General features: G+C 68.0%; 63 protein-coding genes (1 of these 63 running past the window's edge). 53 read left to right on the top strand and 10 right to left on the bottom strand.

The genetic code is table 11. The features are described 5' to 3' along the window. Positions 1-31 precede the first annotated feature (31 nt). The gene (locus LMI96_RS08005; RefSeq protein ID WP_228361087.1) at positions 32-655 is read left to right on the top strand and encodes a 2-phosphosulfolactate phosphatase; all 624 of its coding nucleotides are present in this window, start codon (positions 32-34) and stop codon (positions 653-655) included. 102 nt (positions 656-757) lie between these two features. On the opposite strand, the gene LMI96_RS08000 is transcribed toward LMI96_RS08005, so the two are convergent. From LMI96_RS08000 to LMI96_RS07990, 3 genes are all read right to left on the bottom strand, one after another. Beyond that, positions 758-1,246 (bottom strand): SprT-like domain-containing protein, encoded by a 489-nt coding sequence (locus LMI96_RS08000; RefSeq protein ID WP_223722419.1) that lies wholly within the window; start codon positions 1,244-1,246, stop codon positions 758-760. 29 nt (positions 1,247-1,275) lie between these two features. Then, positions 1,276-1,803: a hypothetical protein gene (locus LMI96_RS07995; protein ID WP_228361086.1), complete on the bottom strand. Its 528-nt coding sequence runs from the start codon at positions 1,801-1,803 to the stop codon at positions 1,276-1,278. Positions 1,804-1,997: 194 nt separating this feature from the next. Beyond that, the gene (locus tag LMI96_RS07990; protein WP_228361085.1) at positions 1,998-2,864 is read right to left on the bottom strand and encodes a spermidine synthase; all 867 of its coding nucleotides are present in this window, start codon (positions 2,862-2,864) and stop codon (positions 1,998-2,000) included. Between the two features lie 278 nt (positions 2,865-3,142). Here LMI96_RS07990 and rpoB point away from each other — a divergent pair, with 278 nt between their 5' ends. From rpoB to LMI96_RS07975, 3 genes are all read left to right on the top strand, one after another. Next, positions 3,143-6,646: a DNA-directed RNA polymerase subunit beta gene (gene rpoB, locus LMI96_RS07985; RefSeq protein WP_223722422.1), complete on the top strand. Its 3,504-nt coding sequence runs from the start codon at positions 3,143-3,145 to the stop codon at positions 6,644-6,646. A gap of 40 nt (positions 6,647-6,686) precedes the next feature. Continuing rightward, positions 6,687-10,562 (top strand): DNA-directed RNA polymerase subunit beta', encoded by a 3,876-nt coding sequence (gene rpoC, locus LMI96_RS07980; protein WP_223722423.1) that lies wholly within the window; start codon positions 6,687-6,689, stop codon positions 10,560-10,562. A gap of 160 nt (positions 10,563-10,722) precedes the next feature. Beyond that, entirely contained in the window at positions 10,723-11,334 is a 612-nt protein-coding gene (locus LMI96_RS07975; RefSeq protein ID WP_228361084.1) for a hypothetical protein, read from the top strand. A gap of 965 nt (positions 11,335-12,299) precedes the next feature. Here the strand turns inward: LMI96_RS07975 and LMI96_RS07970 are convergent. After that, entirely contained in the window at positions 12,300-12,887 is a 588-nt protein-coding gene (locus LMI96_RS07970) for a hypothetical protein (RefSeq protein WP_228361083.1), read from the bottom strand. A 116-nt stretch (positions 12,888-13,003) separates the two neighbouring features. Here LMI96_RS07970 and LMI96_RS07965 point away from each other — a divergent pair, with 116 nt between their 5' ends. From LMI96_RS07965 to rplQ, 39 genes are all read left to right on the top strand, one after another. Next, positions 13,004-14,029: an ABC transporter gene (locus tag LMI96_RS07965; RefSeq protein ID WP_228361082.1), complete on the top strand. Its 1,026-nt coding sequence runs from the start codon at positions 13,004-13,006 to the stop codon at positions 14,027-14,029. 3 nt (positions 14,030-14,032) lie between these two features. Next, complete coding sequence (locus LMI96_RS07960) at positions 14,033-14,515, top strand: hypothetical protein (protein ID WP_228361081.1); 483 nt, start codon at positions 14,033-14,035, stop codon at positions 14,513-14,515. Between the two features lie 70 nt (positions 14,516-14,585). Next, complete coding sequence (locus LMI96_RS07955) at positions 14,586-15,248, top strand: spermidine/putrescine ABC transporter substrate-binding protein (protein WP_228361080.1); 663 nt, start codon at positions 14,586-14,588, stop codon at positions 15,246-15,248. 8 nt (positions 15,249-15,256) lie between these two features. After that, positions 15,257-16,855 carry a DUF5684 domain-containing protein gene (locus tag LMI96_RS07950; RefSeq protein WP_228361079.1) on the top strand — a complete coding sequence of 533 codons (1,599 nt, stop codon included), beginning with the start codon at positions 15,257-15,259 and terminating at the stop codon, positions 16,853-16,855. A gap of 290 nt (positions 16,856-17,145) precedes the next feature. Then, complete coding sequence (gene rpsL, locus LMI96_RS07945; RefSeq protein WP_017201609.1) at positions 17,146-17,514, top strand: 30S ribosomal protein S12; 369 nt, start codon at positions 17,146-17,148, stop codon at positions 17,512-17,514. A 5-nt stretch (positions 17,515-17,519) separates the two neighbouring features. Continuing rightward, the gene (gene rpsG / locus LMI96_RS07940; protein ID WP_047544478.1) at positions 17,520-17,990 is read left to right on the top strand and encodes a 30S ribosomal protein S7; all 471 of its coding nucleotides are present in this window, start codon (positions 17,520-17,522) and stop codon (positions 17,988-17,990) included. Between the two features lie 77 nt (positions 17,991-18,067). After that, positions 18,068-20,182 carry an elongation factor G gene (gene fusA, locus LMI96_RS07935; protein ID WP_269216562.1) on the top strand — a complete coding sequence of 705 codons (2,115 nt, stop codon included), beginning with the start codon at positions 18,068-18,070 and terminating at the stop codon, positions 20,180-20,182. Between the two features lie 189 nt (positions 20,183-20,371). Continuing rightward, positions 20,372-21,565 (top strand): elongation factor Tu, encoded by a 1,194-nt coding sequence (gene tuf / locus LMI96_RS07930; RefSeq protein WP_223722430.1) that lies wholly within the window; start codon positions 20,372-20,374, stop codon positions 21,563-21,565. Positions 21,566-21,847: 282 nt separating this feature from the next. Next, complete coding sequence (locus LMI96_RS07925; protein ID WP_223722431.1) at positions 21,848-22,366, top strand: LPXTG cell wall anchor domain-containing protein; 519 nt, start codon at positions 21,848-21,850, stop codon at positions 22,364-22,366. A gap of 427 nt (positions 22,367-22,793) precedes the next feature. After that, complete coding sequence (gene rpsJ, locus LMI96_RS07920; RefSeq protein ID WP_045246810.1) at positions 22,794-23,102, top strand: 30S ribosomal protein S10; 309 nt, start codon at positions 22,794-22,796, stop codon at positions 23,100-23,102. A gap of 8 nt (positions 23,103-23,110) precedes the next feature. Continuing rightward, positions 23,111-23,770, top strand: coding sequence for a 50S ribosomal protein L3 (gene rplC / locus LMI96_RS07915; protein ID WP_223722432.1), 660 nt, complete (start codon positions 23,111-23,113; stop codon positions 23,768-23,770). A gap of 4 nt (positions 23,771-23,774) precedes the next feature. Continuing rightward, on the top strand, positions 23,775-24,434 hold the full coding sequence (gene rplD / locus LMI96_RS07910) for a 50S ribosomal protein L4 (protein ID WP_223722433.1): 660 nt from the start codon (positions 23,775-23,777) through the stop codon (positions 24,432-24,434). Continuing rightward, positions 24,431-24,730, top strand: a complete 300-nt coding sequence (rplW, locus tag LMI96_RS07905) for a 50S ribosomal protein L23 (protein WP_223722434.1) — start codon at positions 24,431-24,433, stop codon at positions 24,728-24,730. The genes rplD and rplW overlap by 4 nt, the downstream gene beginning before the upstream one ends. Positions 24,731-24,754: 24 nt before the next feature. Then, on the top strand, positions 24,755-25,594 hold the full coding sequence (gene rplB / locus LMI96_RS07900; protein ID WP_223722435.1) for a 50S ribosomal protein L2: 840 nt from the start codon (positions 24,755-24,757) through the stop codon (positions 25,592-25,594). Between the two features lie 13 nt (positions 25,595-25,607). Further along, complete coding sequence (gene rpsS, locus LMI96_RS07895; protein ID WP_223722436.1) at positions 25,608-25,889, top strand: 30S ribosomal protein S19; 282 nt, start codon at positions 25,608-25,610, stop codon at positions 25,887-25,889. A 22-nt stretch (positions 25,890-25,911) separates the two neighbouring features. Beyond that, complete coding sequence (gene rplV / locus LMI96_RS07890) at positions 25,912-26,307, top strand: 50S ribosomal protein L22 (protein WP_223722437.1); 396 nt, start codon at positions 25,912-25,914, stop codon at positions 26,305-26,307. Next, positions 26,307-27,068 carry a 30S ribosomal protein S3 gene (gene rpsC / locus LMI96_RS07885; RefSeq protein WP_223722438.1) on the top strand — a complete coding sequence of 254 codons (762 nt, stop codon included), beginning with the start codon at positions 26,307-26,309 and terminating at the stop codon, positions 27,066-27,068. The genes rplV and rpsC overlap by 1 nt, the downstream gene beginning before the upstream one ends. Beyond that, on the top strand, positions 27,068-27,487 hold the full coding sequence (rplP, locus tag LMI96_RS07880; RefSeq protein ID WP_223722439.1) for a 50S ribosomal protein L16: 420 nt from the start codon (positions 27,068-27,070) through the stop codon (positions 27,485-27,487). Before rpsC ends, rplP begins: the two co-directional genes overlap by 1 nt. Next, the gene (rpmC, locus tag LMI96_RS07875) at positions 27,487-27,801 is read left to right on the top strand and encodes a 50S ribosomal protein L29 (RefSeq protein WP_269216563.1); all 315 of its coding nucleotides are present in this window, start codon (positions 27,487-27,489) and stop codon (positions 27,799-27,801) included. The genes rplP and rpmC overlap by 1 nt, the downstream gene beginning before the upstream one ends. Beyond that, a complete protein-coding gene (rpsQ, locus tag LMI96_RS07870) occupies positions 27,801-28,133 on the top strand; it encodes a 30S ribosomal protein S17 (protein WP_223722440.1) in 333 nt (110 codons plus the stop codon). The genes rpmC and rpsQ overlap by 1 nt, the downstream gene beginning before the upstream one ends. Before the next feature lie 34 nt (positions 28,134-28,167). Then, positions 28,168-28,536 (top strand): 50S ribosomal protein L14, encoded by a 369-nt coding sequence (gene rplN / locus LMI96_RS07865; protein ID WP_047544493.1) that lies wholly within the window; start codon positions 28,168-28,170, stop codon positions 28,534-28,536. Between the two features lie 2 nt (positions 28,537-28,538). After that, the gene (rplX, locus tag LMI96_RS07860) at positions 28,539-28,898 is read left to right on the top strand and encodes a 50S ribosomal protein L24 (RefSeq protein WP_150893229.1); all 360 of its coding nucleotides are present in this window, start codon (positions 28,539-28,541) and stop codon (positions 28,896-28,898) included. Then, complete coding sequence (gene rplE, locus LMI96_RS07855; RefSeq protein WP_223722441.1) at positions 28,898-29,485, top strand: 50S ribosomal protein L5; 588 nt, start codon at positions 28,898-28,900, stop codon at positions 29,483-29,485. The genes rplX and rplE overlap by 1 nt, the downstream gene beginning before the upstream one ends. 89 nt (positions 29,486-29,574) lie before the next feature. Then, positions 29,575-29,973 carry a 30S ribosomal protein S8 gene (gene rpsH, locus LMI96_RS07850; RefSeq protein ID WP_223722442.1) on the top strand — a complete coding sequence of 133 codons (399 nt, stop codon included), beginning with the start codon at positions 29,575-29,577 and terminating at the stop codon, positions 29,971-29,973. A gap of 6 nt (positions 29,974-29,979) precedes the next feature. Beyond that, entirely contained in the window at positions 29,980-30,516 is a 537-nt protein-coding gene (rplF, locus tag LMI96_RS07845; RefSeq protein WP_223722443.1) for a 50S ribosomal protein L6, read from the top strand. Between the two features lie 2 nt (positions 30,517-30,518). Further along, entirely contained in the window at positions 30,519-30,878 is a 360-nt protein-coding gene (gene rplR / locus LMI96_RS07840) for a 50S ribosomal protein L18 (protein ID WP_223722444.1), read from the top strand. Further along, positions 30,875-31,579 (top strand): 30S ribosomal protein S5, encoded by a 705-nt coding sequence (gene rpsE, locus LMI96_RS07835; protein WP_374197917.1) that lies wholly within the window; start codon positions 30,875-30,877, stop codon positions 31,577-31,579. The genes rplR and rpsE overlap by 4 nt, the downstream gene beginning before the upstream one ends. Then, positions 31,579-31,764: a 50S ribosomal protein L30 gene (gene rpmD / locus LMI96_RS07830; protein ID WP_013583998.1), complete on the top strand. Its 186-nt coding sequence runs from the start codon at positions 31,579-31,581 to the stop codon at positions 31,762-31,764. The genes rpsE and rpmD overlap by 1 nt, the downstream gene beginning before the upstream one ends. Then, a complete protein-coding gene (gene rplO / locus LMI96_RS07825) occupies positions 31,764-32,330 on the top strand; it encodes a 50S ribosomal protein L15 (RefSeq protein ID WP_223722446.1) in 567 nt (188 codons plus the stop codon). Before rpmD ends, rplO begins: the two co-directional genes overlap by 1 nt. A gap of 142 nt (positions 32,331-32,472) precedes the next feature. Then, positions 32,473-33,798 (top strand): preprotein translocase subunit SecY, encoded by a 1,326-nt coding sequence (gene secY / locus LMI96_RS07820; RefSeq protein WP_223722447.1) that lies wholly within the window; start codon positions 32,473-32,475, stop codon positions 33,796-33,798. Beyond that, positions 33,795-34,391 carry an adenylate kinase gene (locus LMI96_RS07815; RefSeq protein ID WP_223722448.1) on the top strand — a complete coding sequence of 199 codons (597 nt, stop codon included), beginning with the start codon at positions 33,795-33,797 and terminating at the stop codon, positions 34,389-34,391. The genes secY and LMI96_RS07815 overlap by 4 nt, the downstream gene beginning before the upstream one ends. A 48-nt stretch (positions 34,392-34,439) precedes the next feature. After that, positions 34,440-35,225, top strand: a complete 786-nt coding sequence (gene map / locus LMI96_RS07810) for a type I methionyl aminopeptidase (RefSeq protein WP_374197916.1) — start codon at positions 34,440-34,442, stop codon at positions 35,223-35,225. Positions 35,226-35,236: 11 nt separating this feature from the next. Then, entirely contained in the window at positions 35,237-35,908 is a 672-nt protein-coding gene (locus tag LMI96_RS07805; RefSeq protein ID WP_228361076.1) for a thioredoxin domain-containing protein, read from the top strand. Between the two features lie 191 nt (positions 35,909-36,099). Next, complete coding sequence (gene infA, locus LMI96_RS07800) at positions 36,100-36,321, top strand: translation initiation factor IF-1 (RefSeq protein WP_047544504.1); 222 nt, start codon at positions 36,100-36,102, stop codon at positions 36,319-36,321. Positions 36,322-36,378: 57 nt separating this feature from the next. Beyond that, entirely contained in the window at positions 36,379-36,495 is a 117-nt protein-coding gene (rpmJ, locus tag LMI96_RS07795; RefSeq protein ID WP_005050492.1) for a 50S ribosomal protein L36, read from the top strand. Between the two features lie 151 nt (positions 36,496-36,646). Next, positions 36,647-37,021: a 30S ribosomal protein S13 gene (gene rpsM / locus LMI96_RS07790; protein WP_223722451.1), complete on the top strand. Its 375-nt coding sequence runs from the start codon at positions 36,647-36,649 to the stop codon at positions 37,019-37,021. Positions 37,022-37,055: 34 nt separating this feature from the next. Continuing rightward, a complete protein-coding gene (gene rpsK / locus LMI96_RS07785; protein ID WP_223722452.1) occupies positions 37,056-37,454 on the top strand; it encodes a 30S ribosomal protein S11 in 399 nt (132 codons plus the stop codon). Positions 37,455-37,594: 140 nt separating this feature from the next. Next, on the top strand, positions 37,595-38,584 hold the full coding sequence (locus LMI96_RS07780; protein WP_223722453.1) for a DNA-directed RNA polymerase subunit alpha: 990 nt from the start codon (positions 37,595-37,597) through the stop codon (positions 38,582-38,584). 35 nt (positions 38,585-38,619) lie between these two features. Next, the gene (rplQ, locus tag LMI96_RS07775; RefSeq protein WP_228361075.1) at positions 38,620-39,195 is read left to right on the top strand and encodes a 50S ribosomal protein L17; all 576 of its coding nucleotides are present in this window, start codon (positions 38,620-38,622) and stop codon (positions 39,193-39,195) included. A 211-nt stretch (positions 39,196-39,406) separates the two neighbouring features. Here the strand turns inward: rplQ and LMI96_RS07770 are convergent, their stop codons facing one another. Continuing rightward, a complete protein-coding gene (locus LMI96_RS07770) occupies positions 39,407-41,329 on the bottom strand; it encodes an acyltransferase family protein (protein WP_228361074.1) in 1,923 nt (640 codons plus the stop codon). An 80-nt stretch (positions 41,330-41,409) separates the two neighbouring features. Here LMI96_RS07770 and truA point away from each other — a divergent pair, with 80 nt between their 5' ends. Together truA and LMI96_RS07760 are read left to right on the top strand one after the other, a co-directional pair. After that, positions 41,410-42,249: a tRNA pseudouridine(38-40) synthase TruA gene (gene truA / locus LMI96_RS07765; protein WP_228361073.1), complete on the top strand. Its 840-nt coding sequence runs from the start codon at positions 41,410-41,412 to the stop codon at positions 42,247-42,249. A 67-nt stretch (positions 42,250-42,316) separates the two neighbouring features. Next, positions 42,317-43,012 carry an endonuclease/exonuclease/phosphatase family protein gene (locus LMI96_RS07760; protein ID WP_223722457.1) on the top strand — a complete coding sequence of 232 codons (696 nt, stop codon included), beginning with the start codon at positions 42,317-42,319 and terminating at the stop codon, positions 43,010-43,012. 7 nt (positions 43,013-43,019) lie between these two features. Here LMI96_RS07760 and LMI96_RS07755 read toward each other — a convergent pair whose 3' ends face one another. Together LMI96_RS07755 and LMI96_RS16325 are read right to left on the bottom strand one after the other, a co-directional pair. Next, positions 43,020-43,553 carry a hypothetical protein gene (locus tag LMI96_RS07755; protein WP_228361072.1) on the bottom strand — a complete coding sequence of 178 codons (534 nt, stop codon included), beginning with the start codon at positions 43,551-43,553 and terminating at the stop codon, positions 43,020-43,022. A gap of 55 nt (positions 43,554-43,608) precedes the next feature. Beyond that, a complete protein-coding gene (locus LMI96_RS16325; RefSeq protein WP_228361071.1) occupies positions 43,609-45,390 on the bottom strand; it encodes a DUF4012 domain-containing protein in 1,782 nt (593 codons plus the stop codon). An 82-nt stretch (positions 45,391-45,472) separates the two neighbouring features. On the opposite strand from LMI96_RS16325, the gene LMI96_RS07745 reads away from it, so the two are divergent. From LMI96_RS07745 to LMI96_RS07735, 3 genes are all read left to right on the top strand, one after another. Next, positions 45,473-46,084 carry a hypothetical protein gene (locus tag LMI96_RS07745; protein ID WP_228361070.1) on the top strand — a complete coding sequence of 204 codons (612 nt, stop codon included), beginning with the start codon at positions 45,473-45,475 and terminating at the stop codon, positions 46,082-46,084. A 158-nt stretch (positions 46,085-46,242) separates the two neighbouring features. Then, positions 46,243-46,965 carry a fructose 1,6-bisphosphatase gene (locus tag LMI96_RS07740; protein WP_228361069.1) on the top strand — a complete coding sequence of 241 codons (723 nt, stop codon included), beginning with the start codon at positions 46,243-46,245 and terminating at the stop codon, positions 46,963-46,965. Between the two features lie 154 nt (positions 46,966-47,119). Continuing rightward, complete coding sequence (locus LMI96_RS07735; RefSeq protein WP_223722462.1) at positions 47,120-48,610, top strand: glycosyltransferase family 2 protein; 1,491 nt, start codon at positions 47,120-47,122, stop codon at positions 48,608-48,610. 22 nt (positions 48,611-48,632) lie between these two features. On the opposite strand, the gene LMI96_RS07730 is transcribed toward LMI96_RS07735, so the two are convergent. Then, a complete protein-coding gene (locus tag LMI96_RS07730) occupies positions 48,633-49,634 on the bottom strand; it encodes a response regulator transcription factor (RefSeq protein ID WP_228361068.1) in 1,002 nt (333 codons plus the stop codon). A gap of 132 nt (positions 49,635-49,766) precedes the next feature. Further along, entirely contained in the window at positions 49,767-50,798 is a 1,032-nt protein-coding gene (locus LMI96_RS07725) for a glycoside hydrolase family 6 protein (protein ID WP_228361067.1), read from the bottom strand. A 57-nt stretch (positions 50,799-50,855) separates the two neighbouring features. On the opposite strand from LMI96_RS07725, the gene LMI96_RS07720 reads away from it, so the two are divergent. Both LMI96_RS07720 and LMI96_RS07715 read left to right on the top strand, forming a co-directional pair. Next, positions 50,856-51,692: a universal stress protein gene (locus tag LMI96_RS07720; protein ID WP_228361066.1), complete on the top strand. Its 837-nt coding sequence runs from the start codon at positions 50,856-50,858 to the stop codon at positions 51,690-51,692. A 409-nt stretch (positions 51,693-52,101) separates the two neighbouring features. Beyond that, positions 52,102-52,239 (top strand): hypothetical protein, encoded by a 138-nt coding sequence (locus tag LMI96_RS07715; protein ID WP_223722466.1) that lies wholly within the window; start codon positions 52,102-52,104, stop codon positions 52,237-52,239. Positions 52,240-52,255: 16 nt separating this feature from the next. Here the strand turns inward: LMI96_RS07715 and LMI96_RS07710 are convergent, their stop codons facing one another. Further along, positions 52,256-52,912, bottom strand: a complete 657-nt coding sequence (locus LMI96_RS07710) for a DUF1992 domain-containing protein (RefSeq protein ID WP_228361065.1) — start codon at positions 52,910-52,912, stop codon at positions 52,256-52,258. 51 nt (positions 52,913-52,963) lie between these two features. Here LMI96_RS07710 and LMI96_RS07705 point away from each other — a divergent pair, with 51 nt between their 5' ends. The 3 genes from LMI96_RS07705 to LMI96_RS07695 all read left to right on the top strand — a co-directional run. After that, positions 52,964-54,007, top strand: a complete 1,044-nt coding sequence (locus tag LMI96_RS07705) for a LacI family DNA-binding transcriptional regulator (RefSeq protein WP_228361064.1) — start codon at positions 52,964-52,966, stop codon at positions 54,005-54,007. A 179-nt stretch (positions 54,008-54,186) separates the two neighbouring features. Beyond that, a complete protein-coding gene (locus LMI96_RS07700; RefSeq protein ID WP_223722469.1) occupies positions 54,187-54,891 on the top strand; it encodes an L-ribulose-5-phosphate 4-epimerase in 705 nt (234 codons plus the stop codon). After that, on the top strand, positions 54,888-55,082 hold the start of the coding sequence (locus tag LMI96_RS07695; RefSeq protein ID WP_228361063.1) for a xylulokinase. 1,419 nt of this gene lie beyond the right edge of the window; the window shows 195 of its 1,614 coding nt (coding positions 1-195); the start codon lies at positions 54,888-54,890; its stop codon lies off the right edge, out of view. The genes LMI96_RS07700 and LMI96_RS07695 overlap by 4 nt, the downstream gene beginning before the upstream one ends.

Here is a 55,082-nt window from a genome sequence, read left to right as displayed (position 1 = left end):
GCACCCGGATCGTCCGTTCTACGCTGGTCCGATGCCCACCGCGTTCGACCAGTCCCGCTATCAGATCCGCGTCGAATGGGGCGTCGACGGCCTCGCCCGGCTCGCCCCGTCGGACGTCGTGGTGGTCGTGGATGTGCTGACCTTCTCCTCGCAGGTGACGGATGCGGTCGCCGCCGGCGACGGCATCCTCCTGGCCACCGGTCTCGCCGCGGGGGAGGAAGCGGCATCCGTCGTCACCGCCGCGGCCGCATCCGGTGCGCACGTGCTCCTCGGCTCGCTCCGCAACGCGGCCGCGGTCGCGAAGGAGGCGCTCGCCGAACAGCAGCGGCGCGGCGCGCGTACCTCGATCGCGGTGATCGCCGTGGGCGAGCGCGCCGGCGCGGCGACTCGGTTCGCCGTCGAAGATCAGCTGGGCGCCGGCGCCATCATCGACGCGCTCGGTGCGCTGGGCATCGACCACACGTCTCCCGAGGCGGCGGCCGCGTGCGAGGCGTTCCGTGGTCTGCGCGCCGCCGTGAGGCACCTGCTCACGGCCAGCGGATCCGGTCAGGTGCTGATCGAAGCCGGGCGTCGCGACGACGCGCTCGCGGCGGCCCAGGTCGACGCGACGCACGTGGTGCCCGTCCTCCGCGACGGGGTCTTCGTCTCGGTCTGAGGCTGCGCGCCGGTCGCTGCGCTTCGGGCGCTGGGCTGCATCCAGGGCGTCCCCTGCGCGTCAGTCGCTGCGCGTCAGCCGCTCCGTGCCGATCGCTGCGCATCAGCGCGGAGTGAGTGCGGCGACGCGCTCCGCGCGGGTGATCTCGCGCCGGGTCCACGTGAACGCGTGGCGCGGGTCGAACCGCGGGGCGCAGATCGCGCAGGACGTCTCCCGTGTCGCGCGCCGGTGTCGGTACGCGACATGACCGGCCGGGCACACCCCCACCCACGGGGCCAGTTCCACCGCCGTCTCGCCGGCGTGCGTCGTGCCGCCGATGTAGCCGAGCTCTTTCGCGACCCGCTTCCACCGCGGACCGTGCCCGGCCTCGGCGCCCGCGACCGCGTGCGCGACCTCGTGCAGCAGGGTCTGATGGTTCGTGTCGTCGTCGTAGCGTGCGGAGAGATACCGCGAGACGCTGATGCGCTTCCGACTGAAATCGCACAGCCCGGCACGGCGCTTCGCGTTGTCGAAACCGAAGCTCCACGAATCGTCGAGGTGGAGGGCGATCAGGGCATCAGCCCAGACGCGGATGCGCTGCAGATCCGACATGATCCGAAACTAGATCCGGGGTCCGACACTCAACTCGCGACGGATGCCGCCACCCGGCGTCGGTCGACGGCGTCGATCGCGAGCAGGGTCGATTCGAGCTGATCCTCGGGCGCGCCGGCCTGCTGGCGGAAGAACAGCTCGCGCTTGAAGTCGGCGCGCGCGCCGTCCAGGTCGTCGTCGTCCAGGCGCACCATGCCGCGGTGATGGCTGGCGAACGCGGCGATACCGGCCCAGCCGTGCCCCTCGGCCTCTGCGGCGCAGGCCGTCAGCTCCTGCTCGGCCGCGGCGAGCTGGCCGCGTTCCTGCTGGATCGTGGCGTGCAGGATGCGGGCGCGCAGCAGGTCCTTGCGGGTGCCCGCCATCCGCGCCGTCCGTACGGACTGGTCGGAGATCTGCAGAGCCTCGTCGAAGTCGCCGGTCACCTTGAGCAGCCACACGCGCTCGAGGAGCGCCGGAAGACTGCGCTGCGGGCCGATCTCGGCCAGCCGCTCCCGGCATTCGCGCTCGTCGACGATCTCGCGCAACGTGTCCGGGTGGTAACCCCTGATGTAGCTCACGACTCTCCCTCCGCGATCGGTTCTTCCAGTGTGCGGGATGCCCCGCGCCCTCCCCGCCTCCCACGCCGACGACCCCTCCGCCGACCCACCCCCTTGTCTTCGACCCACCCCCTTTTACCCCGCTCGCTGAGGGGTGGCTCGGCGACAGAGGGGTGGGTCGGCGACGTCAGGAGTGGGACGTCAGGGGGGCGACGTCAGCGCTCGAAGACCGAGGAGGCGGGCATCGGCGACGGGGTGGCATCGGCATCCGTCGCGGGACTCGCGCCGCGGGCGAAGTCCTCGAGCTCCTCGCCGTGCGCGACCTTCGCCGGATGGGGGCCGGCGGCCATCAGTCGCGGCAGCCACTCGGTGGGGAGCGGAGCGGCGGATGCGGCGATCACGAGGTTGCCGAAGCGGCGGCCCTTCAGCGTCTGCACCTCGGCGAGCAGCGCGATCTCCGGCAGCACGGCGCGCACGGTCGCGACCTGCCGGCGCGCGAACGCAAGGCCCGAACCGTCGGCGACGTTCACCAGCAGCACGCCGTCGGGGGCGAGGAGGGCGGCCGCGGCGCGGTAGAACTCGACGGTCGTCAGGTGCGCCGGGGTCTGCGCGCCGGCGAACACGTCCGCCACCAGCAGGTCCACGTTGCCGACGAGCGCCGCGGGAAGACGGCCGAGACCCTCGCGGGCGTCACCGATCCGGATACGGATGGCCGCGCCGCGGGGGAGCGGTAGCTCGGCGCGCACCAGCTCGACCAGTGTGGGCTCGAGCTCGATCACCTGTTGGCGGGACCCCGGGCGAGTGTGCTCGATGTAGCGGGGGATCGTCAGGGCGCCACCGCCGAGGTGGACGGCGGTCAGGGGTTGGCGCGGCATCCGGAGCTGGTCGATCACCGCGCCCATCCGCCCGACGTATTCGAAGTGCAGGTGGGTGGGGTCGTCGAGATCGACGTGCGACTGCGGGGTGCCGGCGACCTCGAGCTCGTACCCGCTCGTGAACCCCGAGGGGACGATGCGGGCGATCGTGCCGTCCGAGAGGCGCGCCTCGGGACGAGGGACATCTTCGCGTCGGGCCCGGGCCATGGCTTCACCGTAACCCCCGCCGAACCGCACCGCTCACACCCCCGCGGCGCGCGTATACCGCAGGTCGCGAAACTCGTCAAGAATCCGACTGGACATCGTGACATCCCCGACCTATAGTTGGTAGTTGCGCTCCGATTCCCCCTGTCTTCATATGGTGGTCGGCTGTGCGTACGTGCCCCCGCAGATTGCGGCGTGAGGTGCGAACGCGTGGGGATCGATTCGAGCACTCCATCTGACACGAGGATCACAGGCCCTATACGGGCCATGGAGGTTATCCCTTGGCTGCCGCGCCCCACGCAAGCACCCCCACCACCAAGACCCCCAAGAACGGACGCGGAGCATCCCGCCTCTCGTTCGCCAAGATCTCCGACACGCTCGAGGTCCCCGACCTTCTCGCGCTGCAGACCGAGTCATTCGACTGGCTCGTCGGCAATGACGCCTGGAAGCAGCGCGTCGCGGAGGCCGAGGCCGTGGGCCGGACCGACGTGCCCGGCACGAGCGGTCTGGAGGAGATCTTCGAGGAGATCTCCCCCATCGAAGATCTCAGCGAGACGATGCAGCTGAGCTTCACGAACCCGTATCTCGAGCCCGAGAAGTACTCCATCGAGGAGTGCAAGGAGCGCGGCAAGACGTACGCCGCCCCGCTCTACGTCGAGGCCGAGTTCATGAACCACCAGACCGGTGAGATCAAGACGCAGACGGTCTTCATGGGCGACTTCCCGCTCCAGACCGGCAAGGGCACGTTCATCATCAACGGCACCGAGCGTGTCGTCGTGTCGCAGCTCGTGCGTTCGCCCGGCGTGTACTTCGACCGCGTCGCCGACAAGACGAGCGACAAGGACATCGTGTCCGCCCGCGTCATCCCTAGCCGTGGTGCATGGCTCGAGTTCGAGATCGACAAGCGCGATCAGGTCGGCGTCCGCATCGACCGCAAGCGCAAGCAGTCGGTCACCGTCTTCCTGAAGGCCCTCGGCCTCACCAGCGAAGACATCACGACCGAGTTCGCCGGCTTCGCCTCGATCGAGGAGACGCTGGAGAAGGACACGATCCTCACCAAGGAAGACGCCCTCCGCGACATCTACCGCAAGCTCCGTCCGGGCGAGCAGGTCGCTGCCGAGGCCGCCCGCGCGCTGCTCGACAACTTCTACTTCTCGTCCAAGCGTTACGACCTCGCGAAGGTCGGTCGCTACAAGATCAACCAGAAGCTCGGTCTCGACAAGCCGCTGTCCGACTCGGTGCTCACCGTCGAAGACATCGTCGCGACGATCAAGTACCTGGTTCGCCTCCACCGCGGCGACGCCACGTTCGAGGGCATCCGCGGCGGCAAGCAGGCCGAGATCCGCATCGACATCGACGACATCGACAACTTCGGCAACCGCCGCATCCGCGCCGTCGGCGAGCTCATCCAGAACCAGGTCCGCACGGGTCTGTCCCGGATGGAGCGCGTCGTTCGCGAGCGCATGACCACGCAGGACATCGAAGCGATCACCCCGCAGACCCTGATCAACGTGCGCCCCGTCGTCGCCGCGATCAAGGAGTTCTTCGGAACCTCGCAGCTCTCGCAGTTCATGGACCAGAACAACCCGCTCGCGGGTCTGACCCACAAGCGCCGCCTGTCGGCGCTCGGACCGGGTGGTCTGTCGCGTGAGCGCGCCGGTGTCGAGGTGCGCGACGTGCACCCCTCGCACTACGGCCGCATGTGCCCGATCGAGACCCCGGAAGGCCCGAACATCGGCCTGATCGGTTCGCTCGCCTCGTTCGCGCGGATCAACTCGTTCGGTTTCATCGAGACCCCGTACCGCCGCGTCGTCGACGGTCAGGTCACGGTCGACATCGACTACCTCACCGCCAGCGAAGAGAACGACTACATCGTCGCTCAGGCCGGTGCCGCGCTCGACGCCGAGGGTCACTTCACGCAGGACCGCGTGCTGGCCCGTCGCGGTCAGGGTGGAGAGGTCGACCTGTTCCCGGTCGATGAGATCGGCTACATGGACGTCTCCCCGCGCCAGATGGTGTCGGTGGCGACCTCGCTCATTCCGTTCCTCGAGCACGACGATGCGAACCGCGCCCTCATGGGTGCGAACATGCAGCGTCAGGCTGTGCCGCTCGTGCGCAGCGAGTCGCCCGTGGTCGGTACCGGTATGGAGGGCTACGCCGCGATCGACGCCGGCGACGTCGTCACCGCGCAGAAGCCCGGTGTCGTCGCCGAGGTGTCGGCCGATGTCGTCACCATCCAGCTCGACGAGGGCGGCACGCAGGACTACTTCCTGCGCAAGTTCGACCGCTCGAACCAGGGCACGTCGTACAACCAGCGCGTGGTCGTTTCCGCGGGTGAGCGCATCGAGGCCGGCGAGATCATCGCCGACGGCCCCGCGACGGAGAACGGCGAGCTCGCGCTCGGCAAGAACCTCCTCGTGGCGTTCATGACCTGGGAGGGTCACAACTTCGAGGACGCGATCATCCTGAGCCAGGAGCTCGTGAAGGACGACACTCTCTCCTCGATTCACATCGAGGAGTACGAGGTCGACTCTCGCGACACCAAGCTCGGCAAGGAAGAGATCACTCGCGACCTGCCGAACGTGAGCCCGGACCTGCTGAAGGACCTCGACGAGCGCGGCATCATCCGCATCGGTGCCGAGGTTCGCCCCGGCGACATCCTGGTCGGCAAGGTCACGCCCAAGGGTGAGACCGAGCTCTCCGCCGAGGAGCGCCTGCTCCGCGCGATCTTCAACGAGAAGAGCCGCGAGGTACGCGACACGTCCCTGAAGGTGCCTCACGGCGAGCAGGGCACGATCATCGCGGTCAAGGAGTTCAACGCCGAAGACGGCGACGACGAGCTCGGCTCGGGCGTCAACCGTCGGGTCGTCGTCTACATCGCCCAGAAGCGCAAGATCACCGAGGGTGACAAGCTCGCCGGTCGTCACGGCAACAAGGGCGTCATCGCGAAGATCCTGCCGGTCGAGGACATGCCGTTCCTCGCCGACGGCACGCCGGTCGATGTCATCCTGAACCCGCTCGGTATCCCCGGTCGAATGAACTTCGGTCAGGTGCTGGAACTCCACCTCGGTTGGATCGCTCAGCAGGGCTGGAAGGTCGAGGGCACCCCCGAGTGGGCCGCCAGCCTCCCGAAGGCCGCGTGGGAAGCCCCCGCCGGCACCAAGGTCGCCACCCCGGTGTTCGACGGTGCGTTCGAGGACGAGATCGCGGGTCTGCTCGACTCGACGCTCCCGACCCGCGACGGTGACCGACTCATCGACCGCACGGGTAAGACCAAGCTGTTCGACGGCCGCTCGGGCGAGCCCTTCCCGGCGCCCATCTCGGTCGGCTACATGTACATCCTGAAGCTGCACCACCTCGTGGACGACAAGATCCACGCGCGTTCCACCGGCCCCTACTCCATGATCACGCAGCAGCCGCTGGGTGGTAAGGCGCAGTTCGGCGGACAGCGATTCGGTGAGATGGAGGTGTGGGCGCTCGAGGCATACGGTGCCGCGTACGCCCTCCAGGAGCTCCTCACGATCAAGTCCGACGACATCCTCGGCCGCGTCAAGGTGTACGAGGCGATCGTCAAGGGCGAGAACATCCAGGAGCCCGGCATCCCAGAGTCCTTCAAGGTGCTCATGAAGGAGATGCAGTCGCTCTGCCTGAACGTCGAGGTCCTCTCGGCCGACGGCACGCCGGTCAACCTCCGCGACACCGATGACGACGCCTTCCGTGCAGCGGAAGAGCTGGGCATCAACATTTCGAGCCGCTTCGAGTCCTCGTCGATCGACGAGATCTGATCCGGCCAGGCGACGAACAGAATCCGACACAGGAGAACTAGTGCTCGAATCAACCACTTTCGATCAGCTTCGCATCGGCCTGGCGACAGCCGACGACATCCGTCGTTGGTCATTCGGTGAGGTCAAGAAGCCCGAAACAATCAACTACCGCACGCTGAAGCCGGAGAAGGACGGTCTCTTCGGAGAGCAGATCTTCGGACCCAGCCGTGACTGGGAGTGCGCCTGCGGAAAGTACAAGCGGGTCCGCTTCAAGGGCATCGTCTGCGAGCGCTGCGGCGTGGAGGTCACCAAGTCCTCCGTCCGTCGCGAGCGCATGGGCCACATCGAGCTCGCCGCGCCCGTCACGCACATCTGGTACTTCAAGGGCGTGCCCTCGCGTCTCGGCTACCTCCTGGACATGGCACCGAAGGACCTCGAGAAGGTCATCTACTTCGCCGCCTACATGGTGATCTCCGTGGATGAGGAGGCGCGTCACCGCGACCTCCCCACGCACGAGAACAACCTGCGTCTGGAGCTCAAGAACCTCGGCGACCGCCGCGACGCCCGTGTGGCTGCGCGCATGGCCAAGCTGGAGGAGGAGCTCGCTGCCCTCGAGGCAGAAGGCGCCAAGGCCGACCAGAAGAAGAAGGTCAAGGACGCCGCCGATAAGGACATGGCCGGCATCCGCAAGAACGCCGACGAGCAGATCGGCAAGCTGGAGCGCGTCTGGGAGGACTTCCGTTCTCTCGAGGTCGGCGCCCTCAAGCCCGAGGACGACGTCTTCAACGAGCTCGTCGACCGCTTCGGTCAGTACTTCGAGGCCCACATGGGTGCGGAGTCGATCAAGCGTCGCCTCGAGGCGTTCGACCTGGCCGCCGAGTCCGAGAGCCTGCACCTGCAGATCTCGGAGGGCAAGGGCCAGCGCAAGATCCGCGCGATCAAGCGTCTCAAGGTCGTCAACTCCTTCCTGACCACGGGCATGAGCCCGGCCTCGATGGTGCTCGACGTCGTTCCGGTGATCCCGCCGGAGCTGCGCCCGATGGTGCAGCTGGACGGTGGCCGCTTCGCGACCTCCGACCTGAACGACCTCTACCGTCGCGTGATCAACCGCAACAACCGCCTCCGTCGCCTGATCGACCTCGGTGCCCCCGAGATCATCGTCAACAACGAGAAGCGGATGCTGCAGGAGGCCGTCGACGCACTGTTCGACAACGGCCGCCGCGGTCGTCCGGTCACGGGCACGGGTAACCGCGCGCTGAAGTCCCTGAGCGACATGCTGAAGGGTAAGCAGGGCCGGTTCCGTCAGAACCTGCTCGGCAAGCGCGTGGACTACTCGGGCCGTTCGGTGATCATCGTCGGACCCCAGCTGAAGCTGCACCAGTGCGGTCTGCCCAAGCAGATGGCCCTCGAGCTCTTCAAGCCGTTCGTGATCAAGCGTCTGATCGATCTCGGTCACTCGCAGAACATCAAGGCCGCCAAGCGCGCCGTGGAGCGCACCCGGCCCGAGGTCTGGGACGTGCTCGAGGAGATCATCCGCGAGCGTCCGGTGCTCCTCAACCGTGCGCCCACGCTGCACCGTCTCGGCATCCAGGCCTTCGAGCCTCAGCTCGTCGAGGGCAAGGCGATCCAGCTGCACCCGCTCGTCTGCGCCGCGTTCAACGCGGACTTCGACGGTGACCAGATGGCCGTCCACCTGCCGCTGTCGGTCGAGGCCCAGGCCGAGGCACGCATCCTGATGCTCGCCTCGAACAACATCCTGAAGCCGTCCGACGGACGCCCGGTCACCCTGCCCTCGCAGGACATGATCATCGGCCTCCACCACCTGACCACGGTCAAGGTGGGCGCCGCAGGCGAGGGTCGCGTTTTCGGTTCGGTCGGCGAGGCCATCCTGGCGAAGGACGAGGGCACCCTCGACCTGCAGGCCAAGGTCCGCATCCGCGTTCCCGGTCTGACGTTCCTCGAGGGCGAAGCGCCCGAGGGCTACGAGCGTCACGGTCTGGTCGACGCATCGCTCGGTCAGGCGATCTTCAACGACACCCTCCCGAAGGGCTACCCGTTCGTTCGCGAGCAGGCAGACAAGGGCAAGCTGTCGCAGATCGTCAACAAGCTCGCCGAGGAGTACCCGAAGGTCGAGGTCGCTGCATCGCTCGACCGGATCAAGGACGCCGGCTTCCACTGGGCCACCCGTTCGGGTGTCACCGTGGCGCTGAGCGACGTGCTCACCCCGCCGAACAAGGCGCAGATCATCGCGGGCTACGAGAAGCAGGCCGCGAAGGTCCAGTCCCAGTACGAGAAGGGCCTCACGACCGACGCCGAGCGTCGCCAGGAGCTCATCAAGATCTGGACGGCGGCGACCGACGAGGTTCAGGTCGCGATGCGTGCGAACTTCCCGGAAGACAACACGATCAACCGCATGGTGTCCTCGGGCGCCCGTGGTAACTGGCTGCAGATCCGGAACATCGCCGGTATGCGAGGCCTCGTGAACAACCCGAAGGGTGAGATCATCGCCCGCCCGATCATCTCCTCGTACCGCGAGGGTCTGTCGGTGGCGGAGTACTTCATCGCGACGCACGGTGCCCGTAAGGGTCTGGCCGACACGGCCCTCCGTACGGCTGACTCGGGTTACCTCACGCGTCGACTCGTCGACGTCTCGCAGGATGTCATCATCCGCGAAGAGGACTGCGCGACCTCGAAGGGTCTCGAGCTCCCGATCGCTGCGGCCGGCGCCGACGGCGTTCTCGTCAAGGACGCGAACGTCGAGAACTCGGTGTTCGCCCGCACGCTGTCTTCGGATGTCGTGGACGAGTCCGGCACGGTTCTCGCCCAGTCCGGCGACGACGTGGGTGACGTGCTCATCAACAAGCTCGTCGAGGCCGGTGTCACCTCCATCAAGGTGCGCTCGGTCCTCACCTGCGACTCAGCTGTCGGTGTGTGCGCGAAGTGCTACGGCCGTTCGCTCGCAACCGGCAAGGTCGTCGACATCGGCGAGGCCGTCGGCATCATCGCGGCCCAGTCGATCGGTGAGCCCGGAACCCAGCTGACGATGCGTACCTTCCACACCGGTGGATCCGCGTCGGCCGAGGACATCACGCAGGGTCTGCCGCGTGTCCAGGAGCTGTTTGAGGCGCGTACCCCGAAGGGTGCGTCCCCGATCGCCGAGGCCGACGGTCGCATCACGATCGAGGAGACCGACAAGCAGAAGAAGGTCATCCTCACGCCCGACAACGGTGACGAGCCGCATGTCTACCCGGTCCTCAAGCGCGCCACCCTCCTCGTCGAGGACGGCCAGCGCGTCGAGGTCGGTCAGGCCCTCCAGGTCGGCACGCTCGACCCGAAGGAGATCATGCGCGTCATGGGCGCCCGCGAGGTGCAGAAGTACCTCGTCGGCGGTGTGCAGGGCGTGTACCGGTCGCAGGGTGTGCCGATCCACGACAAGCACATCGAGGTCATCGTGCGTCAGATGCTGCGGAAGGTCACCGTGGTCGACCACGGCGACACGAAGCTGCTGCCCGGTGAGATGGTCGACTCGCGTCGCTTCATCGACATCAACCGCCAGACGGTCGGCGAGGGCAACCGCCCCGCATCCGGCCGCCCGGAGCTGATGGGTATCACCAAGGCGTCGCTCGCGACCGAGTCGTGGCTGTCGGCCGCGTCGTTCCAGGAGACCACCCGCGTCCTGACGCAGGCGGCCATGGAGGGCAAGAGCGACCCGCTGGTGGGCCTCAAGGAGAACGTCATCATCGGAAAGCTGATCCCGGCCGGAACCGGACTTGCGAAGTACCGCAACGTCACGGTCGAGGCGACGGAGGAAGCCAAGAGCGAGCGGTACCCCAACCGCATCTTCGCGTCCGACGGTGCGTACAGCGATTCCGACCTGAGCTACGTCGACTTCGACAGCTTCTCGACGGACGACTTCACGCCCGGTACCTACAACTAAGCGAGGCGAAAGCCGCACGAGTTCGCTCGTGCGGCTGAAGCCTTCCCGCAGGGGCCTCGAGCATCACGCTCGGGGCCCCTGCGGCGTTGCGCGCGAGTCCCCGCGCGCCGCTGCGGGGTCGCCCGCCCGCTCGCCCTTACCGTTGTCCGGGGAGGGGAAAATGGCACGCATCGGCGGACGCAACAGCGCCTTGGCCTGGTTCGTCGGTCTCGTGTGCGCGGGCGTCGTCGTCACGCTCGTGGTGTTGGCGGAACCGGCGATCCCGATGGCTACGCAGCTCGTGGGCGACACGCTCCGGGGTTCTGCCCCCAAGCCCGCGCCGACCCCGACCCGCACACCCGACGCGGTGACCACGTCGACCCCCGAGTGCCACGCGCTCTACAGCGAGGCGCTCTGGTCGGAGCTCACTCAGCGCGCCGGCGGAGACCCGGTGCAGGACGCGTCGCCGCCCGCAGCATCGATCGCGTCGCTCACGACCGCGCTCGCGCCGCAGGTGCGCGTGTCCTGCACGTTCACCGGCACCAACACGGGCCGCATCGCGACGACGGTGTCGGACGTCGCGCCGGGCGCCGCCGACATCGCGCGTGCCACGCTCGAGGCCGGCGGGTTCGCCTGCGCCGCCTTCGGCGACGGGGTGCGCTGCGAGCACGACGCGGCGGACGGCGTGGAGGAGCAGACCATCCGCGACGGCGTCTGGATCGCATCGACCTTCTCGGGCTGGCATCCCTCGCGCTACACCGACCGGATGGTGCGCCAGGTCTGGCCCGACTGACCCCCCCCGGTCTTCTGCCGCAGCGCCCGGTGCTGGTGGGAGGTGCGTGTTCGTGTGGTCACGCTGCGTGGTGAGCACGCGGTGTCTGCTCGCGCTGCGCGATGCACACGCGGCGGTGTCTGGTCGCGCTGCGCGATGCACACGCGGCGGTGTCTGCTCGCGCTACGTGGTGAGCACGCGGCGGTGTGTGGTCGCGCTGAGCGATGCACGCGGCGGTGTGTGGTCGCGCTGAGCGATGCACACGGACGCGGGCGCATGCCCCGGCGGCCCTTGCCCGCCTCCCGCCAGTCCCGATGCCAGTACCCGCATCCGCGTGCACCGCTTCGTTCGCGCGTGCAGGCGCCGAGTCTCTCGGAGCTCGTTCCGTCCGCTCACGTGTCGCAATCGGTCGGCCGCGCATGCACATTGCGCCACGTGAGCGCGGGTGTGAGGTGCTCACGTGTCGCAATCGACCGCGTCACGCGACGGGTTGCGCCACTTGAGCACGCATGTGGGCGTCAGCGTTCGCGCAGCCGCGCCCGCGTCCGTCCCTGTGAGCGTGGGCATCCGTCCCCGTGCCCGCGCGCCTGAGGCGCTCACGTGTCGCGATCTGCCGGCTGTGGATGCGGATTGCGCCACCTGAGCTGGAGTGTGAGGTGCTCAAGTGTCGCAATCGACCGCGTCTCGCGACGGATTGCGCCACGTGAGCGAGCCTGTGGGCGTCAGCACTCGCGCAGCCGCGTGAGTGCCCGTGCCCGAGCCCGTGCCCGAGCCCGAGCCCGTGCCCGTGCCTGCGCGCGCTGTGACGCTCACGTGTCGCGATCTGCCGGCTGTGGATGCGGATTGCGACACGTGAGGTCGAGCGGGAGGCGCTCAGGTGGCGGAATCGGCTGGGTCGCGCGGCGGATTGCGTCACGTGAGCGTGCGTGAGTGCGAGCGGAGGAGCGAGCGGGAGCGAGCGTGAGTGAGCGGGCACCCGCGGCGGGTCAGCCGAAGACGGCGGCGATGACGGAGTCGGTGTACCCGCTGGGGGCGAGGTTGCGGTAGCTCGTGTCGATCAGGATGTCGTCACGCCAGAAGAGGGTGCGACCGTCGGTGACGGGGTACTCCTCGTCGATCCAGGTCTTCTCGCAGCGGATGCCGCCGTCCGGGGTGTAGCAGGTGTACCCCTCGCTGTCGGCGAGGCCGTTCAGCAGATCGAGGGCTGGGCCCCGCGCCATCCGCGAGATCGTGGTCGACAGCCGCCCGGTGTCGGTGTCGGGGCGACCCCAGAGGCAGACGAGCGAGCCGTCGGCCTGCGTGCCGACGTCCGACCCGTACGCGGGGTCGTTCAGGGGCAGATCACCGAATTGGGCGAGCACGGGCTCCGACACGAGCGCACGGCAGTCGGTCGGGACGGCGACCGGCGTGGCGGTGGGTGTCGGCGTCGCCGCGGGAGTGGCGGATGCGGTCGCACTCGGCGGAGGAGTGCGCGGAGAAGTCGGGCTCGGGCTCGGATCGGGCGCGCACGCGGTGAGGAGGATCATCGCGAGCACGGCGACGGAGCCTGCGACGGCGGTGCGGATGCGGACCATGCCCACACGGTAGCGCGTGCGATGCGTGGCGCGCCTGCGCGCCTCCGCGGCGTCGGCGGATCGGCGAGTTAACCTCTCGAAAGCGGGCGTGTGCCCCGCGTGAGGAGCGGAGAGCGATGAGTGACCAGAAGACGCCGTCGGCAGGAGAACCCGTCGACGAGCCCGGCTCGGTCGACGATGTCGTGGGCCGCGCCAACGAAGGACTCGCCGAGGCGGAAGCCGCGAAGCGAGATGCCGCCGAGCGCGAAGCCCTGGCTCGTGAAGACCTCGCCCGTGAGGACGAGGTGATCGCCGCTCGCGAGACGGTCGTCACCGAGCGCACCGGCGACGGAACGCCCGTGACCGAGACCGTCGTGGCCGAAGAGGTGTCCTCGCCCGTTCGCGACACCGCGTCGAGCTCGAACGACGACGTGCCCTGGTACGACCGTCCGGAATCCGTACCGATGGACCCCGAGCCCGCACCGGCGGGGGCCGCGTACGCATCCGACTCGTCCCGCGCGGCCGACCGCACTGCCGCGGTCGAGGAACGACCCACCGAGCGCGTGCCGGTCGCCGAGACCGCGTACGCCGCACCGCAGCCGATCTTCGTGCAGGCGCCCGAGGCTCCTCGTCCGCTGGGCAACCGCGGCGCCGTGGGTGCCATCGGCCTGCTCGCTGCGCTCGCGTTCGCCGTCCTGTCGTTCGCCATCATCTTCGGATACGGCTTCCTGACCGGCGCGGTCGACCCGGCTTCGGCCGCGACCGACGCGCTCGAGATCATCTCGAACGCCGTGTTCTGGGTTCCGGTCATCGTCTTCTACCTCGCGTTCTGGCTGCTCGGTGCGGTGCTCAACCGGGCGCGCTGGGCGCACTGGGTCATCTGGGGTCTGCTCGTGGGCGTCGCGTCATACGGCGGATACCTGCTCGGCGTGCTCTTCGCTGCTCCCTTCTGGGATCTCACCGCCCGCCAGGGCCGAGAGCTTCTCGAGGGTCAGCTGTTCTCGCCGCTCGCGATCCTCGCGTTCGTGCTCGGCCGGGAACTCACGATCTGGTTCGGCGCCTGGGCGGCGAAGCGCGCGGGGCGCATCACCGAGCTCAACGAGCAGGCGCAGCGCGAATACGAGCGCACACTCGAAGCGGGCCCGCAGCTGGTCCGCGCGTAGCGCATGACTGTACAGGGCGAGGGGTCCGGGCCGGGGGCCTGGCCCCTCGCTCTCGTTTTGACGGGCGTCGGGTATCTGGCGCTCGTGATCGCGGGGCTCGGCATCGGAAGCCTGAACGCGGATGCGGATGTCATCGCGGTTCCGGGCCTCGGGCCGCTCCCCGGGCCGCTCGCCGTCGTCGGGAGCGGCGTCGCCTATGCGCTGGTGGCGTGGCATGCGGTGCGGCTCGCGCGACCCCGATTCACCGCCGTCATCGGGGTGACGATCGCGTCGTACCTCGCCTACGGCATCGTCGGTGGGGTCGCCGCCCTGTTCGCGACGGGGTCGCTCGGTTCGGCAACGACCGTCGCCATCGAGCTGCTGCTGCGCTGGCCGGGACTCGTCGTCGCCGCATCCGCGGCCATCGCGTCGTGGTGCGCGATCGCGCTCGTGCGCACCCGCGCCACCCAGCCCCGGTGGCCGTGGGAGCGCGACGACGAGGAGTAATCGTCAGATGGACGGCGGTTCGCTGCCCGCAGACCGCGGGAAATCCGCTGATGACGCTACCGTTGACAGCGTGGAGCGCTCGCTCGAGACGCAGGTCAGCCAGGCAGTCGACGCCTGGCTGCGCTGGTTGCCCCGATGGGAGCCCGCGACCCATCGCGGACGTGTGGCCGTGTGTCGTCGGTGCCTCGGTTCGCCCATCCTCTCGGCCGCTGGCGTCGGCTCCGACGTGCCGCACGGCGTGCAGCACGGGCTCTCCACGCGGATCAAGGTCATCGTCGACCACGCCGTCGCCGATTACACGGCCAGGAATCTTCCCCTCCTGCAGACCGAGCTCGATCAGCAGGCCCTTCGCAACAGGTCGCGGTCGTACCGGCCCGCGGAGGGCTTGGAGCCCGAGTTCGACGGTCTGCCGCTCGATCCCGATCCGCTCCCGGGTCAGCCGTTCCTCTTCACCATCTCGGGCCTCGCGGCCGACGCGGATGCGGGCGTCCCCGACCTCCCGCCCCTCAGCGACGCGGCGAAGGCCGCGCTCCGGCAGGAAGTCGGACTCGCCGACGACTACGCGAACATGATCGGCCGTGAGGTGTGCGCAATCCTGCTGCATCACCGCATCCGCATACAAGCCTCCATCGCGGAGTATGTGGAACCGCAGATCGCCGCCATGCTGGAAGAGTTGACCCGATCCCTCGACGCTCCCTTCGATCCTCGCGATCTCGACGGCCCGACCCTCTGAGGCACCACATGACAGACACATACGCCAGCTGGCTCCTGCTGACCACCCTGATCTCGAGCGCGCTCGGTCTGTTGGTCTACGTGTGGACGGCTCTCGCCCTCGGAGCGGTCTTCGCGAAGCTCGGCGTCGAGCGGTGGAAGGCCTGGGTGCCGTTCTACAACTACGCGGTTCTGCTCGGGCTCGGCGGTTTGTCCGGATGGCTCGTCCTCCTGCTGCTGATCCCCGTCTTCGGCGGCATCTTCGTCTTCGTCGCGGTCGTGACGGCCGCGCACCGCGTGAACGTGGTCTTCGGCTACGGGCCCGGCATGACGGTGCTCGCCGCGCTCCTTTTCCCCGTGTGGGCGAGCGTGCTCGGCTTCGGCGCCGCACGCCCGGTGCATCCGATCCCCGCGCGCACGTCGGCCGCGGATCAGGGCGGGCAGTACGACGATCGCTACGACCGTGCATACGCGCAGGGGGACGAACTCTCCGGCCGCCGCTCGGTGCCGTCGCCCTCGGCGTGGATCCCGCCGGCACCTCCGGCTCCCGGCTACGAGACTGCGGCTCCCGCGCTTCCGCCGGCCGCGCCCGCGGTCGCCCCCGCGGTCGCCCCCGCGCCCGCCTGGGGCGAGCCGTATCGGGCGCCGGCCGCGTCCTCGGCTCCGGATGCGTATGCCGCCCCGCCGGCGACCCCCACGGCTCCGCCGGTTGATCCGTACGCGACCCCCGCCGCTCCCGCGCTCCCCGTCTCCGAGCCCGTTCTGCCGTCGACCGAGGAGACCGTCCGGCCCGAGCCGGCGGCCACCCCGGCCGCGCCCGCCGTGATGTCGTGGTGGCAGCCCGCGATCGTCGAGGAGAGCGACGAGGCGGATGCTGCGGGTGCCCGGGACGACGACGCATCCGCCGTCGATCTGCCCGACTGGGCGCGCCCCGTGTCGTCGGCCCCGGTCGAGCCGGCTCCGGTCGTCCCGCCCGCCCCGGTCGTCCCGCCGGCTCCGGCCGCGGTGGAGCCGATCCCGGCACCGCCGATCGCGCCCCCGGAACCGCCCGAGCCGTCCGACGCTCCGGCTCCGGCCTCGTCGATCGCCGACGTCTTCGCCCCGCCGACGAGCCCGCGCGTGATGCGTGACTCGTTCCTTCCCGAGTCGGATGCGTTCCCGGAGGCATCGGGGGAGGTGTCCGCGGTGGTCGGGTCGCCGATCGCCGGACCCCCGCGGTCGGCGACCGCATCCGTCTCGGCGGCCCGCCCGGGTGTCGGTGACTTCGTCGAAGACACGGTGATCGCCTCGCGCCGCCGGCCGAAGTGGGCACTCACGCTGCCTGACGGCAGCTCGGTCGACATCGCGGGTGACACCGTCGTGCTCGGACGCCGGCCCGTGCCGGTGCATTCCGCACCGGGAGCGCAGCTCGTGCTGGTCGTCGATGACACCCGGACCGTCTCGAAGACGCACGCGCTGCTGCGTCGGCGCGCGGATGCCTGGATGCTCTCCGACCTCGGATCGACGAACGGGGTCGTCGTGATCGACGGCGAGACCGAGATCGAGGTCGACCCGGGAGCCGACCACGAGGTGCTCGACCGCTTCCTGCTGGGGGATGCGGAGCTACGCCTGGCGCGAACGGACGCGTGAACCCGACACGCGTTTGACCGGCTCCGGTCCGGGCGCGTATCATTGGTAAGGTGTGCGCTCTTGCGCGCCCTGCGTCGTGCCTCGGTGTGCTGCAGGAGCGTCGGGGCCGCCATCTCAGGGAATGTCCTGCGAACAGGACACCCCCACGGCATACCCACCATTCACTCGCGTCAGTCATTCTGCCGCCTGGGTGGGTCCGCGTGAGCCCGACCCGACACGGAACGCAAAGATCCGTCACGGCCGGGGGAGACCACGACGCTGTCACCGTGCAGCACAATCAAGGAGAGAACGTGCCAACCATTCAGCAGTTGGTTCGCAAGGGCCGCTCGCCGAAGGTCACCAAGACCAAGGCGCCCGCCCTCAAGTCGAACCCGCAGCAGGCCGGCGTCTGCACTCGCGTGTACACGACCACGCCCAAGAAGCCGAACTCGGCGATGCGCAAGGTCGCCCGCGTGAAGCTGCGCAACGGCACCGAGGTCACCGCCTACATCCCCGGTGAAGGCCACAACCTGCAGGAGCACTCCCTCGTGCTCGTGCGCGGCGGTCGTGTGAAGGACCTTCCGGGTGTCCGTTACAAGATCGTCCGCGGCGCCCTGGACACCCAGGCCGTCAAGAACCGCAAGCAGGCCCGTAGCCGCTACGGCGCGAAGAAGGGTTAAGGAATATGCCTCGTAAGGGTCCCGCCCCGAAGCGCCCCGTTGTCAACGACCCGGTGTACGGTGCTCCCATCGTCACCCAGCTCGTCAACAAGATCCTCGTCGACGGTAAGAAGTCGCTCGCGGAATCGATCGTCTACGACGCTCTCCGCGGCGTCGAGTCGAAGAACAGCCAGGATGCTGTCGCCACGCTGAAGAAGGCGCTCGACAACGTCCGTCCGACCCTCGAGGTCAAGAGCCGCCGCGTCGGTGGCTCGACCTACCAGGTTCCGGTCGAGGTCAAGCCGCACCGTGCGAACACCCTCGCACTGCGCTGGCTCGTGAGCTACGCGAAGGGTCGTCGTGAGAAGACGATGACCGAGCGTCTGCAGAACGAGATCCTCGACGCATCGAACGGCCTCGGTGCCGCGGTCAAGCGCCGCGAAGACACCCACAAGATGGCCGAGTCGAACCGCGCCTTCGCGCACTACCGCTGGTAAACAGCGGCGCGCCGGCCCCGGGCGAGTTCAGGGGCCGGCGCACCCACGACATCCGTCACCACAAGTAAGGACATCCCGTGGCACAAGACGTGCTCACCGACCTGACCAAGGTCCGCAACATCGGCATCATGGCTCACATCGATGCCGGCAAGACGACGACGACCGAGCGCATCCTGTACTACACGGGAACCAACCACAAGATCGGCGAGACCCACGACGGCGCCTCGACGACCGACTGGATGGAGCAGGAGCAGGAGCGTGGCATCACGATCACCTCCGCTGCTGTCACGTGCTTCTGGGACAAGAACCAGATCAACATCATCGACACCCCCGGTCACGTGGACTTCACGGTCGAGGTGGAGCGCTCGCTCCGCGTCCTCGACGGTGCCGTCGCCGTCTTCGACGGCAAGGAGGGCGTCGAGCCCCAGTCCGAGACCGTGTGGCGTCAGGCCGACAAGTACAACGTCCCGCGCATCTGCTTCGTCAACAAGATGGACAAGCTCGGCGCCGACTTCTACTTCACGGTCGACACGATCATCAACAAGCTCAAGGCGAAGCCCCTCGTCATCCAGCTGCCCATCGGCGCCGAGAACGACTTCCTCGGAGTCATCGACCTCGTCGAGATGCGCGCACTGGTCTGGGCCGGCGACGCCAAGGGTGATGTCACCATGGGCGCCAAGTACGACGTCCAGGAGATCCCGGCCGACCTCGCCGACAAGGCTGCGGAGTACCGCCAGAAGCTGCTCGAGACGGTCGCCGAGACCGACGACGCGCTTCTCGAGAAGTACTTCGGCGGTGAGGAGCTCACGGTTGCCGAGATCAAGGGCGCCATCCGCAAGCTCACCGTCACCTCGCAGATCTACCCCGTGCTGTGCGGCTCCGCGTTCAAGAACCGCGGCGTTCAGCCGATGCTCGATGCGGTCGTGGACTACCTCCCGTCGCCGCTCGACGTGCCCGCGATCGAGGCGCACGACCCGAAGAACGAAGAGATCGTCATCGAGCGGCACGCCGACCGTGACGAGCCCTTCACCGCGCTCGCGTTCAAGATCGTGACGCACCCCTTCTTCGGTCGTCTGACCTACATCCGCGTGTACTCCGGTCACCTGGACTCCGGCGGACAGGTCGTCAACTCGACCAAGTCCAAGAAGGAGCGCATCGGGAAGATCTTCCAGATGTACGCCAACAAGGAGAACCCGGTCGACTCGGTCACCGCGGGTCACATCTACGCGGTCATCGGCCTCAAGGACACGACCACGGGCGACACGCTCTCCGACTCGCAGCACCAGGTCGTGCTCGAGTCGATGACGTTCCCCGAGCCGGTCATCGAGGTTGCGATCGAGCCCAAGACCAAGGCTGACCAGGAGAAGCTGGGTCTCGCGATCCAGAAGCTCGCGGAGGAGGACCCGACGTTCCGCGTCGAGCAGAACTCCGACACCGGTCAGACCGTCATCAAGGGCATGGGCGAGCTTCACCTCGACATCCTCGTCGACCGCATGAAGCGTGAATTCCGCGTCGAGGCGAACGTCGGCAAGCCGCAGGTCGCGTACCGCGAGACGATCAAGAAGACCGTCGAGCGTCACGACTACACGCACAAGAAGCAGACCGGTGGTTCGGGTCAGTTCGCGAAGATCCAGTTCGCGCTCGAGCCGCTCGAGGTCACGGCCGACAAGACCTACGAGTTCGAGAACAAGGTCTCCGGTGGTCGTATCCCGCGCGAGTACATCGGACCCACCGACCAGGGCTTCCAGGACGCAATGAACGTCGGCGTGCTCGCCGGCTACCCCATGGTGGGCGTCAAGGCGATCCTGCTCGACGGTGCATCGCACGATGTCGACTCCTCCGAGATGGCGTTCAAGATCGCCGGATCCATGGGCTTCAAGGAGGCGGTCCGCAAGGCGAACCCCGTCATCCTCGAGCCGATCATGTCGGTCGAGGTCCGTACTCCCGAGGAGTACATGGGCGACGTCATCGGCGACCTGAACTCGCGTCGCGGACAGATCCAGTCGATGGAGGATGCGGCCGGCGTCAAGGTCGTCCGTGCCAACGTCCCGCTGTCCGAGATGTTCGGCTACATCGGTGACCTGCGCTCGAAGACCTCGGGTCGCGCCGTCTACTCGATGGAGTTCGACAGCTACGCCGAGGTGCCCCGCGCCGTGGCAGACGAGATCGTCCAGAAGAACAAGGGCGAGTAATCGCCCGGGATGCGGCGGTCCGCCGCCGCATCCCGAGTTCTCCTGGTTCCCAGCGAAGGGCGATCGATGCCATTCGACGGGTTCACAACTTCACACCGCACTCTCTACTAAACTGAGAACCATCCCCGCAGCGTGCCGGTCGCAAACCAGCGCCCGGATTCGCTGCACAACCGTCCTGAGGAGGACCCAGTGGCTAAGGCCAAGTTCGAGCGGACCAAGCCGCACGTGAACATCGGAACGATCGGTCACGTCGACCACGGCAAGACCACGCTCACCGCCGCAATCTCGAAGGTGCTCGCCGACAAGTACCCGTCGGCCACCAACGTGCAGCGCGACTTTGCGTCTATCGACTCCGCTCCTGAAGAGCGTCAGCGCGGTATCACGATCAACATCTCGCACGTCGAGTACGAGACCCCCAAGCGCCACTACGCGCACGTCGATGCTCCCGGGCACGCCGACTACATCAAGAACATGATCACCGGTGCCGCTCAGATGGACGGCGCGATCCTCGTGGTCGCCGCCACCGACGGCCCGATGGCTCAGACCCGCGAGCACGTGCTGCTCGCGAAGCAGGTCGGCGTGCCGTACCTGCTCGTGGCGCTCAACAAGAGCGACATGGTCGACGACGAGGAGATCCTGGAGCTCGTCGAGCTCGAGGTTCGCGAGCTGCTCTCGAGCCAGGACTTCGACGGCGACAACGCCCCCGTCGTCCGCGTCTCGGGCCTCAAGGCTCTCGAGGGCGACGCCGAGTGGGTCGAGAAGATCGTCGAGCTCATGGAAGCCGTCGACGAGTCGATCCCCGACCCGGTGCGTGACAAGGACAAGCCGTTCCTCATGCCCGTCGAGGACGTCTTCACGATCACCGGTCGTGGAACCGTCGTCACCGGCCGTGCCGAGCGTGGCACCCTGGCCATCAACTCCGAGGTCGAGATCGTCGGCATCCGCCCGACGCAGAAGACCATCGTCACGGGTATCGAGATGTTCCACAAGCAGCTCGACGAGGCCTGGGCCGGCGAGAACTGTGGTCTGCTCCTGCGCGGCACCAAGCGTGACGACGTCGAGCGCGGCCAGGTCGTCGTGAAGCCCGGTTCGGTCACCCCGCACACCGGCTTCGACGGCACCGCCTACATCCTGTCCAAGGAAGAGGGCGGCCGTCACAACCCGTTCTTCACGAACTACCGTCCGCAGTTCTACTTCCGCACCACCGACGTCACCGGCGTCATCACGCTGCCCGAGGGCACCGAGATGGTCATGCCCGGCGACACCACCGACATGGCCGTCGAGCTGATCCAGCCGATCGCTATGGAAGAGGGCCTCGGCTTCGCGATCCGTGAGGGTGGCCGCACCGTCGGCGCCGGCACGGTGACCAAGATCACCAAGTAATATCCGCGTCACTCGACACCCCTCGGGCCTCACGGTCCGGGGGGTGTCGTCGTTCGCGACGTCGCCATCGGTGGAGATTTAGCCCGCGGATGCGGCGCGCCGCCGCCACGGCAACGTTACGGCCAGGTAAAGAAACGTCACGGATACCCCCCTCAACTTGAGAATCGGCTGAGTGAGCGGTTACTGTCGCATGAGGGGCAGACAAGACTTTCGGTCTTATTCGTTCCTCCGGCCACATTCACGCGAGTGAGGCGCCGCCTCAAACCCCACGGAGATCACATCATGAAGAGCCTTCGCACCAAGCTCGCAGCGGTCGTTATCGCCGCTGCCGCCATCATCGCGGCACCTGCCGCGGCCAACGCCTATACCCCGGTCGCTCCCGGTGGCGCGAACCAGACGGTCGCCCCCGGTGGCACCGTGACGGTTCCGTTCACCGGCTTCGCGCCGAACGACACGGTCACCTTCGTCCTCACGGGCGAGAACGCGGCCGGAGCAACGCTCGCGGCCGTGAAGACCGCCGTGAACACCAAGACCATCGCCAAGGTCTCTTCGGCGTCGGGCGCCGTTTCGGTGGCCGTCACGCTTCCGACCAACGCGACCGGCTCATACCGGCTCGTCGGTACGGGCGCAGCGGGTGGAGTCGCCGAGGCGACGATCGTCGCTGGCGCAGCCGGTGGCCTGCCGGCAACCGGTGTCGACAGCGCGTCCCTCATGGGCGTCTGGATCGGCGGCGGCGTGCTGCTGCTCGGCGGCCTGGCCGTCACGGTCTTCGCGGTTCGTCGTCAGCGCGAGACCGTCTGACCTTCGCTTCACTGAGAACCCCCGGGCCGAAAGGTCCGGGGGTTCTTGCGTGCGGGGGAGGGGCGCCCGCCCCGGCGACACGCCGTAACAGACACGCCCGAGTTTGCGACACGCCCGGGCGGCACGTAGACTGTTGAGGTTCCACATTCCGGCGGCTCACGCCACGGATCACTGTCAGGGCAGTGCATAGGCGGCGCGAAAGCGCGACAACCTAGGCCGCGGACAGCAGAACAACACATCCCACACCTCGCATCCCGGAAACGGGCGCTTCCACGCGTGCGAGGGCGGGACCGGAGCCACCGGCTCCGGTCTGACATCAGAACAGTGGTGCGGTCACCGTGAAAGCGGGAGAAGTGCCCGGCGCGTAAGCGTCACCGTGCGTCCGATGCCCCAGAGGTATGACGCGAGAAAAGAGAGTGAGCAGACAATGGCGGGACAGAAGATCCGCATTCGCCTGAAGTCGTACGATCACGCTGGGCTCGACAGCTCCGCGCGCAAGATCGTCGACACCGTGACCCGTGCTGGCGCGACGGTCGTGGGCCCCGTGCCCCTGCCGACCGAGAAGAACGTCGTCGTCGTCATCCGGTCGCCCCACAAGTACAAGGACAGCCGCGAGCACTTCGAGATGCGCACCCACAAGCGCCTCATCGACATCATCGACCCGACGCCCAAGGCCGTCGACTCGCTGATGCGTCTCGACCTCCCGGCCGACGTCAACATCGAGATCAAGCTCTGAGGTCCGGTATGTCTGACATCAACTCCAAGGTCTCCCACGGTCTGCTCGGCACCAAGCTCGGCATGACCCAGGTGTGGAACGAGCAGGGAAAGCTCATTCCCGTCACCGTGATCCAGATCACCCCGAACGTGGTCACCCAGGTCCGCACCCCCGAGAAGGACGGCTACAACGCCGTTCAGATCGCCGCCGGCCAGATCGACCCGCGCAAGGTCACGAAGCCCCTCGAGGGTCACTTCGAGGCCGCCGGTGTCACGCCGCGTCGCCACCTCACCGAGATCCGCACGGCCAACGCCGCGGACTACTCGCTCGGCCAGGAGCTCACCGTTGACGGTGTGTTCGAAGGTGGCCAGCTGGTCGACGTCGTCGGCACCAGCAAGGGCAAGGGCTTCGCCGGTGTCATGAAGCGTCACAACTTCAAGGGCACGGGCGCCTCGCACGGTGCGCACCGCAACCACCGCAAGCCCGGCTCGATCGGCGCATCGTCGACCCCGAGCCGCGTCTTCAAGGGAATGCGCATGGCCGGCCGTATGGGTGGCGAGCGCGTGACCGTCCTCAACCTCACGGTGCACGCCGTCGACGCCGAGAAGGGCCTGCTGCTCGTCAAGGGCGCCGTCCCCGGTGCTCGTGGCCGCATCGTCTTTGTCCGCAACGCAGTGAAGGGTGCCTGAACGCATGGCTGACTCCACGCTCGCGCTCGACGTCCGCACCTCCGGCGGCAGCACGACCGGTTCGGTCGAGCTTCCCGCCGAGCTGTTCGACGTCAAGACGAACATCCCGCTCATCCACCAGGTCGTCGTGGCGCAGCTCGCCGCAGCGCGCCAGGGCACGCACTCGACCAAGCGTCGCGGCGAGGTCTCCGGCGCCGGCCGCAAGCCGTTCAAGCAGAAGGGCACCGGTAACGCCCGTCAGGGTTCCATCCGTGCCCCGCACATGACCGGTGGTGGCATCGTCCACGGTCCGAAGCCGCGCAACTACTCGCAGCGCACCCCCAAGAAGATGGTCGCCGCGGCCCTTCTCGGAGCGCTCAGCGACCGCGCCCGCGGATCCCGCCTGCACGTCGTCGACAGCTTCGGCATCGAGGGCGCCCCGTCGACCAAGTCCGCCGCATCCGTGCTGGCGACCCTGGCCCCGACGAAGAACGTCCTCGTCGTCATCGAGCGTGACGACGAGATCACGGTCAAGAGCGTTCGCAACCTCGCGTACGTTCACGTCCTGACGTTCGACCAGCTGAACGCCTACGACGTGCTCGTCTCCGACGACATCGTCTTCACCAAGGCCGCCCTCGACGCGTTCGTCGCGTCGAAGTCGTCCACCGAGGAGGTCTCGGCATGACCGCCGTGAACAAGGACCCGCGCGAGATCATTCTGAAGCCGGTCGTTTCGGAGAAGAGCTACGGTCTCATTGACGAGGGCAAGTACACGTTCTACGTGGACACCCGCGCCAACAAGACCGAGATCAAGCTCGCCATCGAGAAGATCTTCGGCGTCAAGGTGGCCTCGGTCAACACGATCAACCGCGTCGGCAAGCTCCGTCGCACCCGCTTCGGGATCGGCAAGCGCAAGGACACCAAGCGCGCCATCGTCACCCTGAAGTCGGGCACCATCGACATCTTCACGGCAGTCGGCTGACGGTCGGGATAGAGGACACAGATTATGGCTATTCGCAAGTACAAGCCGACGACCCCGGGTCGCCGTGGCTCGTCGGTGGCGGACTTCGCCGAGATCACCCGATCGACGCCCGAGAAGTCCCTCCTTCGCCCCCTGTCCAAGACAGGTGGACGTAACAACCAGGGTCGCATCACGACCCGTCACATCGGTGGTGGCCACAAGCGCCAGTACCGCGTGATCGATTTCCGTCGCAACGACAAGGACGGCATCGACGCGAAGGTCGCCCACATCGAGTACGACCCCAACCGCACGGCGCGCATCGCGCTGCTGCACTACGCGGACGGCGAGAAGCGCTACATCATCGCGCCGAACAAGCTGTCGCAGGGTGACGTCGTCGAGTCGGGTCCTTCCGCCGACATCAAGCCCGGCAACAACCTGCCGCTTCGCAACATCCCCACCGGTACCGTGATCCACGCGATCGAACTGCGTCCCGGCGGCGGAGCGAAGATGGCACGTTCGGCGGGCGCATCCGTGCGTCTCGTCGCGAAGGACGGCCCCTACGCCCAGCTGCGTCTGCCCTCGGGCGAGATCCGCAACGTCGATGCGCGCTGCCGCGCGACCATCGGCGAGGTGGGCAACGCCGAGCAGTCGAACATCAACTGGGGCAAGGCCGGCCGCAACCGTTGGAAGGGCATCCGCCCGACCGTCCGTGGTGTCGCCATGAACCCGGTCGACCACCCGCACGGTGGTGGTGAGGGTAAGACCAGCGGTGGACGCCACCCGGTCACCCCGTGGGGACAGCCTGAGGGACGTACCCGTCACGCGAACAAGGAAAGCGACAAGTACATCGTTCGCCGTCGCACCGCCAGCAAGAAGCGCAAGTAGGTAGGAACAGAAGATGCCACGCAGTCTTAAGAAGGGCCCCTTCGTCGACGAGCACCTGCTTCGCAAGGTCGTGTCGCAGAACGAGGCGGGTTCCAAGAACGTCATCAAGACCTGGTCACGTCGCTCGATGATCGTCCCGGCAATGCTGGGTCACACGATCGCCGTGCACGACGGACGCAAGCACATTCCTGTGTTCGTGACCGAGACCATGGTCGGCCACAAGCTGGGCGAGTTCTCGCCCACCCGCACCTTCCGCGGCCACGTGAAGGACGACAAGAAGGGCCGCCGCCGCTGACGCGGGGGCACAGGGAGAAGAAATGGTGGAGTCCATCGCACGCGTGCGACACATCCGCGTGACCCCTCAGAAGGCTCGTCGTGTCGTTGCGCTCATCAAGGGGAAGCAGGCCGAAGAGGCCCTCGCCATCCTGAAGTTCGCACCTCAGAGTGCCAGCGAGCCGATCTACAAGCTCGTCGCCTCGGCGATCGCCAATGCGCGCGTCAAGGCCGACAAGGACAACGAGTTCCTCGATGAGCAGGACCTGTTCATCACGAACGCGTTCGTCGACGAGGGCACGACGCTCAAGCGGTTCCGGCCGCGAGCGCAGGGTCGCGCGTTCCAGATCAAGAAGCGCACCAGCCACATCACGGTCGTCCTCGCGACGCCCGCGGTCGCTGATGCTGCTTCGACCCAGACCAAGAAGGCGAGCAAGTAATGGGACAGAAAGTAAACCCGTACGGCTTCCGCCTCGGTATCACCACCGACCACGTGTCGCGTTGGTTCTCGGACTCGACGAAGCCCGGTCAGCGCTACGCCGACTACGTGGCCGAGGACATCCGCATCCGGAAGCTGCTGCTGACGAGCCTCGATCGCGCGGGCGTCAGCAACATCGAGATCGAGCGCACGCGTGACCGCGTTCGCGTCGACATTCACACCGCCCGCCCGGGCATCGTGATCGGCCGCCGGGGAGCTGAGGCCGAGCGCATCCGCGGCGACCTCGAGAAGCTCACCAGCAAGCAGATCCAGCTGAACATCCTCGAGGTCAAGAACCCCGAGGCCGACGCCCAGCTCGTCGCGCAGGGAATCGCCGAGCAGCTCTCCGCACGTGTGGCCTTCCGCCGCGCGATGCGCAAGGGTCTGCAGGGCGCTCAGCGTGCCGGTGCCAAGGGCATCCGGATCCAGGTGTCGGGTCGTCTCGGCGGCGCCGAGATGAGCCGGTCGGAGTTCTACCGCGATGGTCGTGTGCCGCTGCACACGCTGCGCGCGAACATCGACTACGGCTTCTACGAGGCCAAGACCACCTTCGGCCGCATCGGCGTGAAGGTCTGGATCTACAAGGGCGATCTCACCAACAAGGAACTCGCTCGCGAGCAGGCCAACGCGCCGAAGGCTCCCCGCGGTCGTGACGACCGTGGTGGCGACCGTCGTCGTCCGCCTCGCAACGAGGCCCCCGTCGCAGAAGGAGCGTCTGCCTGATGCTTATTCCCCGCAAGGTCAAGTTCCGTAAGCAGCACCACCCGGGTCGTTCCGGGCAGGCTACCGGCGGCACCACGGTGTCGTTCGGCGAGTACGGCATCCAGGCGCTCACCCCGGCCTACGTGACCAACCGTCAGATCGAGTCCGCTCGTATCGCCATGACGCGTCACATCAAGCGTGGTGGAAAGGTGTGGATCAACATCTACCCCGACCGCCCGCTGACCAAGAAGCCGGCCGAAACCCGCATGGGTTCCGGTAAGGGTTCGCCCGAGTGGTGGGTGGCGAACGTCAAGCCGGGTCGCGTCCTCTTCGAGGTCGCCGGCGTGAGCGAAGAACTCGCTCGCGAGGCACTGACCCGTGCCATTCACAAGCTGCCTCTCAAGGCACGCATCATCAAGCGCGAGGAGGGCGACGCGTAATGGCGATCGGCACCAAGCAGCTCGCTCCGAGCGAGCTCGACACGTTCGAAGACCAGCGCCTCGTCGAGGAGCTGCGCAAGGCCAAGGAAGAGCTGTTCAACCTGCGCTTCCAGTCGGCCACCGGCCAGCTCGAGAGCCACGGTCGCATCCGCGCCGTCAAGCGCGACATCGCGCGGCTGTACACGGTGATCCGGGAGCGCGAGCTGGGCATCCGTGCCACGCCCGTCGCCGCACCGGCGCCGGAGAAGGCGAAGAAGACGAAGGCGAAGAAGACCGAGGACACCTCGGCCGTCGCCGAAGGAGGGGCTGAGTAATGGCCACCACGAAGAAGGCTGCTGTTGAAGAGCAGACCACCGGCCACGAGAGCTCCGAGCGCGACGTCCGTGACGTCAACGCCCGCGGTTACCGCAAGGCCCGCCGCGGCTACGTCGTCAGCGACAAGATGGACAAGACCATCGTCGTCGAGGTCGAAGACCGCGTGAAGCACCCGCTGTACGGCAAGGTCATCCGCCGTACGTCCAAGGTCAAGGCTCACGACGAGACCAACTCGGCCGGCATCGGCGACCTCGTCCTCATCAACGAGACCCGTCCGCTGAGCGCTACCAAGCGCTGGCGCCTGGTCGAGATCCTCGAGAAGGCCAAGTAAGCCCTCGGGCTTCTTGGAACCCAAGGAGTAACAAGTGATTCAGAACGAATCCCGCCTCAAGGTCGCCGACAACACCGGTGCGAAGGAGCTGCTCACCATCCGTGTGCTCGGCGGCTCCAACCGGCGTTACGCGGGCGTGGGTGACGTCATCGTCGCCACCGTCAAGGACGCGATCCCCGGCGGAAACGTCAAGAAGGGCGACGTGGTCAAGGCTGTCGTCGTCCGCACCGTCAAGCAGACCCGTCGTCCCGACGGGTCCTACATCAAGTTCGACGAGAACGCCGCCGTCATCCTGAAGAACGACGGGGAGCCTCGCGGCACCCGCATCTTCGGACCGGTCGGTCGTGAGCTTCGTGACAAGAAGTTCATGAAGATCGTCTCGCTGGCCCCGGAGGTCATCTGATCATGGCGAAGATCAAAAAGGGTGACCTGGTTCAGGTCATCACGGGCGCCAAGCCCGAGCGCGGCGGAGACCGTGGGAAGCAGGGCAAGGTCCTCGAGGTCCTCGCCGAGCAGAACCGCGTCATCGTCGAGGGCGTGAACTACGTCACAAAGCACAACCGCGTGGGTCAGACCCAGCGCGGAACCAAGACGGGTGGCATCGAGACGTTCGAAGCTCCCATCCACATCTCCAACGTCGCCGTCGTCGACCCCTCGACCAAGAAGCCGACCCGTGTCGGCCGCCGGGTCGAGGAGCAGACGAAGGACGGCGTGAAGCGCACCGTTCGCGTGCGCTTCGCGAAGAAGTCAGGCAAGGACCTCTGATGAGCACCGACACTGCCGCGGTGGCTGGCAAGATCCAGCCCCGCCTGAAGCAGAAGTACCGTAGCGAGATCCAGCAGAAGCTGCAGGACGAGTTCGGGTACAAGAACGTCAACCAGATCCCCGGTCTCGTGAAGGTCGTGGTGAACACCGGTGTCGGCGAGGCAGCTCGCGACAGCAAGGTGATCGATGGTGCGGTCGACGACCTCACCAAGATCACCGGCCAGAAGCCGATCGTCACCAAGGCCCGCAAGTCCATCGCGCAGTTCAAGCTGCGCGAGGGCCAGGCGATCGGTGCGCACGTCACCCTCCGTGGTGACCGCGCCTGGGAGTTCCTGGACCGTCTGGTCAACCTCGCTCTGCCCCGTATCCGCGACTTCCGCGGTCTCTCGGACAAGCAGTTCGACGGAAACGGCAACTACACGTTCGGTCTGCAGGAGCAGTCGGTCTTCCACGAGATCGATCAGGACAAGATCGACCGCGTTCGCGGTTTCGACATCACCGTCGTCACCGATGCGAAGACGGATGCAGAGGGCCGGGCACTGCTCCGTCACCTCGGTTTCCCGTTCCAGCAGGCCGAAAGCGCGTAACACCCCGACGTCGGCATCCGCCGACTTCCACCACAGGTCGGCCGTCGTGTAACGGCGGTCGAAACCTGGTGAACGAAGGAATCACACTCATGACGATGACAGACCCGGTCGCAGACCTGCTGACCCGTCTGCGCAACGCGAACTCGGCGCACCACGACTCCGTGTCGCTGCCGAGCTCCAAGCTCAAGACCCACATCGCCGACATCCTCAAGCAGGAGGGCTACATCTCCGGCTGGGAGCTCGAGGATGCCCGCGTCGGACAGACGCTCACCCTGACGCTGAAGTACGGCCCGAACCGCGAGCGGTCGATCGCCGGCATCAAGCGCGTCTCGAAGCCCGGACTGCGCGTGTACGCGAAGTCCTCCGAGATCCCCAAGGTCCTCGGCGGCCTCGGCGTCGCCATCCTGTCCACCTCCTCCGGTCTGCTCACAGACCGTCAGGCCGAATCGAAGGGCGTGGGTGGGGAAGTCCTCGCCTACGTGTGGTGACGCTGAATGTCTCGTATCGGACGTCTTCCCATCGACATCCCCGCCGACGTCACCGTTTCGGTGGCCGGTAAGGATGTCACCGTCAAGGGCCCCAAGGGCGAGCTGCAGCTGACCGCTGCGTCTCCCATCGAGGTCAAGGTCGAGGAGAACCAGGTTCTCGTCACCCGCCCCGACGACGAGCGCGAGTCCCGGTCGCTTCACGGCCTGACCCGCACGCTCATCGCCAACAACATCATCGGCGTCACCCAGGGCTACACCAAGGGCCTCGAGGTCGTCGGCACGGGTTACCGCGTCGCGCAGAAGGGCTCGTCCGTCGAGTTCGCTCTCGGCTTCTCGCACCCCGTCCTCGTCGAGCCCCCCGCGGGCATCACGTTCACGGTCGAAGGCAACAACAAGGTCACCGTGAGCGGCATCGACAAGCAGGCCGTCGGTGAGGCGGCTGCCAACATCCGCAAGATCCGCAAGCCCGAGCCGTACAAGGGCAAGGGTGTGCGCTACGCCGGCGAGATCGTTCGGCGCAAGGCCGGAAAGGCTGGTAAGTAACCATGGCCGTGACTTCGAAGTCAGACGCGCGTACGCGCCGTCACCTCCGTCTTCGCAAGAAGATCGTGGGCTCGCCCGAACGTCCGCGCCTCGTCGTGACCCGCTCGGCCCGCCACGTGTTCGTGCAGGTCGTCGACGACAGCCTGGGCCGCACCGTGGCCTCCGCCTCGACGCTCGAGACGGATCTGCGTGGATTCGACGGCGACAAGACCGCCAAGGCGCGCAAGGTCGGCGAACTCGTCGCAGAGCGTGCGAAGGCCGTTGGTGTGTCCGACGTCGTGTTCGATCGTGGCGGTAACCGCTACGCCGGACGCGTCGCCGCGATCGCCGAGGGCGCCCGCGAAGGAGGGCTGAACCTGTGAGTGACAACAAGGAGACCGAAGTGACCACCGATGCCGCTCAGGCACCCGAGGCGGCTGCGGCCGCCGAGGCGACCGGGGCCACCGAGGCTCAGCGTGAGCCTCGCGAAGCCCGTCGTGGCGGTCGCGAGCGCAACCCCAACAAGGATCGCAACTCGCGTGACCGTTCGGAGAGCCAGTTCCTCGAGCGCGTCGTGACCATCAACCGCGTCTCGAAGGTCGTCAAGGGTGGTCGTCGCTTCAGCTTCACCGCTCTCGTCGTCGTCGGCGACGGCAACGGTGTGGTCGGCGTCGGCTACGGCAAGGCCCGCGAAGTTCCCCTGGCAATCTCCAAGGGTGTCGAAGAGGCCAAGCGCAACTTCTTCCGCGTTCCGCGCACCGGCTCGTCCATCCCGCACCCGGTGCAGGGTGAGGCCGCTGCCGGCGTCGTCCTGCTGCGTCCGGCTGCTGCCGGTACCGGTGTGATCGCCGGTGGTCCGGTCCGCGCCGTCCTCGAGTGCGCCGGTGTGCACGACGTGCTGTCGAAGTCGCTGGGTTCGTCGAACACGATCAACATCGTGCACGCGACGGTCGCCGCGCTGAAGCAGCTCGAAGAGCCCCGCCACGTCGCGGCCCGTCGTGGCCTCGACTTCGACCAGGTCGCCCCGGCACGCCTCGTGCGTGCTGAGGCCGAGGCCGCTGCGGTGCAGAAGGTAGGTTCCTGATGGCTGAGCGTCTGAAGGTGACGCAGATCAAGTCCAAGGTGAGCGAGAAGCAGAACCAGCGTGACACGCTGCGCAGCCTCGGTCTGAAGCGGATCGGCGATTCTGTCGTCCGTCCCGACGACGCGCAGACGCGCGGTTACGTCAAGACCGTCGCCCACCTCGTAAAGGTTGAGGAGATCGACTGATGGCTGAGAACGACAAGGTCGAGGCCGCGGCTGCCGAGAAGGCTCCCGCGAAGAAGACCGCCGCGCGCAAGCCGGCCGCCAAGAAGGAGGCGGCCCCGGCCGCCAAGAAGGACGTCGCCGCGTCGCGTCCCGGTGTGCTGAAGGTGCACCACCTGCGTCCCGTTCCCGGATCCAACACGGCGAAGACCCGTGTCGGCCGTGGTGAGGGCTCGAAGGGTAAGACGGCAGGCCGTGGCACCAAGGGCTCGAAGGCCCGCTACCAGGTGCGTCCCGGCTTCGAGGGTGGGCAGATGCCTCTGCACATGCGCACCCCGAAGCTGCGCGGGTTCAAGAACCCGTTCCGCGTGGAGTACCAGGTCGTGAACCTGGAGAAGCTCGCGGAGCTGTACCCGTCCGGTGGCGCTGTCACCGTCAGCGACCTGGTCGCCAAGGGTGCGGTGCGCAAGAACGAGAAGGTCAAGGTGCTCGGCACCGGAGACATCTCGGTGAAGCTGAACGTCGAGGTCGACAAGGTCTCGGGTTCTGCGGAGCAGAAGATCGTCGCCGCCGGCGGCACCGTCAAGTAATCCGCGTACAGGGGTCGGGAGCATGCTTCCGGCCCCTGTTGCGTCCCCTCTCCGAGGTCCCCTCCGTCGATCCCCTCTGCGTGGGATAACCTGGTGACCTGTGTGCGCACCGCGCGCCGGAACCCTTTCTGGAGGAATCCACGTGTTCAGCGCTATCGCGCGCGTGTTCCGTACGCCTGACCTGCGTCGGAAGATCGCATTCACCCTGGGCATCATCGTGCTCTACCGGCTCGGTGCCCATGTGCCCTCGCCTTTCGTCGACTTCTCCAACGTGCAGTCGTGTCTTGCCGACACGTCGAACACGCAGGGTGTGCTGTCGCTGGTCAACCTCTTCTCCGGCGGTGCCCTGCTGCAGCTGTCGATCTTCGCGCTGGGCGTCATGCCCTACATCACGGCGACGATCATCGTGCAGCTGCTGCGTGTGGTCATCCCGCACTTCGAGACCCTCTACAAGGAGGGACAGGCCGGGCAGGCTCGTCTGACGCAGTACACGCGTTACCTCACGATCGCCCTGGCGCTGCTGCAGTCGACGACCCTCGTCACGGTCGCCCGCAGCGGCCAGTTGTTCGGCAACACCGGTGTGACCGCGTGCGAGCAGCTCCTCACGAACGACGCCTGGTGGGCGCAGCTGCTGATGATCATCACGCTGACCGCCGGCACGGGCCTCATCATGTGGTTCGCCGAGCTCGTGACCGAGAAGGGCGTCGGAAACGGCATGTCCCTCCTCATCTTCACCTCGATCGCCGCGACGTTCCCCGCCGCGATGTGGTCGATCTGGCAGTCCCGCGGCTTCGAGGTCTTCCTCCTCGTGCTCGCGATCGGCGTCGTGATCGTCGCGCTGGTGGTGTTCGTCGAACAATCGCAGAGACGCATCCCGGTGCAGTATGCGAAGCGGATGGTGGGGCGTCGCACCTACGGCGGCACGAACACCTACATCCCGATCAAGGTGAACATGGCTGGCGTCGTGCCCGTCATCTTCGCCTCGTCGCTCCTCTACATCCCCGCGCTGATCTCGCAGTTCAACCAGACCCCCGGTGAAGACGGCGCACTGCCGGGCTGGGTCGTGTGGATCCAGAACTACCTGACGCGCGGCGACCACCCGCTGTACTGGTTGCTGTACTTCCTGCTCATCGTCGGCTTTACGTACTTCTACGTGGCGATCACCTTCAACCCGGTCGACGTCGCCGACAACATGAAGAAGTACGGCGGCTTCATCCCGGGTATCCGCGCCGGACGCCCCACGGCGGAGTACCTCGACTACGTGCTGACCCGCATCACGCTGCCGGGCTCCATCTATCTGGGTCTGGTCGCGCTCATCCCGCTCATCGCTCTGGCGACCGTCAGCGCGAACCAGAACTTCCCGTTCGGAGGCACGTCCATCCTGATCATGGTCGGCGTGGGACTCGAGACGGTGAAGCAGATCGACGCGCAGCTGCAGCAGCGCCACTACGAAGGGCTGCTGCGATGAGTGCGACGCCCCGTCTGTTGATCGTCGGACCCCAGGGTTCGGGCAAAGGCACCCAGGGAAGCCGGGTCGCCCGCGCCTTCGAGATCCCCGCGGTGTCGACCGGAGACGTCTTCCGCGCGAACATCGCGGATGGCACTGAGCTCGGCCGGCAGGTGCAGCAGATCATCGCGGCCGGAAACCTGGTGCCCGACGAGCTGACGAGCGCCGTCGTTCGCGACCGCCTCGCGCAGCCGGATGCCGCATCCGGGTTCCTGCTCGACGGGTATCCGCGCAACCTCGGTCAGGTCGCCGATCTGGATGCGTTCCTGGAAAGCCGCGACGAGAGCCTCGAAGCCGTCATCGAGCTGAGCGTTCCGCGCGACGAGAGCATCGCCCGTCTGTCGCTCCGTGCGGCCGAGCAGGGCCGCACCGACGACACCGAAGAAGTCATCGCGAACCGGCTCTCGATCTACGAGCGCGAGACATCGCCCATCCTGGGCGTCTATCGCGAGCGTGGGCTCGTCGACTCGATCGACGGCGTCGGAACCCTCGACGAGATCACCGAACGCATCCTCACCGCGCTGATCGCGCGCGGGTTGAACCCCGCTTCCTGAGCTGTGCTGCGTCGATCCATCTACAAGACACCCGCTCAGCTGCGGTCCATGCTCGAGCCCGGGCGGATCACGGCGGAGGCGCTGCAGGCGGTCCGTGAGATCGTGGCGCCGGGAGTCACGACCGCAGAACTCGACGCCGCTGCCGCACGGGTCATCACCGGCCGCGGTGCGGAGTCGAACTTCCAGCTCGTCCGCGGGTACCGGCACACGACGTGCGTGTCGGTGAACGAGCAGGTCGTGCATGGCATCCCGGGAGATCGTGTGCTCGAGGCGGGCGATATCGTGTCGATCGACGCGGGGGCGCAGTTCCGCGGATGGAACGGTGATTCGGCGATCACGATCGTCGTCCCGGACGAGGCGCGCCCCGAGCTCGTCGCGGCACGCGAGGAACTCTCGCGCGTCACCGAGGGATCGATGTGGGCGGGGATCGCGGCGATGTCCCGCGCGGCGCACATCGGCGAGATCAGCGCCGCGATCGAGGACCACATCGTCGGAGCGGGGCACCGATACGGCATCCTGCGCGATTACGTGGGTCACGGCATCGGACGCAAGATGCACGAGGCGCCCTCGGTGTTCAACTACCGGGTTCCGGATCCAGGCCCCCGCATCCAGCCCGGACTCGTGCTGGCCATCGAGCCGATGGTCGTCGCCGGATCGGAAGAGACACTCGTCGAAGACGACGACTGGACGGTGTCGACGGTCGATGGTTCGGCCGGCTCACACTGGGAACATAGCGTCGCCGTGCATGATGGCGGCATCTGGGTGCTCACCGCTCCCGACGGCGGAGCCGCAGGGCTCGAGCCGTTCGGTGTGCGCCCCGTCGAAATCGAGTAAGGACTCACGCAATGGCAGCCGCAAAGGGCAAGACGAACTGGTTTGCGATCTGGATCAGTGTGGCCGCGGTCGTTGTGGTCGTGGCCGTGGGCGCACTCGTGGTGTTCATGAACAATGTTGCGAGTGGGCCGGGAGAGGTGCCCGAGGCGTCGAACGTCGACCAGTCGAGCGGCGCAATCTCCTTCGGTACCGGCACCGACACGGTCGACACCTACATCGACTTCATGTGCCCGTACTGCAACCAGTTCGAACAGACCGAGGGCGACGAGATCCAGAAGCTCGTCGCGTCCGGCGACGTCACCCTGAACGTGTACCCGGTGTCGATCCTCGACCGGCTGTCGCAGGGCACGGAGTACTCGAGCCGTGCGGCCAGCGCCATGTACTCCGTCGCTGTCGCCGACCCCGCGAACTCCTACGCGTTCCTGCAGGCGCTCTACGCCAACCAGCCGGCGGAGAACTCCGCGGGTCTGACGGACGAGCAGATCGTGCAGATCGCCCGTGACGCGGGTGTCGACGTCACGCCCGAGCTCGAAGAGTCGATCACCTCGCACGAGTACCTCCAGTTCGCCAAGTCGCGCGAGCTGCCCGAGGGATCCACGGGAACGCCGACGCTCGTGGTCAACGGCACCATCGTGCCCGTCACCTACGACCCGCAGGCGGATATCGTCGACCGCCTCTCGTGAGATCCGGGTTCCGTCCCGCTCATCCCGTTCCGCTCGTCGGCCGCCGCGCCACGCGGCAGCGGCCTCGAGTGGCGGGACCGGAAACTATCACGTATAGTTGATCTTTGGCGCTTTGCGCCTTTGTTGGCGTGTCGTCACGCCGAATCCCATCCACCGCAGATCGATCGGTCTGCACAAGCATTAACGAGGCTATGGCTAAGAAAGACGGTGTCATCGAGATCGAGGGCACGATCTCCGAGGCTCTGCCGAACGCGATGTTCCGCGTCGAGCTCAGCAACGGACACAAAGTGCTCGCCACGATCTCCGGAAAGATGCGGCAGAACTACATCCGCATCATCCCCGAAGACCGTGTCGTCGTGGAGCTGTCGCCCTACGACCTCACCCGCGGTCGCATCGTCTATCGCTATCGCTAGACCGGTCGAGAAGTAACGTCCCGCACAGCGGGAACGAAGACAGCGAACAGGAACATCATGAAGGTCAACCCCAGCGTCAAGCCGATCTGCGATCACTGCAAGGTGATCCGTCGCCACGGACGCGTCATGGTCATCTGCAAGTCCAACCCGCGCCACAAGCAGCGCCAGGGCTGATGACGGATGCGGCGCGCGTCGCCGCATCCACTGCACAACTGAACACACATCGGCAGGATCGATGAACCCGCGTCCGCGCGGGGAACACCTCGGGTCGGAGGCCCGAGCACAGATCCTGCTCCATACCTCCACCGACTCCTAGGAGAGCCGCATGGCACGTCTTGCCGGCGTCGACATCCCGCGCGATAAGCGCGTGGTGATCGCACTCACGTACATCTACGGCATCGGCCGTACCCGTTCCGTCGAAATCCTCGCGTCCACCGAGATCGACGAGAGCATCCGCGTCAAGGATCTGACCGACGAGCAGCTCGTCGCGCTCCGTGACTACATCGAAGTCAACTACAAGGTCGAGGGTGACCTGCGCCGCGAAGTGGCTGCAGACATCCGTCGCAAGGTCGAGATCGGTTCCTACGAGGGCATCCGCCACCGCCGGGGCCTTCCTGTGCGCGGCCAGCGCACCAAGACCAACGCGCGTACGCGCAAGGGTCCCAAGCGCACCGTCGCCGGCAAGAAGAAGGCGCGCTAGGTCGCGCCGCCCCCAGGTTTAGGAGAACAGACACATGGCACAGGCCAAGACCGCGGCGCGCAAGCCCCGCCGCAAAGAGAAGAAGAACATCGCTGTGGGCCAGGCCCACATCAAGTCGACGTTCAACAACACGATCGTTTCGATCACCGATCCGTCCGGTGCGGTCATCAGCTGGGCATCGTCCGGCGGCGTGGGCTTCAAGGGCTCGCGCAAGTCGACCCCGTACGCGGCCGGTATGGCTGCCGAGTCGGCTGCCCGTCAGGCCGCCGAGCACGGCGTCAAGAAGGTCGACGTCTTCGTGAAGGGCCCGGGTTCCGGACGCGAGACGGCGATCCGTTCGCTGACCGCTGCCGGCCTCGAGGTCGGTTCGATCCAGGATGTGACGCCGCAGGCGCACAACGGCTGCCGTCCGCCGAAGCGCCGCCGCGTCTGACGCTGCGAGCCGGGGTGCCTTCGGGCACCCCGGCGACCCGTATGTCCGGGGAGCGGCGCGTCCGCATCCGCCGGTGAAAAACTCAACACCTCACCCACGCAAGTGTCATATAGCGGGCACTTAGCCGAAAGGAACACATCGTGCTCATCGCACAGCGTCCCACTCTGACCGAGGAGAAGGTCGGGGAGTTCCGCAGCCGCTTCATCATCGAGCCGCTCGAGCCCGGCTTCGGTTACACCATCGGCAACGCGCTTCGTCGCAGCCTCCTGTCTTCCATCCCCGGTGCCGCCGTCACCAGCATCCGCCTCGATGGCGTGCTGCACGAGTTCAGCACCATCCCGGGTGTCAAAGAAGATGTCACCGAGATCATCCTGAACATCAAGCAGCTCGTCGTTTCGAGCGAGCGCGACGAGCCCATCACCGCGTATCTGCGCAAGACGGGTGCGGGCGAGGTCACGGCCGCCGACATCTCGGCTCCGGCCGGCGTCGAGGTCCACAACCCCGAGCTCGTCATCGCGACCCTGAACGACACGGCCCGCTTCGAGCTGGAGCTGACGATCGAGCGTGGCCGCGGCTACGTCTCGGCGACGCAGAACCGCAACGAGTACGCCGAGGCCGGTCAGGTTCCGATCGACTCGATCTACTCGCCCGTGCTCAAGGTCAGCTACCGCGTCGAGGCGACTCGTGCCGGGGAGCGTACCGACTTCGACAAGCTCATCCTGGATGTCGAGTCGAAGCAGTCCATCGCGCCGCGTGATGCGGTCGCGTCGGCCGGTCGCACGCTCACCGAGCTGTTCGGTCTCGCTCGCGAGCTGAACGTCGAAGCCGAGGGCATCGAGATCGGCCCCGCGCCGGTCGAGGCCGTGCTCTCCAACGAACTGTCGATGCCGATCGAGGACCTCGATCTGTCGGTGCGTTCGTACAACTGCCTGAAGCGCGAGGGCATCAACACGGTGTCGGAGCTGGTCGCTCTCTCCGAGACCCAGCTGATGAACATCCGCAACTTCGGTCAGAAGTCGGTCGACGAGGTGCGCGACAAGCTCACTTCGCTCGGTCTGTCGCTGAAGGATTCGGTGCCCGGTTTCGACGGCGCCCACTTCTACAACGGCTACGACGAAGAAACCGTCTGACCGGCCTTCCCCTGAGAACTCTGGAGTAACTGAGAATGCCTAAGCCCACGAAGGGTCCCCGCCTCGGAGGCGGTCCCGCACACGAGCGCCTGATGCTGGCGAACCTGGCTGCCGCGCTGTACACGCACAAGTCGATCACGACGACGGAGACGAAGGCCAAGCGCCTGCGTCCCCTCGCCGAGCGCCTCATCACGTTCGCGAAGCGCGGCGACCTGCACGCGCGTCGTCGCGTGCTGACGGTTCTGCGTAACAACAAGGACGCCGTCCACGAGCTGTTCGCGGAGATCGCGCCCCTCGTCGCCGAGCGCGACGGCGGCTACACCCGCATCACGAAGATCGGCAACCGCAAGGGCGACAACGCTCCCATGGCCGTCATCGAACTGGTGCTTGAGCCCGTCGTGAAGAAGTCGGCGTCGTCGAAGTCGGCTCCGGCCGCGAAGACCGAGGCCGCTCCCGTCGCTGAGGCCCCCGTCGAGGAGGCTCCTGCAGAGGAGTCCGCCGCCGACGAGGCCGGCGCAGAGTCGCCCGAAGAGGGCGCCGCTGCCGAGGCTGACGCTGCGGATGCGGTCGAGGCTCCGGCCGAGGCCGACGCGGAGAAGAAGTCCGAGTAATCGGAACCGCCGGGGAGACCCGGCCCACCGCGAAACCCGCGGGACTCATCCGAGTCCCGCGGGTTTCGCTTTTGCGCGCCCGCGTGCGCGCCCGCGTGCGTGCCCGCGTGTGTATGCCTTCCGCGAGACGGGATCTGGGCGCCGAGACCGTGGGGTAACCCCGCTGTCTCGGCGCGAAGATCCCGTCTCGCGGTCGATGGCGCCGCGGGGGTCAGGAGGGGTGCGGGGCGCCGGGGGGCTGGAACAGCTGCTCCTGGCGGAGCTCCTGGGCGAAGCGGCGCTGCTCGGCGAACTCCGCGGAGCGGGCCTGCGCGCGTTGCGCCTGCTCGAGCGCGTCGGCGACTGCATCCGCGAACACGCGCCCACCCGCCTCGCCGGGGTGGATGTGGTCGCCGGCGAGGAGGTCCGGATGCGGGGCGATCGCCTCAGCCCAGTCCGCAACCTGCACGGTCGGATGCGTGCGTGCGTACTCCGACAGCTCGGTGTTGACTCCGGCGATCCAGTCCCGAGGAGCGAATGCGTTCACGAGCACGAGCTGACGGTCGGGACCGATGGCGTCGAGGATGCTGTCGAGCGAGCGCTCCGAAATCGCACCGTTCGTGCCGAGTGCGACCACGACGTAGGGCCGAAGCTGCCCGGCTGCGGCGAGATCGCGGAGGATTCCCGGAGCGGCATACATCGACCTGGAGACGGCGGCGTCGACGTGGATGCCGGGAAAGCGGGCGAGAAGACCCGGTGCCGATGCCAGCATGACCGAGTCTCCGACAGCCGTGATCTGATCGCCCGTCACTCCCGGGCCGGCAGGGATCCGTTCCGCGGGCGGGTTGTCGCGGAGGGCGGCCATGCCCGCCTCGACGACGGCCTCGCCGCTCGACACGGCCGGCGCCGAGACCACACCCGCGACGGTGCCGGCGAGGAGCGCGACGGATGCCGCGACCGCGGCCACGACGGCCGCGCGGCGGCGTCCTCCGCTCCGGAGTCCGGCGCCGAGGGCACGGATGCTGCCGCGGAATCCGAGGCGCCGCACCGGCATCTCGCAGAAGCGGTACGACGCCTCCGTGGCGACCAGCGCGATGGCGAGGGCGACCGCGCCGAGCCACGCGGGGAACGGGCGGTCGGGCCCCGTCTCCTGCACGGCGGCCACGAGGAGCACCAGCACCGGCCAGTGCCAGAGGTACAGGCCGTACGAGCGGTTGCCGAGCCACCGAAGCGGCGCGGCGTCGAGTACTCGCCCGAACACCGAGCCCGGCCAGCATCCGGCGACGATCGCCACGGCGGACAACCCGCTGGCGGCCAGCAGCGCGCCGGGGAACGTGGCGATCGTCTGCCCCTGCGGGACGGTGGCGACCGCGATGAGGCCGACCGTCGCCACGATGCCGACGGCCGCGGCACCGCGGCGCACGGCGGCACGCTGCACCCATTCGCGCTGGCTCACGGCTCGCCAGAGGAACGCGACCGCGACTCCCAGCAGCAGTCCGAACGCGTGCGTGTCGGTGCCGAAGTAGACGCGGGTGATCTCGGCACCGACGGATGCGGGCGTCGCGCCTCCCGTGATGACGAGCGCCGTCATCCACCCGGCCGACGCCGCACCGAGCGCCCCGACGACCGCGACGCGCATCCAGGTGCGGGGGAGGAGGAGCAGAAGCAGGAGCAGAACCGGCCAGACGAGGTAGAACTGCTCTTCGACCGCGAGCGACCAGAGGTTCCGGAAGAGCTCGGAGCCGTCGGCACCGAAGTAGTCCGCCCCGGCGGAGATCGAGGCCCAGTTGTAGCTGAACGTCACCGCGCCGAGGAGCTGCCGACCGAGACCGACGAGGATGTCGCCGCCGAGCATCCACGCGGCGCTGGCGGCGACGACGAGGACGAGGGCGAGCGCGGGGAGGAGGCGTCGAGCGCGCCGACGCCAGAACGCCACGAGGCCGATGCGGCCGGTATCCGACTTCTCCCGGAGGAGGAGCGAGGTGATCAGGAACCCGCTGATCACGAAGAAGACGTCGACCCCGATGAAGCCGCCGCGCACCCACCAGCCGGGGAAGAGGTGGTACACCACGACGAGCGCGACGGCGATCGCGCGGAGGCCGTCGAGGCCGGCGAACCGGGCGCGCGGAGGAGTCGGGGATTCATGGGGGATCATGGCGGAAGGGTCCTGCGGGGACCCTCCAGTCTACGGCCGGACCTCGTTCGCGCCGAGTCGTCGGCCCGTAGGCTGGTCGGATGCGGATCCGCCTCGACATCGCCTACGACGGCACGCATTTTCGCGGATGGGCGCGTCAACCCGGGCTTCGCACGGTGCAGGGAACGCTCGAGGATGCGCTCGCCCGCATCCTGTCGGGAACCCCGACCCTCGTGGTCGCGGGGCGCACCGACGCCGGTGTGCACGCGAGCGGACAGGTCGCGCATCTGGATCTGGACGAGGCGCAGGCGCGGCGGCTGACGCTGGGGCGACGCACGCCGGATGACCCGGTCGCGGCGCTCGCGGCGCGCGTGCGGGGCGTGCTGGGCGCGTACCCCGACGTGACGCTGCGGCGCACCTCGCTCGCCCCGGAGGGTTTCGATGCGCGGTTCTCCGCCGTCTGGCGGCGCTACGCCTACCGTCTCGCCGATGACAGCACCGGCTACGACCCGTTCCAGCGCGAGCGCACGACGCAGGTGCGCGGCCACCTCGACGTCGCGGCGATGGACGCGGCCGCGCGCTCGCTCATCGGTCTCCACGACTTCGCGGCCTACTGCAAGCCGCGCGAGGAGGCCACCACCATCCGCACGCTTCTCGAGTTCGACTGGCATCGCGACGAGGATGGCGCGCTGATCGCGAATGTGCGGGCGGATGCGTTCTGCCACAGCATGGTGCGCGCCCTCGTCGGGGCGTGCGCCGCCGTGGGCGCGGGGCGGCTCGAGGTCGCCGACGCGGCGCTGCTGCGTGACGCGGCGGTGCGTACGAGTGCGTTCGCGGTGCTCGCCGCGCGGGGCCTCGTCCTGGCGGAGGTCGGCTACCCCGCCGACGAGCTGCTGGCCGGTCGGGCCGCGCAGACGCGGGCACGACGCGTCGCCGACTGACGCCTTCCTTTGAGTTCGTCAAGCGGTCACGGCGCGGCCATCCGCCGGGCCTAGGGTGGGGTATCTGATGAAGGTCATCTCCTACAACCTCCGCAAACACCGCGCTGCGGTGGAGATCGCGGACCTCGCCGATCGACACGGCGCCGACATCCTCTGCTTGCAGGAGGCCGACACCACCGACCTGCCCGAGCGCACCGGCGGGCTCCGTCTCGCCGATGCCACGGTGCGCAACCGCTTGGGACTCGCGGTCTACTACCGCGAGAGCAGCTTCCGCCTCGAGGAGGTGCGGGCGCTATCGCTGAAGAAGTCCCTGCACGACCGGGTGCTGAAGCCGGCGGAGGAGCGGATGCTGGGCGTCCGGCTGCACGACATCGACGCCGGCCAGGAGTTCATCGTGGCGTCCTTCCACGCGGCGCCGCTGACCGCGCTGAACTCGCTCCGGCGGCATCAGATCCGCACGGCGCTCGGGGCGCTGCAGAACCTCGGCCCCGGTCTCCCGGCCCTGATGGTCGGGGACTACAACTACCCGGTCTTCAAAGAGAAGCTCGGTCAGCGCGTGCGCGATCAGGGCTACGAGCTCACCCTGAGCGACTCGCGCACCTACACGCGGTACCGCTTCTTCCGCGGGCACTACGACTTCGCGACGTCGTCGGGGTTCGAGATCGCGCACGTGAGGACCCTCCCGCAGGGGCTCAGCGACCATCTGCCGATCCTCGTCACCGCCGAGCTGCCGAGCGCGTCGTCGGCGTCCCGCGTCGCCTGATCGGCGCTCAGTCGGCGTGACGTCGCCGGTGCCGGGCGACCGTCGCCGTCACGGCGATGAGCGCGCCGGCGACGATGAGTGCGGCGCCTCCCACCCAGATGCCGAGCACCGACTGACTGTCGATTCCCGTGACCGAGAGGCTGCCCACGGTCACCGTGACGGTGTCGCCGGGCGTCGAGGGCGAGAACACGGCGATCGTGTAGGCGCCGGCCGCATCCGCGGGGAAGGTGACGGTGAGCGGATCGAGGCCCCCGTCGGAGTTCGCGCGCGCGTCGGTATAGGTGCGGGTCTCGAGTGCCGTCCGCACCATCGCGAACGTGACACCCGAGGCGTTCTCGCCGCGCACCGTGATCGTCACCTGCTCACCCGGGGTGAAGACGTCCGCCGCGACGCTCAATTGCACGGAGCCGCCGGGGTCGACGGATGTCTGCGTCACGCGGGCGGCGTCGTTCGGGGGATAAGCGAACGCGGCAACCGGAACGAGGGTCAGAATCGCGGCGAGGGCGGATGCGGCCGCGAAACGCGACAGTCGACGGGGCATTGCATTCCGTTCAGCCGGGGGGAGCGGCACAGCGGTAAGGGCGGGTGTTCTGCGATTATCCCGCGGCCGAGCAGCGGGCTTCGACCTCTTGCGCTTTTCCAGGGAGGACGGGGGTGGTCTCGGCGACGAGCGATGCGGTCGGCGGCGTCCGCACCCGGACGGTGGCGGTCGCCTCTTCGCCCGGGCGGAGCGTCGTCGACCAGGTGAGCACGGTGCGTCCGCTGTCGGTGCCGGTACCGAAGCCGGTCTCGGATCCGCCGCCGGATGAGGAGGTCGCCACGACCTCGCTGCCCTCGGGCAGGTACAGGTAGGTGATGGTCTCGGTGAGGCCGGCTTCCACCCCGAAGCCGCCGTTACCGGTGATATAGGCCGGGAGGGAGGCGGCATCGGCGGGAGCATCGTCTCGGAGCGTGACCGTGAGCGCGGCGTCGGGCGTGGACTCCGTGTCGGTGCACCAGGCGACGCCGGTGCCGAGCGTCATGTAGTAGTCCATCTTCGATCCGGTGCCGTCGTTGACGTACACGCCGAACGCGGTCTGCTCCGCATCCGTCTTGGGAAGGTTCCCCTGCAGGGTCGTGCCGTCGAGAATCGCCTGCTCGGTCTCGTTCGCGTTCCAGATGAGCAGCCGCTGCTCCTCGCCCGCTTGCGCGAGTGCGCTGATCAGCGTGGCGGGGTCGGCGCTCCCGGCGGCGAGAGCGCCGAAGACGGATGCGGCGGCGGCCTGGAAGAACGCATCCTGATCGGCGGGCCGCTCATACCGCTGGTAGACCTCGTTGAGGAGGAGCTGCGTGGCGTTCTCGCTGCTGAGCACGTCTCCGGTCGGTAGCGTGATCGGCCCGGTCGCTTTCAACAGGTACGACAGGGCGACGGGGTCGAGTGAGAGCACTCCGTCGACCTGGGTGCCGGTCTCGCGGGCCCACATCTCGCGGGCGAGTTCGGCGGCGAGGGGGAACGACGGCACCTGGGTCGCGTTCTGGATGAACTGGGCGGGCTTCGCGCCCATGATTCCGGTCAGCTCCGGGCCGATGTCGAGCACCGGGGTGTCGTACTTCGTGAAGTCCGAGGATGATCCCTGCGCGGCGAGAGTGAGCGAGCCGCCCTCGGTGTGGATCATGGCCATGGCCCCGACGATGCCGCCGAGCGAGCGCCACTCGGCGTTGTTCTGGAACACGACCAGGTAATTGCGCGGGCCGTCTTCGCCGAGCATCGCGGGCATGAGCGCCGTGGTGCGGCTGACCGCATCCGCCGCCGTCTGCACCGTGCCGAGCAGGTCCCCGACCTCGTCGACGCTCGTCGCGAGCACGGGCAGAAGCGGGCCGCGGTCGATGTTCTCCAGCGTGTTGGCCGCGACGCCGACCTGGGCGGCGCTCGAGGCGGCCGCCGTCTGCATGGATTCGAACTCGGTGAGGTCGAAACGGCCATTTGTCGGGCGCAGCGAATCGACGGAGAAGGTCGAGGCCAAATCGACGAGCGGCTCGAGCGCGGATCCCGCGACGTCGTCGATGGATGCGGCGAGCGTGCCGACCGTCGACAGCTGAGGGCCGACCCACGGAAGCGATTCGGCCGCTCTCCAGATCGGGTCAGAGGTCAGCGCGCGCGCCGCCGCGGTGTCGGAGGAGATGGCGGGAAGACCGGCCGCTGCGGTGGCGGGATCGCCGACGTCGGCGGAAAGCTGACGGGCGGCGGATTCCGCGGATCGGAGGTGCGAATAGGCGAGGTACCCGCGCACACCGAGCCACGCGGCCGCGGCGACGGTCAGCACGGCGACGGCCAGGAGGACCCACACGAAGACGCGGCCCGCCGTTCGAGCCGGGCGCGGAAGCAGCGGATTCGTCACGCCCTCACCCTACGGGGTGAGTCCGGGCAGGCTTCGCGCGAGTCTAGACTGACGGAATCATTGCCATCGGATGGGGGAACAGATGACGCGCAGTCGCCGGTATGCGGTGGCCGCCGCGACGCTTGCCGCCCTCCTCGCCCTGGCCGGATGCGGGCAGGCGCCGTGGAATGCGGGCGGTGCGGGCGAATCCCCTTCGCCGTCGGCGAGCCGCAACAGTCCTGTGCCGACGCCGGTCTCGAACGATCTGTCGAGCGGGTCGACGCAGCGCCAGGTCACGGCCGGTGCCGTGGCCGCCACGATCGACTACTGGTCGACGCTTTCGATGGACCGGTGGACCGCGACCGCGCTGAAGCCGATCAGCGTCTCCATGGTGACGACTGTGACACCCGATGACGGCCAGAAGGTGTACCTGCAGAAGGCCAGCATGGTGGCGGTCCCGGGGAACGCGTCCACCTCCTTCCCGGCACTTTCCGCCCAGACCGACCAGTCCTCGGTGAGCCCGGGCTACCTCGTGCTCTCGCCGTACAGCTACTCGCAGACGTTCAACGTCGGCGAAGTGCCCCCGGAAGCGACGTTCGTGACGGTGCAGTTCACGTACGACTTCCTCGTGCAGACCACTCCGACGTCGGCCGAGTACGCGAAACAGACCGCCAGCGACACCCTCACCATCGCGATCTCCGGCGGCGGCGAGTAGTCGCAGACCCGCTCCGCAGGGCGTGCCGAATCCCGGGCGTGTCCGAATCGGCGGTTTTGCCATATACTTTCGGCGCTGTCTGCGTTTTCCTCGATGACCCGACGGTGACACCCGAACCGTCTTCCGCCTTGTCCGCGGACCTCTCCGAGGAGTGATCAGTGAGCCTTCGTCGTCCTTCCGTTTCCGGTACCCGGCGACTGTCCCTCGTGGCAGTCGCCCTCGTCGGTGCCCTCGCCCTGTCGGGATGCACGCAGCTCGTCGACGCGTTCAACGCGGCGCAGGGCAACACGTCGTCCGACACAACCGCCGAGAATACGTTCGTTCGGCCGTCGGCGAGCCCGTCCGCATCCATGGCCTTCAACTCCCAGTTCAGCTACGACGGGTCTGTGTCGCTCTCCAGCGACGTGGCCGACGATCTCGAGCTGCGGCTGGAGGTGTGGGCGGTCGATTCCAAGCGCACTCAGGAGTGGACTCCGACGCGCGAGAAGACATTCGGTTTCTCGGTGAACGTCTACGACCACCGCGTCGATGACAAGGCGGTTCTCACCGAGAAGCGCCGGGTGTTCATCTCGGCGGTGCAGATCCAGTCGACGACGACGCAGACCTCCGGACAGATGCAGCAGCCGTACCAGTTCAGCGCCGACCCGCGGACGCTCGTGCCCACCGACACGCAGCGATCCGACCGCGGCCTGCTGCTCAACAGCTTCCAGGGCGGCCTGCTCGTTCCGGAGCAGACGATCCATCAGCTGCCGGAAGACACCTACGGACTCACGCTCGAGTTCGCCCTGACGGTCGCGGTCGAGGGCACGGCCAACACCGACGCCTCGTTCTCGCAGCAGATCGTCTACCAGTACCTGCCGATCGCGATCTACCAGGACTGAACGCTCCCACCGGTCCTCCCGCCGGAGGATCTTGCGCAAATCTTGCGCTAAGCCTGCGCTCGAACTCGCCCCGCCCGGCGGTGGATGCGGCATTCTGGTCCCAGCGCCGATTGCGGCGCGGTCGAACCCCGACGTCAGTACAGGACCAAACGACATGACTGATCCGCGCATGAGCTACTCGCCGCAGGTGCCCCAGGCGATCGAGGCGCCCCAGGGCTTCGCGCCGGATGCGGTCCCCGGGTCGCTCGAGGACCACTTCGGCCAGGACTTCATGGCCGTCCTCGAGAACACGACGGTGCACCGCTCCACGATCGGTTGCGTCATCCCCGCGTACAACGAGGAGGAATCGATCGCCCAGGTGATCGAGAGCCTGCTCGCGCAGACGCGCGTGCCCGACGTCATCCACGTTGTGATCAACAACACCTCCGACAACACGGTGAAGATCGCGAGCCAGTACGCCGGGCCGCACGAGGTGACGACCGAGCTCGGTGAGCAGTTCACCGAGGTCTTCGTGCACGACATCGGCAAGAACCCCGACAAGAAAGTCGGCGCGCTCAACTACGGCTACTCGCTCGTCGAGGGCTGCGACTACCTGCTCGGCGTCGACGGTGACACGGTCGCCGACTCGCGCGCCGTGGAGTACCTCGAGACCGAAGCGGTGAGCGACTCGCGCATCGGCGGCATCTCGGCCATCTACACGATCGATGACGCGCCCATCAAGGGCACGATCGCGAAGTGGCTGATCGCCGGTCAGCGCACGCAGTTCGCCGCCTTCAACCTGCAGAACCTGCTGCGCGGTCGCAACATGGCGGTGCTCGGCGGGCAGTTCTCGATCTTCTCCACGAACGCGCTGCGCGACGCCATGAAGGCGAACCACCAGAGCACCCCGTGGGTCAAAGACAGCGAGGTCGAGGACTCGCTCCTCTCGTTGCAGATCAAGAGCGCCGGATACCTCACGAAGATCAGCCCGTACGCGCGTGCCAGCGTGGGCGGGATGACGACCCTGAAGGGCTACGACGCCCAGCAGGTGAAGTGGACGTTCGGTGCGATCGAACTCATGTGGCCCGGCCAGCGCGGCGACACCAAGGGGCAGCCGTTCCACCCCAACCTGCGCCTGCGGTGGTTCGAGAACTTCGGGATGCTGACGAACCTGTTCGTGCGCGTCGCATTCCTCATCCTCCTCGCGGGATCGCTCTCCATCAACGCCTTCGTCTTCTCACCGATCTGGCTCATCCCGATCGGCATCGCGATCCTGCTGAACATCCGGATCGCGATGACGATGAAGGAACGCAACAACCGCGACATGCTGTTCGCCGGCCTCGGGTTCCCGGCCGAGGTCTTCATGTGGATCCGCCTCAGCCACTTCGTGCGGTCGTGGGCACGCTTCTTCTCGCGCAAGAAGGTCGACAACTGGGCCATGCAGGCGAAGGCGGAGCGTGGCGGCGCGTCGATTGGCCACTGGGCGCCGTTCATCATCCTGGCGCTCGTGCTGCTGGTGGGCGCGTTCGGATGGTCGACCCTCGGACCCGTCGTCCAGTCGTCGATCCTCTGGATCGGCTGGCCGATCGTCGGTGTCGTGACCGTGCTGCAGACCCTGCTCATGCTGACGAAGCTGTTCCGCCGCTACCAGGGCTACAAGGTCTGACCCGCGCGGGCGGCGTGCCCGATCAGGGAGCGGCGAGCTCGGCCGTCAGGCGGTAGCCGACACCGCGCACGGTCTCGATGTAGCGCGGGTTGGCCGGGTTGTCCCCGAGCTTTCGGCGGAGGTTCGTCATGTGCGCCTCGACCGCGCGCTTGTCGGCCTCGCCCACGTAGTACGACGTGACGTAGGACTCGCCGCGCAGCACGAGGGTGAGATCGGCCTTGCTGCGCACGCGGCGCTTCGACTCGAGGAGCGTCGCCAGCAGATCGAATTCGGTGCGGGTCAGCTCGACGTCGCGCCCGCCGGTCAGCACCATGCGCGTCTCCGGGTTCAACTGCAGATCGCGGTGGGTCAGCCAGTAGCCGCCGCCGGGCACGGGACCCGCGCTCGTCGGCGCCAGTTCGGAGCCGGGAGCGTTGGCCGGCGGAATCACCACGGCGGTGACCGGGATGACCGGGGTCACCGGCTCGGGCATCGCCGCGACCGCGGGGTAGTCGCGGGGGTCCGGGAATGCTTGGGCGGGCACGCCGCCGGGGTGCCGGATCTCGGGCTGCACGGGGATCGCCTGGGTCTGCGCCCGGGCGCCCGGGAAGGACGGACCGACGCTCTCTTGACGCGGGTTGCCCGCTGCGGCGCCCGACTCGGGTCGCGGTCGGCGGAGCAGCGCCTCCACGCGCGCGCGGAACTCGCGCGGACGGAATGGCTTCACGATGTACTCGTCGGCGCCCGCACCGAGGCCGAGCACCACGTCGGCTTCGTCGGCGAGTCCGGTTAGCATGATGATGAAGGTGTTCGACTTCTCCCGGATGCGGCGAGCGGCCTCGAAGCCGTCGATACCGGGCATGTTGACGTCGAGCGTGGTGATCAGCGGCTGGTAGGCGAGCACAGCGCGGACGCCGTCGATGCCGTTGCCGACCGAGACGGTCGAGAATCCGGCGGCTTCGAGCACCTCTGCGAGGAGGTGGCGGACGTCCGGATCGTCCTCGACGATGACCGCAGTCTTCTGCCCGTCCGATGCATCGGTCATGAAATCACGGCCCCCGTCGTCAACTTTCGAGCGGTGCTCCGAATGAAGGAGCGCCGCGCGGCCAATTGTTCCATACAACACACACCGCGCTCGGACGTTGCGTCGTCCGGCGAGATTCGCCGACGAGCGGGCTCAGCGGGCCTCGCGCGTCAGTTCGACGGCCGCATCCGGCCACCAGACACCGGCGGCGGGGCCCCCGTTGCACTCCCCGTCGCTCTCGCCGGGCGGCTTGATCCAGAGGTTCGTGTCGACGACATCGTCGCCGTACGTGCCGCCGGCGTCGCCAACCAGGCGCCCCGGCGGGTTGCACCAGTCGGGTGTCGCACCGGCGCCGTTACGCGACGTGTCGATCAGCGCGTGTCCCCAGCCGAGGATGCCCGCCACCTCGTGCGCGTACGAGAACTCGTCGGTCGTCGTGTTGAAGTTCGAGACGTTGGTGGTGAACCCGCGCACGTCGCCCTCGACGTCGACGCTGTCGATGAGGGCGGCCATCTGGTCGGCGGGGACCCAGTTCGAGTGCCCGCCGTCGAGGTAGATCCAGGTGTCGACGCCGGTCAGTCGTCCGACCGCGTCGTGCAGCTGCGCCACCCGCTCGTCGACATTGCCGCACTCGGGAGCGAGGGCCAGGCTGTCGGGCTCGAGCACGACGATCTTCTGCACGTCCTTGGTGGCGTCGAGCGCTTCGCCGATCTGCGTCGTCCAGGTGTCGTAGTCCGCGTCGTCGAGCCCTCCGGCGGAGTGGTTGCCGCAGTCGCGCTCGGGCAGGCCGTAGACGACGACCGCGAGGCTCGCGTTCTGTTCGCGCGCTTCGGACGCCAGATTCAGCACGCGCGCGCCGACCTCACCGATCGGATCGATCTCGGGGGTCAACCAGTACGCCGTGGGCTGGGCGGCGAGGTACTGGGCGGCCTCGATCTGCTCGCGCGTGGAGGCGTCGTCGTCGAGGACGGCCTTGGCGGACTTCGCCTCGGCGGGGGCGACGATCGTGGTGCCGACCGCCGGCGGCTGGGCGCCGAGCGCCTGCAGGCCGCTCGTGACGAGCCAACCGACGACGCCGATGACGACGAGGATCACGACGAGTGCTGCCGCGAGGATCGTGACCAGCAACCAGCGCGGGAAGCCGCGGCGGCGGCGAGGCGCGCGGGCGGCGGGAGTTGCGGTCACGGAAGGACTCTACCGCGCAGGGAGCGCTAGCCTGGCGGAGAATGGGGAGGTCGTGACATGCCGGGAACCATCGTCGTCGGAGTAGCGGACGCACCGTCATCGCAGAGCGCGCTCGAGTGGGCGGTGGAGCGTGCACGGCGAACGGGTGAGACCGTCGAACTCGTCGCGGTCGTGGGCGGAGCGGTCGGCGTCGTCGGCGAGGACGATGTCGTGGATCGGCTCGTGACACGGGCGCGCACCGCGCTCGATGCGGAGGCGAGCGGGTTGACCGCATCCGGGCTCTCCGTCACCGCACGCGCCGTGGCCGGAGATCCGGTCGGAGTGCTCGTGGAGGCGTCGGCGACCGCCGATCTGCTGGTGATCGGCGGCGAGGCCCGTGGGCACGGGCGCCGCGGCCACCATGGCGCTCGGATCGCTGCCGGAGCGCACAGTCCCGTGGTCGTCGTCCCGGCGACGAGCGCCGCGGATGCGGAACGCCGCGGGATCGTCGTCGGCGTCGACGGGTCGGACGCCTCGGCCGCCGCCATCGAGTTCGCCGCGGCCGAGGCCGCGCGCGGGGGCGACGCGCTCACGCTCGTCTCGGCCTGGCTGCCGGTCGCGGTGCCCGGCGACTTCGGCGTCTACCCCGACACCTATCTCACCGACCTCGCCGGGGTGACCGAAGCCGCCGTCGACGCGGTGACCGAGCGGATCCGGGCGGCGCACCCGGACCTGACCGTGCGCGCGGCCGTGGTCGAGGGGGACCCGGCGGAGGTCATCGCAGAGCACGCGCGGAAGGCCCGGCTCACCGTCGTCGGCTCGCACGGCCGCGGAGCGCTCGCACGATTCCTGCTCGGATCGGTGAGTGAAGAGGTCATCGGGCGGTTGGCCGGTCCGACCGCCGTCGTGCGCTGATTCGCGCGGGGAGCGCCGCGCCCGGAGGGCGGGAGAGACGATGCGGCCCCCAGCACCGGGTGGTTGCGGGGGCCGCGGGCGCCGCCAGCCCCGATCGAAACGACCGAGGCCCAGGGTTGACGGGTCTACCGCCGAGAATGCTACCCCGGGGCGGCTCTCTGAAGAAGAGCGGATAAGGAAGAGCCCCCTCCGGCTGGGGGACCGGAGAGGGCTCCTCTCACACGGGGGCTTTCGCCGCGCCGTGCCTTCACTCGTCGCAGATGACCCGAACATCTGATCTGAGCGGTGTTGCTGCCCCCAGTATCTGCGACAGTCGTCGCCGACTCCGGAGGGGTTGACAGAACACGATCTTCGGTTTGCGTACGTCACGTACACAATCCCGACACATTTCCTCAGTACGATGCTGGCTATGGCGCGCGACGGGCAACGCAACCCGGACGACACGAACTCTCGCTGGCTCGTGTACGTCGGGGTGATTCTGCTGGCTCTCGGCGTCGGTGCTCTGGTCTACGCGTCGATCATCAGTTATCTGAACGCGATCCTGTAGCGCGCGAGGGTCGGCGTCAGGTCCCTTCCTCCGGCCTCCGCCACCATCGCCGACGCGGCGTCCTCCGCACGCCGCGCTCACCGGTCGCGGGAGGCTCCGGTGCCACGGCCGCCCGCTGCGCTCGCCGCGTGTGCCAGGCGATGACCTCCGCGTCGACGTCACGCAGGGGCGTGACCACCGGCGGGCCGCCGAGCAACTGCATCCGCGCAGACCGGATGCGGGCGTTGAAGTCGTCGAGCACCTCGCGGACCTCTCCGTCGGTCGCGAGGGCGTCGAGGCGGGCATCGAGCTCACGGTTCTCCACGCGCAGCATGAGGGCCGGCGGCCCGAGACCTCGGAGCTGCTCGCGTTCGATCTTGCGACGAATCCACCAGTCGGGGTCGTGGGTCGCTCCGAGACCGACGAGTGGTCTGCCGGCGCCGGGCAGGTCGGTGAACTCTCCGCGTCGAATCGCCTGTTGAATCGCCGTCTCGACGTACGCCGCCCGATCGGCGGCGGTCGGGGTGCGGGTGGTGGCGGCATCCGCCGACGCATCCGGGCGATCCGCGGCGGCCTCGCGCGCATCGTGCGGCGAGGCCGGGCCGTGCGGGGCCGCACGATACCGGGCGGCCGCGAGGCGGGGGTCGTCGTTCCCGCCGGCCGCCTCCCTCCGGTCGCGAGGAGATGCACCCATGTGCATATTTTGCCGGTGAATCCGTGACGGCGGGCCGGTAGCCTTCGGGGAATGAGCGAGCCGGACAGTGGGCCCGCACGCGTCGGCGTGCGGGATGTGGCGCGCGTTGCGGGCGTCTCGGCGCAGACGGTTTCGCGGGTCATCAACGACCACCCGCGCATTCGCGAGGAGACCCGGCGGCGGGTGCAGGACGCCATGGCGCAACTCGACTACCGGGTGAACAACGCGGCCCGTGCCCTCGGCACCCGCACCTCGCGGACGCTCGGCCTGATCGTGTCGGACGCCACCCTGTACGGCCCGGCGGTCGCGGTCGCCGAGATCGAGAGTGCCGCGCGTCAGGCCGGCCGATGGGTCGCCACGGCGTACGCGGATGCGGCGGATGCGGCCTCCGTCCGCGCCGCAGCCCTGCACCTGCGCGACCAGGGCGTCGACGGACTGATCGTCGTCGCCTCGCATACCCGTTCGGCTCCTGCGCTCGCGGACCTCGACGGCCGCCTGCCCGTCGAACTCTTCCACGCGCACGACGACGGCGCGGCGCAGCAGGCCGCGGCCGCGCTCGTCGTCGAGCATCTCGCCGCGCTCGGGCACCGCCGCGTGGCGCGGCTCGGCGGACCGCCGGACTGGCTCGATGAGATCGCCCGCGCCGCCGGATACCGAGCGGCGCTCGCCGCGCACGAGGTGCACGAGGTGGCGGCGTGGACCGGAGACTGGTCGGCGGCGGCCGGCGCAGCCGTCGCTCCGCTCGCGGCGGCCGCGATCCGGGAGACCGACGGGCCTACCGCCATCGTGTGCGCGAACGACCAGTTGGCGCTCGGGCTCGTCGCGGGGCTCGCCGCATCCGGAATCTCGGTTCCCGGAGACGTGAGCGTGGCGGGGTTCGACGACAACCCGGATGCCGCGTACTACCGTCCCGCGCTCACCACGGTGCGCCTCGACATCGGGGGAGAGGCGCGACGCAGCGTCGCCGCGGTGCTCGCGGCCACGGCCGAACCGGAGCGTGACGCGCCGGTCGATGCGGTCTCGACCCTGCCGCCCGCGCTCGTGACGCGAGGCTCGACCGCGCCGCCGCCGAGGATCGCGCCCGGCCCGCGCTGAGCCCGTTGCGAGCACGCCATGTGACCGGTAACATCGGATCACGCCGGGCGCGCGAGATCTGTGCGCGCCCGGCGACCACGACGCCCGACGGAGGACCCCGTGACGACCTGCCCGCCCGACCTCTTGGCCACGACGGAGCCCGATGCGGTACCCACCGCGCGGGCGAACCGGGGCGACCGGTGAGCGCCGGCACCGCGACGGACGCGGCGATCCAGGCGGTCCGCGTCGACGTCGCGGGTCTGCACCGCGAACTCGTGCGGTACGGACTCGTCGTCTGGACCGGAGGAAACGTCTCCGGGCGCGTGCCCGGCACCGACCTGTTCGTCATCAAGCCCTCGGGCGTCTCCTACGACGACCTCACCCCCGACAACATGATCCTGTGCACCCTCGACGGCGCCGTCGTGCCGGGGTCGCCGGGGAGCGAGCGCAGCCCTTCGAGCGACACCGCGGCGCACGCGTACGTGTACCGGGAGATGCCGGGCGTCGGCGGCGTCGTGCACACGCACTCCACCTACGCCGTCGCGTGGGCGGCGCGCGGTGAAGAGATCCCCTGCGTGATCACGGCGATGGCCGACGAGTTCGGCGGGCCGATCCCCGTCGGTCCCTTCGCGATCATCGGCGACGACTCCATCGGGCGCGGGATCGTCGAGACGCTCCGCGGTCACCGCTCGCGCGCCGTGCTGATGCAGAACCACGGCCCGTTCACGATCGGGGTCTCCCCGAAAGACGCGGTCAAAGCCGCCGTCATGGTCGAAGACGTCGCGCGTACCGTGCAGATCGCGCGCGACGGCGGCCCGCTCGTGCCGCTTCCGCAGGAGGCGATCGACAGCCTGTACGACCGATATCAGAACGTGTACGGCCAGAGTGGGGACGAACGACGATGACCACCGACAGCACCTCTGCCTCCGACGCCGTCCGCGCCGCCATCCGCGACGGGCGCGCCACCCTCGGCATCGAGTTCGGCTCGACCCGCATCAAGGCGTGCCTGATCGGCGACGACCCTGCGACCGTGCTCGCCGTGGGCGCGCACGAGTGGGAGAACAGCTTCGTCGACCGGATGTGGACCTACTCGCTC

Source organism: Microbacterium sp. cx-59, from assembly GCF_020805625.1.
GTDB lineage: Bacteria > Actinomycetota > Actinomycetes > Actinomycetales > Microbacteriaceae > Microbacterium.
The sequence above is the reverse complement of the archived record's forward strand: the minus strand, read 5'-3'. Positions and strand labels throughout refer to the sequence as shown.

Bases quoted from the DNA above. Each gene is read 5' to 3' on its own strand.
- rplF (WP_223722443.1), top strand. From the start codon at position 29,980: ATGTCTCGTATCGGACGTCTTCCCATCGACATCCCCGCCGACGTCACC.
- rpsG (WP_047544478.1), top strand. From the start codon at position 17,520: ATGCCTCGTAAGGGTCCCGCCCCGAAGCGCCCCGTTGTCAACGACCCG.
- LMI96_RS07715 (WP_223722466.1), top strand. From the start codon at position 52,102: ATGGCGCGCGACGGGCAACGCAACCCGGACGACACGAACTCTCGCTGG.
- rpsH (WP_223722442.1), top strand. From the start codon at position 29,575: ATGACGATGACAGACCCGGTCGCAGACCTGCTGACCCGTCTGCGCAAC.
- LMI96_RS07745 (WP_228361070.1), top strand. From the start codon at position 45,473: ATGACGCGCAGTCGCCGGTATGCGGTGGCCGCCGCGACGCTTGCCGCC.
- LMI96_RS07760 (WP_223722457.1), top strand. From the start codon at position 42,317: ATGAAGGTCATCTCCTACAACCTCCGCAAACACCGCGCTGCGGTGGAG.
- rplP (WP_223722439.1), top strand. From the start codon at position 27,068: ATGCTTATTCCCCGCAAGGTCAAGTTCCGTAAGCAGCACCACCCGGGT.
- rpmD (WP_013583998.1), top strand. From the start codon at position 31,579: ATGGCTGAGCGTCTGAAGGTGACGCAGATCAAGTCCAAGGTGAGCGAG.
- rplB (WP_223722435.1), top strand. From the start codon at position 24,755: ATGGCTATTCGCAAGTACAAGCCGACGACCCCGGGTCGCCGTGGCTCG.
- LMI96_RS07990 (WP_228361085.1), bottom strand. From the start codon at position 2,864: ATGGCCCGGGCCCGACGCGAAGATGTCCCTCGTCCCGAGGCGCGCCTC.
- rplD (WP_223722433.1), top strand. From the start codon at position 23,775: ATGGCTGACTCCACGCTCGCGCTCGACGTCCGCACCTCCGGCGGCAGC.
- LMI96_RS07710 (WP_228361065.1), bottom strand. From the start codon at position 52,912: ATGGGTGCATCTCCTCGCGACCGGAGGGAGGCGGCCGGCGGGAACGAC.
- rplC (WP_223722432.1), top strand. From the start codon at position 23,111: ATGTCTGACATCAACTCCAAGGTCTCCCACGGTCTGCTCGGCACCAAG.
- rpsQ (WP_223722440.1), top strand. From the start codon at position 27,801: ATGGCCACCACGAAGAAGGCTGCTGTTGAAGAGCAGACCACCGGCCAC.
- rpsJ (WP_045246810.1), top strand. From the start codon at position 22,794: ATGGCGGGACAGAAGATCCGCATTCGCCTGAAGTCGTACGATCACGCT.
- LMI96_RS07705 (WP_228361064.1), top strand. From the start codon at position 52,964: ATGAGCGAGCCGGACAGTGGGCCCGCACGCGTCGGCGTGCGGGATGTG.
- rplE (WP_223722441.1), top strand. From the start codon at position 28,898: ATGAGCACCGACACTGCCGCGGTGGCTGGCAAGATCCAGCCCCGCCTG.
- infA (WP_047544504.1), top strand. From the start codon at position 36,100: ATGGCTAAGAAAGACGGTGTCATCGAGATCGAGGGCACGATCTCCGAG.
- LMI96_RS07970 (WP_228361083.1), bottom strand. From the start codon at position 12,887: ATGGTCCGCATCCGCACCGCCGTCGCAGGCTCCGTCGCCGTGCTCGCG.
- LMI96_RS07925 (WP_223722431.1), top strand. From the start codon at position 21,848: ATGAAGAGCCTTCGCACCAAGCTCGCAGCGGTCGTTATCGCCGCTGCC.
- rpsS (WP_223722436.1), top strand. From the start codon at position 25,608: ATGCCACGCAGTCTTAAGAAGGGCCCCTTCGTCGACGAGCACCTGCTT.
- LMI96_RS07735 (WP_223722462.1), top strand. From the start codon at position 47,120: ATGACTGATCCGCGCATGAGCTACTCGCCGCAGGTGCCCCAGGCGATC.
- LMI96_RS07815 (WP_223722448.1), top strand. From the start codon at position 33,795: ATGAGTGCGACGCCCCGTCTGTTGATCGTCGGACCCCAGGGTTCGGGC.
- rpsC (WP_223722438.1), top strand. From the start codon at position 26,307: ATGGGACAGAAAGTAAACCCGTACGGCTTCCGCCTCGGTATCACCACC.
- LMI96_RS07770 (WP_228361074.1), bottom strand. From the start codon at position 41,329: ATGATCCCCCATGAATCCCCGACTCCTCCGCGCGCCCGGTTCGCCGGC.
- rplX (WP_150893229.1), top strand. From the start codon at position 28,539: ATGGCGAAGATCAAAAAGGGTGACCTGGTTCAGGTCATCACGGGCGCC.
- LMI96_RS07720 (WP_228361066.1), top strand. From the start codon at position 50,856: ATGCCGGGAACCATCGTCGTCGGAGTAGCGGACGCACCGTCATCGCAG.
- rplR (WP_223722444.1), top strand. From the start codon at position 30,519: ATGGCCGTGACTTCGAAGTCAGACGCGCGTACGCGCCGTCACCTCCGT.
- rpsK (WP_223722452.1), top strand. From the start codon at position 37,056: ATGGCACAGGCCAAGACCGCGGCGCGCAAGCCCCGCCGCAAAGAGAAG.
- truA (WP_228361073.1), top strand. From the start codon at position 41,410: ATGCGGATCCGCCTCGACATCGCCTACGACGGCACGCATTTTCGCGGA.
- rplO (WP_223722446.1), top strand. From the start codon at position 31,764: ATGGCTGAGAACGACAAGGTCGAGGCCGCGGCTGCCGAGAAGGCTCCC.
- map (WP_374197916.1), top strand. From the start codon at position 34,440: ATGCTCGAGCCCGGGCGGATCACGGCGGAGGCGCTGCAGGCGGTCCGT.
- rpsM (WP_223722451.1), top strand. From the start codon at position 36,647: ATGGCACGTCTTGCCGGCGTCGACATCCCGCGCGATAAGCGCGTGGTG.
- LMI96_RS07805 (WP_228361076.1), top strand. From the start codon at position 35,237: ATGGCAGCCGCAAAGGGCAAGACGAACTGGTTTGCGATCTGGATCAGT.
- LMI96_RS07960 (WP_228361081.1), top strand. From the start codon at position 14,033: ATGACTGTACAGGGCGAGGGGTCCGGGCCGGGGGCCTGGCCCCTCGCT.
- rplQ (WP_228361075.1), top strand. From the start codon at position 38,620: ATGCCTAAGCCCACGAAGGGTCCCCGCCTCGGAGGCGGTCCCGCACAC.
- rpmJ (WP_005050492.1), top strand. From the start codon at position 36,379: ATGAAGGTCAACCCCAGCGTCAAGCCGATCTGCGATCACTGCAAGGTG.
- LMI96_RS07950 (WP_228361079.1), top strand. From the start codon at position 15,257: ATGACAGACACATACGCCAGCTGGCTCCTGCTGACCACCCTGATCTCG.
- LMI96_RS07755 (WP_228361072.1), bottom strand. From the start codon at position 43,553: ATGCCCCGTCGACTGTCGCGTTTCGCGGCCGCATCCGCCCTCGCCGCG.
- rpmC (WP_269216563.1), top strand. From the start codon at position 27,487: ATGGCGATCGGCACCAAGCAGCTCGCTCCGAGCGAGCTCGACACGTTC.
- LMI96_RS07975 (WP_228361084.1), top strand. From the start codon at position 10,723: ATGGCACGCATCGGCGGACGCAACAGCGCCTTGGCCTGGTTCGTCGGT.
- LMI96_RS08005 (WP_228361087.1), top strand. From the start codon at position 32: ATGCCCACCGCGTTCGACCAGTCCCGCTATCAGATCCGCGTCGAATGG.
- rplW (WP_223722434.1), top strand. From the start codon at position 24,431: ATGACCGCCGTGAACAAGGACCCGCGCGAGATCATTCTGAAGCCGGTC.
- LMI96_RS07730 (WP_228361068.1), bottom strand. From the start codon at position 49,634: ATGACCGATGCATCGGACGGGCAGAAGACTGCGGTCATCGTCGAGGAC.
- LMI96_RS08000 (WP_223722419.1), bottom strand. From the start codon at position 1,246: ATGTCGGATCTGCAGCGCATCCGCGTCTGGGCTGATGCCCTGATCGCC.
- LMI96_RS07965 (WP_228361082.1), top strand. From the start codon at position 13,004: ATGAGTGACCAGAAGACGCCGTCGGCAGGAGAACCCGTCGACGAGCCC.
- rplV (WP_223722437.1), top strand. From the start codon at position 25,912: ATGGTGGAGTCCATCGCACGCGTGCGACACATCCGCGTGACCCCTCAG.